50 protein-coding genes and 1 pseudogene (1 of these 51 running past the window's edge) are annotated in these 57,671 nt (G+C 73.3%); 20 read left to right on the top strand and 31 right to left on the bottom strand.

Features of this window, described 5'->3' with window-relative positions; all coding sequences use genetic code 11:
- From BLW63_RS22800 to paaA, 9 genes are all read right to left on the bottom strand, one after another.
- A protein-coding gene (locus BLW63_RS22800) for a thiolase family protein (protein WP_091161380.1) crosses the window boundary here: on the bottom strand, nt 1-712 show its 5' portion. It extends 530 nt beyond the left edge of the window; only the first 712 of its 1,242 coding nucleotides appear in the window; the start codon lies at nt 710-712; the stop codon falls past the left edge of the window.
- 298 nt (nt 713-1,010) lie between these two features.
- Nucleotides 1,011-2,399: an MFS transporter gene (locus BLW63_RS22795; protein WP_091161378.1), complete on the bottom strand. Its 1,389-nt coding sequence runs from the start codon at nt 2,397-2,399 to the stop codon at nt 1,011-1,013.
- Nucleotides 2,400-2,764: 365 nt separating this feature from the next.
- Entirely contained in the window at nt 2,765-3,157 is a 393-nt protein-coding gene (locus BLW63_RS22790) for a thioesterase family protein (RefSeq protein WP_091161375.1), read from the bottom strand.
- Nucleotides 3,154-3,924 carry an enoyl-CoA hydratase-related protein gene (locus BLW63_RS22785; RefSeq protein ID WP_091161373.1) on the bottom strand — a complete coding sequence of 257 codons (771 nt, stop codon included), beginning with the start codon at nt 3,922-3,924 and terminating at the stop codon, nt 3,154-3,156. The genes BLW63_RS22790 and BLW63_RS22785 overlap by 4 nt, the downstream gene beginning before the upstream one ends.
- A 5-nt stretch (nt 3,925-3,929) precedes the next feature.
- The gene (gene paaE / locus BLW63_RS22780; protein ID WP_244522742.1) at nt 3,930-5,105 is read right to left on the bottom strand and encodes a 1,2-phenylacetyl-CoA epoxidase subunit PaaE; all 1,176 of its coding nucleotides are present in this window, start codon (nt 5,103-5,105) and stop codon (nt 3,930-3,932) included.
- On the bottom strand, nt 5,106-5,627 hold the full coding sequence (gene paaD, locus BLW63_RS22775) for a 1,2-phenylacetyl-CoA epoxidase subunit PaaD (RefSeq protein ID WP_170856925.1): 522 nt from the start codon (nt 5,625-5,627) through the stop codon (nt 5,106-5,108).
- On the bottom strand, nt 5,624-6,532 hold the full coding sequence (paaC, locus tag BLW63_RS22770) for a 1,2-phenylacetyl-CoA epoxidase subunit PaaC (protein ID WP_091161371.1): 909 nt from the start codon (nt 6,530-6,532) through the stop codon (nt 5,624-5,626). The genes paaD and paaC overlap by 4 nt, the downstream gene beginning before the upstream one ends.
- Nucleotides 6,533-6,632: 100 nt before the next feature.
- Nucleotides 6,633-7,088 carry a 1,2-phenylacetyl-CoA epoxidase subunit PaaB gene (gene paaB / locus BLW63_RS29070; protein WP_425284255.1) on the bottom strand — a complete coding sequence of 152 codons (456 nt, stop codon included), beginning with the start codon at nt 7,086-7,088 and terminating at the stop codon, nt 6,633-6,635.
- Nucleotides 7,085-8,050: a 1,2-phenylacetyl-CoA epoxidase subunit PaaA gene (gene paaA / locus BLW63_RS22760; RefSeq protein ID WP_091161368.1), complete on the bottom strand. Its 966-nt coding sequence runs from the start codon at nt 8,048-8,050 to the stop codon at nt 7,085-7,087. The genes paaB and paaA overlap by 4 nt, the downstream gene beginning before the upstream one ends.
- Nucleotides 8,051-8,275: 225 nt before the next feature.
- Between paaA and paaK the strand changes: the two genes are divergently transcribed.
- The 3 genes from paaK to paaZ are packed head-to-tail and all read left to right on the top strand — an operon-like array spanning nt 8,276 to nt 12,355.
- Nucleotides 8,276-9,616, top strand: a complete 1,341-nt coding sequence (gene paaK / locus BLW63_RS22755) for a phenylacetate--CoA ligase PaaK (RefSeq protein WP_091161366.1) — start codon at nt 8,276-8,278, stop codon at nt 9,614-9,616.
- The gene (locus tag BLW63_RS22750; RefSeq protein WP_091161363.1) at nt 9,613-10,242 is read left to right on the top strand and encodes a TetR/AcrR family transcriptional regulator; all 630 of its coding nucleotides are present in this window, start codon (nt 9,613-9,615) and stop codon (nt 10,240-10,242) included. Before paaK ends, BLW63_RS22750 begins: the two co-directional genes overlap by 4 nt.
- A 43-nt stretch (nt 10,243-10,285) precedes the next feature.
- Nucleotides 10,286-12,355, top strand: a complete 2,070-nt coding sequence (gene paaZ / locus BLW63_RS22745) for a phenylacetic acid degradation bifunctional protein PaaZ (protein WP_091161360.1) — start codon at nt 10,286-10,288, stop codon at nt 12,353-12,355.
- Nucleotides 12,356-12,376: 21 nt separating this feature from the next.
- Here the strand turns inward: paaZ and BLW63_RS22740 are convergent, their stop codons facing one another.
- A complete protein-coding gene (locus BLW63_RS22740) occupies nt 12,377-12,895 on the bottom strand; it encodes an Lrp/AsnC family transcriptional regulator (RefSeq protein WP_091161358.1) in 519 nt (172 codons plus the stop codon).
- Between the two features lie 180 nt (nt 12,896-13,075).
- On the opposite strand from BLW63_RS22740, the gene hppD reads away from it, so the two are divergent.
- On the top strand, nt 13,076-14,281 hold the full coding sequence (hppD, locus tag BLW63_RS22735) for a 4-hydroxyphenylpyruvate dioxygenase (protein ID WP_091161355.1): 1,206 nt from the start codon (nt 13,076-13,078) through the stop codon (nt 14,279-14,281).
- A gap of 109 nt (nt 14,282-14,390) precedes the next feature.
- Here hppD and BLW63_RS22730 read toward each other — a convergent pair whose 3' ends face one another.
- The 7 genes from BLW63_RS22730 to BLW63_RS22700 form a co-directional block, all read right to left on the bottom strand.
- Nucleotides 14,391-14,843 (bottom strand): DUF5313 family protein, encoded by a 453-nt coding sequence (locus tag BLW63_RS22730; protein WP_091161418.1) that lies wholly within the window; start codon nt 14,841-14,843, stop codon nt 14,391-14,393.
- 123 nt (nt 14,844-14,966) lie between these two features.
- On the bottom strand, nt 14,967-15,485 hold the full coding sequence (locus BLW63_RS22725; RefSeq protein ID WP_091161415.1) for a MarR family winged helix-turn-helix transcriptional regulator: 519 nt from the start codon (nt 15,483-15,485) through the stop codon (nt 14,967-14,969).
- Between the two features lie 140 nt (nt 15,486-15,625).
- A complete protein-coding gene (locus tag BLW63_RS22720; protein WP_091161353.1) occupies nt 15,626-17,008 on the bottom strand; it encodes an MFS transporter in 1,383 nt (460 codons plus the stop codon).
- Nucleotides 17,009-17,289: 281 nt separating this feature from the next.
- Nucleotides 17,290-17,604: a muconolactone Delta-isomerase gene (catC, locus tag BLW63_RS22715; protein ID WP_211517240.1), complete on the bottom strand. Its 315-nt coding sequence runs from the start codon at nt 17,602-17,604 to the stop codon at nt 17,290-17,292.
- Nucleotides 17,601-18,452 carry a catechol 1,2-dioxygenase gene (catA, locus tag BLW63_RS22710; protein WP_091161350.1) on the bottom strand — a complete coding sequence of 284 codons (852 nt, stop codon included), beginning with the start codon at nt 18,450-18,452 and terminating at the stop codon, nt 17,601-17,603. The genes catC and catA overlap by 4 nt, the downstream gene beginning before the upstream one ends.
- A 47-nt stretch (nt 18,453-18,499) precedes the next feature.
- A complete protein-coding gene (locus BLW63_RS22705; protein WP_091161347.1) occupies nt 18,500-19,603 on the bottom strand; it encodes a mandelate racemase/muconate lactonizing enzyme family protein in 1,104 nt (367 codons plus the stop codon).
- Nucleotides 19,600-20,544: a LysR substrate-binding domain-containing protein gene (locus tag BLW63_RS22700; RefSeq protein WP_091161344.1), complete on the bottom strand. Its 945-nt coding sequence runs from the start codon at nt 20,542-20,544 to the stop codon at nt 19,600-19,602. The genes BLW63_RS22705 and BLW63_RS22700 overlap by 4 nt, the downstream gene beginning before the upstream one ends.
- A 226-nt stretch (nt 20,545-20,770) precedes the next feature.
- Between BLW63_RS22700 and benA the strand changes: the two genes are divergently transcribed.
- From benA to BLW63_RS22680, 4 genes are read left to right on the top strand one after another with little or no spacing between them, the layout of a single operon-like run.
- Nucleotides 20,771-22,147, top strand: a complete 1,377-nt coding sequence (benA, locus tag BLW63_RS22695) for a benzoate 1,2-dioxygenase large subunit (protein WP_091161341.1) — start codon at nt 20,771-20,773, stop codon at nt 22,145-22,147.
- Nucleotides 22,148-22,152: 5 nt separating this feature from the next.
- A complete protein-coding gene (benB, locus tag BLW63_RS22690) occupies nt 22,153-22,683 on the top strand; it encodes a benzoate 1,2-dioxygenase small subunit (protein ID WP_091161339.1) in 531 nt (176 codons plus the stop codon).
- A gap of 18 nt (nt 22,684-22,701) precedes the next feature.
- Entirely contained in the window at nt 22,702-25,431 is a 2,730-nt protein-coding gene (gene benC, locus BLW63_RS22685; protein WP_091161337.1) for a benzoate 1,2-dioxygenase electron transfer component BenC, read from the top strand.
- 54 nt (nt 25,432-25,485) lie between these two features.
- Nucleotides 25,486-28,206 (top strand): helix-turn-helix transcriptional regulator, encoded by a 2,721-nt coding sequence (locus BLW63_RS22680; protein ID WP_211517239.1) that lies wholly within the window; start codon nt 25,486-25,488, stop codon nt 28,204-28,206.
- 33 nt (nt 28,207-28,239) lie between these two features.
- Here BLW63_RS22680 and BLW63_RS22675 read toward each other — a convergent pair whose 3' ends face one another.
- Nucleotides 28,240-29,103, bottom strand: a complete 864-nt coding sequence (locus tag BLW63_RS22675; protein WP_091161335.1) for a sigma-70 family RNA polymerase sigma factor — start codon at nt 29,101-29,103, stop codon at nt 28,240-28,242.
- Between the two features lie 72 nt (nt 29,104-29,175).
- On the opposite strand from BLW63_RS22675, the gene BLW63_RS22670 reads away from it, so the two are divergent.
- Both BLW63_RS22670 and BLW63_RS22665 read left to right on the top strand, forming a co-directional pair.
- Nucleotides 29,176-29,520 (top strand): VOC family protein, encoded by a 345-nt coding sequence (locus tag BLW63_RS22670; protein ID WP_091161332.1) that lies wholly within the window; start codon nt 29,176-29,178, stop codon nt 29,518-29,520.
- Between the two features lie 153 nt (nt 29,521-29,673).
- Complete coding sequence (locus tag BLW63_RS22665; protein ID WP_091161329.1) at nt 29,674-30,348, top strand: GntR family transcriptional regulator; 675 nt, start codon at nt 29,674-29,676, stop codon at nt 30,346-30,348.
- A gap of 260 nt (nt 30,349-30,608) precedes the next feature.
- Here BLW63_RS22665 and BLW63_RS22660 read toward each other — a convergent pair whose 3' ends face one another.
- Nucleotides 30,609-30,821, bottom strand: coding sequence for a hypothetical protein (locus tag BLW63_RS22660; RefSeq protein ID WP_139263726.1), 213 nt, complete (start codon nt 30,819-30,821; stop codon nt 30,609-30,611).
- A 419-nt stretch (nt 30,822-31,240) separates the two neighbouring features.
- Here BLW63_RS22660 and BLW63_RS22655 point away from each other — a divergent pair, with 419 nt between their 5' ends.
- Nucleotides 31,241-31,567 carry a GYD domain-containing protein gene (locus tag BLW63_RS22655; protein ID WP_091161323.1) on the top strand — a complete coding sequence of 109 codons (327 nt, stop codon included), beginning with the start codon at nt 31,241-31,243 and terminating at the stop codon, nt 31,565-31,567.
- Nucleotides 31,568-32,206: 639 nt separating this feature from the next.
- Here the strand turns inward: BLW63_RS22655 and BLW63_RS22650 are convergent.
- Nucleotides 32,207-32,641, bottom strand: a complete 435-nt coding sequence (locus BLW63_RS22650; protein WP_139263724.1) for an IS110 family transposase — start codon at nt 32,639-32,641, stop codon at nt 32,207-32,209.
- A gap of 333 nt (nt 32,642-32,974) precedes the next feature.
- On the opposite strand from BLW63_RS22650, the gene BLW63_RS22645 reads away from it, so the two are divergent.
- The gene (locus BLW63_RS22645; protein WP_091161318.1) at nt 32,975-33,757 is read left to right on the top strand and encodes a DUF899 family protein; all 783 of its coding nucleotides are present in this window, start codon (nt 32,975-32,977) and stop codon (nt 33,755-33,757) included.
- Between the two features lie 548 nt (nt 33,758-34,305).
- On the opposite strand, the gene BLW63_RS22640 is transcribed toward BLW63_RS22645, so the two are convergent.
- Both BLW63_RS22640 and BLW63_RS28215 read right to left on the bottom strand, forming a co-directional pair.
- Nucleotides 34,306-34,947, bottom strand: coding sequence for a dihydrofolate reductase family protein (locus tag BLW63_RS22640; protein ID WP_091161316.1), 642 nt, complete (start codon nt 34,945-34,947; stop codon nt 34,306-34,308).
- Between the two features lie 112 nt (nt 34,948-35,059).
- Nucleotides 35,060-35,247: pseudogene (locus BLW63_RS28215) on the bottom strand (IS3-like element ISMysp3 family transposase); the annotation flags it as partial.
- Between the two features lie 184 nt (nt 35,248-35,431).
- On the opposite strand from BLW63_RS28215, the gene BLW63_RS22630 reads away from it, so the two are divergent.
- A complete protein-coding gene (locus BLW63_RS22630; protein WP_091161311.1) occupies nt 35,432-36,268 on the top strand; it encodes an alpha/beta fold hydrolase in 837 nt (278 codons plus the stop codon).
- A 69-nt stretch (nt 36,269-36,337) separates the two neighbouring features.
- Here the strand turns inward: BLW63_RS22630 and BLW63_RS22625 are convergent, their stop codons facing one another.
- A complete protein-coding gene (locus BLW63_RS22625) occupies nt 36,338-36,889 on the bottom strand; it encodes a hypothetical protein (protein WP_211517238.1) in 552 nt (183 codons plus the stop codon).
- Between the two features lie 922 nt (nt 36,890-37,811).
- Nucleotides 37,812-38,537, bottom strand: a complete 726-nt coding sequence (locus tag BLW63_RS22620; RefSeq protein ID WP_091161306.1) for a type 1 glutamine amidotransferase domain-containing protein — start codon at nt 38,535-38,537, stop codon at nt 37,812-37,814.
- 448 nt (nt 38,538-38,985) lie between these two features.
- Here BLW63_RS22620 and BLW63_RS28695 point away from each other — a divergent pair, with 448 nt between their 5' ends.
- The 4 genes from BLW63_RS28695 (at nt 38,986) to BLW63_RS22600 (ending at nt 42,887) form a co-directional block, all read left to right on the top strand.
- A complete protein-coding gene (locus BLW63_RS28695; protein WP_280140566.1) occupies nt 38,986-39,114 on the top strand; it encodes a hypothetical protein in 129 nt (42 codons plus the stop codon).
- 369 nt (nt 39,115-39,483) lie between these two features.
- The gene (locus BLW63_RS22610; protein ID WP_091161301.1) at nt 39,484-40,878 is read left to right on the top strand and encodes an aspartate aminotransferase family protein; all 1,395 of its coding nucleotides are present in this window, start codon (nt 39,484-39,486) and stop codon (nt 40,876-40,878) included.
- 223 nt (nt 40,879-41,101) lie between these two features.
- A complete protein-coding gene (gene ald / locus BLW63_RS22605; protein ID WP_091161299.1) occupies nt 41,102-42,232 on the top strand; it encodes an alanine dehydrogenase in 1,131 nt (376 codons plus the stop codon).
- Nucleotides 42,233-42,287: 55 nt separating this feature from the next.
- The gene (locus BLW63_RS22600; RefSeq protein ID WP_091161297.1) at nt 42,288-42,887 is read left to right on the top strand and encodes a short chain dehydrogenase; all 600 of its coding nucleotides are present in this window, start codon (nt 42,288-42,290) and stop codon (nt 42,885-42,887) included.
- A gap of 65 nt (nt 42,888-42,952) precedes the next feature.
- Here BLW63_RS22600 and BLW63_RS22595 read toward each other — a convergent pair whose 3' ends face one another.
- From BLW63_RS22595 to BLW63_RS22580, 4 genes are all read right to left on the bottom strand, one after another.
- The gene (locus BLW63_RS22595; protein ID WP_091161294.1) at nt 42,953-44,794 is read right to left on the bottom strand and encodes a putative nucleotidyltransferase substrate binding domain-containing protein; all 1,842 of its coding nucleotides are present in this window, start codon (nt 44,792-44,794) and stop codon (nt 42,953-42,955) included.
- A 106-nt stretch (nt 44,795-44,900) separates the two neighbouring features.
- Nucleotides 44,901-46,769, bottom strand: coding sequence for an APC family permease (locus BLW63_RS22590; protein ID WP_091161292.1), 1,869 nt, complete (start codon nt 46,767-46,769; stop codon nt 44,901-44,903).
- A 275-nt stretch (nt 46,770-47,044) separates the two neighbouring features.
- The gene (locus tag BLW63_RS22585; protein WP_091161290.1) at nt 47,045-48,337 is read right to left on the bottom strand and encodes an NAD(P)/FAD-dependent oxidoreductase; all 1,293 of its coding nucleotides are present in this window, start codon (nt 48,335-48,337) and stop codon (nt 47,045-47,047) included.
- 65 nt (nt 48,338-48,402) lie between these two features.
- Nucleotides 48,403-49,305 carry a dihydrodipicolinate synthase family protein gene (locus tag BLW63_RS22580; RefSeq protein ID WP_091161286.1) on the bottom strand — a complete coding sequence of 301 codons (903 nt, stop codon included), beginning with the start codon at nt 49,303-49,305 and terminating at the stop codon, nt 48,403-48,405.
- A gap of 185 nt (nt 49,306-49,490) precedes the next feature.
- Here BLW63_RS22580 and BLW63_RS22575 point away from each other — a divergent pair, with 185 nt between their 5' ends.
- Together BLW63_RS22575 and BLW63_RS22570 are read left to right on the top strand one after the other, a co-directional pair.
- Nucleotides 49,491-50,573 carry a proline racemase family protein gene (locus BLW63_RS22575; RefSeq protein ID WP_091161284.1) on the top strand — a complete coding sequence of 361 codons (1,083 nt, stop codon included), beginning with the start codon at nt 49,491-49,493 and terminating at the stop codon, nt 50,571-50,573.
- A 56-nt stretch (nt 50,574-50,629) separates the two neighbouring features.
- Nucleotides 50,630-52,174, top strand: a complete 1,545-nt coding sequence (locus BLW63_RS22570; protein ID WP_091161281.1) for a gamma-aminobutyraldehyde dehydrogenase — start codon at nt 50,630-50,632, stop codon at nt 52,172-52,174.
- A 111-nt stretch (nt 52,175-52,285) separates the two neighbouring features.
- Here BLW63_RS22570 and BLW63_RS22565 read toward each other — a convergent pair whose 3' ends face one another.
- The 3 genes from BLW63_RS22565 to BLW63_RS28690 all read right to left on the bottom strand — a co-directional run bounded on the left by BLW63_RS22565 (nt 52,286) and on the right by BLW63_RS28690 (nt 55,863).
- Nucleotides 52,286-53,188, bottom strand: coding sequence for an ornithine cyclodeaminase family protein (locus tag BLW63_RS22565; protein WP_091161279.1), 903 nt, complete (start codon nt 53,186-53,188; stop codon nt 52,286-52,288).
- Nucleotides 53,185-54,201, bottom strand: a complete 1,017-nt coding sequence (locus BLW63_RS22560; protein WP_091161276.1) for a proline racemase family protein — start codon at nt 54,199-54,201, stop codon at nt 53,185-53,187. Before BLW63_RS22560 ends, BLW63_RS22565 begins: the two co-directional genes overlap by 4 nt.
- 75 nt (nt 54,202-54,276) lie before the next feature.
- On the bottom strand, nt 54,277-55,863 hold the full coding sequence (locus tag BLW63_RS28690; RefSeq protein ID WP_091161406.1) for a PucR family transcriptional regulator: 1,587 nt from the start codon (nt 55,861-55,863) through the stop codon (nt 54,277-54,279).
- A gap of 278 nt (nt 55,864-56,141) precedes the next feature.
- Between BLW63_RS28690 and BLW63_RS22550 the strand changes: the two genes are divergently transcribed.
- Nucleotides 56,142-57,671: an aldehyde dehydrogenase family protein gene (locus tag BLW63_RS22550; protein WP_091159278.1), complete on the top strand. Its 1,530-nt coding sequence runs from the start codon at nt 56,142-56,144 to the stop codon at nt 57,669-57,671.

The following is a 57,671-nucleotide window of genomic DNA, read 5'->3' as shown; positions in this document are numbered from 1 at the left end:
CGTCCGCGGTCACCTCGACGGTGTCCTTCACGCGCACAGTGACCGGGACGATCTCCCGGTGGAACCGGCCGGCGTCCTGGGCGGCGACCGCCCGCTCGTGGCTGCGGACCGAGAAGGCGTCGCACTCCTCGCGGGTGAGGCAGTCGAGGGCGGCGATCTCCTCGGCCGTCTCGCCCATCGACAGCGTGACCTTGCGGGTGCGCGGGTCCTCGGGGTGCTCGGCCGACTCGTCGTGGGCGGTGAACCGGGGGTTGGTGAACCGCCAGCCGAGGGCGGTGTCCGCGACCTCGCCCGGCTTGGCCCACGGCGTGCCGGGCTTGGCCATGACCCACGGGGCGCGGGTCATCGACTCCACGCCACCTGCGATGGCCAGGTCCAGTTCCCCGGCCCGGATGGAGGCTGCCGCCGACGCCGTCGCGGTCAGCCCCGACGCGCAGAGCCGGTTGGTGGTGTAGCCGGGCACCGTGTCCGGCAGGCCGGCGAGCAACACGGCCATGCGGGCGACGTCGCGGTTGTCCTCGCCCGCCTGGTTCGCCGCACCGAGGACGACCTCCTCGACCGCCTCCGCGGGAGCGCCGGACCGGCGCAGCGCCTCGCCCACCACCAGGGCGGCGAGGTCGTCGGGGCGGACGGACGCCAGGGCGCCGCCGTACTTCCCCTGCGGGGTACGCACCCCGTCGACGAGGTAGACCTCGGTGTTCTCGTGGGACATCGTCGCTCCTCGGCTCGCCGGATCCGGCCGTGTGGTGGGAACGGATTAACCGACCGCTTGGTCAGTAGTAGGTGCGCCCAGCTTGGCGGGTGCCCTCCGGGGAAGCAACCCCCAGGAGCCCTCGGCACAGTCGCCGGCGCCCGAGGCGGATGCGGGACTCACCAGCGTCGGGAGGCCGCGTCGCCGTGTCGCCCGCCCGGTGTGTGGCGTGCGGTGACCCGGGGGCTGGGCGGCGGGGGCGGCCGCCGCCCAGCGCCCCGGGGTCCGTTCGTGTCGCCGGACGTGTGGCGGCCGCCCGTCAGGGTCGGACGTCGAGCGTTCCGGCCTCGTCCGGGTGCGCGCGCAGGTACTCCTCATGGGCCTCGGCCACCCGGAGGTTCCTCCCGCGGGTCTCCCCGGCGGCGGTCACCGCGGCGAGGGAGATGACGCAGAGCACCATGATGTAGACGCCGACCGAGCCCGACCACCCCGTTGACTGCAGGAGCAGTTCGGCGATCATCGGCGCGAAGGCGCCACCGAGGATCGCCCCCAGGGCGTAGCCGATCGAGACGCCGGAATAGCGGACCTCGACGGGGAACATCTCCGCGTACATCGCCGACATCGGGCCGTACGAGAGCCCCAGTCCGACGGTCAGCAGGAACAGTGCGACGCCGTAGAGCCAGATGTTCCGGGTGTCGATGAGCAGGAACATCGGGATCATCCAGACGAAGACCAGGGCGTAGCCGATCTGGAACGTCCGCACCCGGCCGATGCGGTCGGACAGGGCGCCGCCGTACAGCGTGAAGACGAGCCAGCCGAAGGACGCCAGGGTGGTGGCGAGCAGGACCGACGGGCGCGGCAGGCCCAGGGTGGTGCTGGCGTAGGCGATGAAGAAGGCGATGAGCAGGTACCCGGCGGCGTTGTTGGCGATGAAGATCAGTGCGCTGAGCACGACCTGCTTGGTGTTGCGCCGGAAGAGGTCGCGCAGCGGTGCGGAGGACTCCTTCTTCCGCAGCCGCATCTCCTTGAAGACCGGGCTCTCCTCCACGGCGCGGCGGATCAGGTAGCCGATGAGGATCAGGACCACCGAGAGCAGGAAGGGGATGCGCCAGCCCCAGGACTGGAACTGCTCGGGAGTCATCGCCGTGGACAGCAGCCACAGCACGCCCGTCGCGAGGATCATGCCGATCGGCACACCGATCTGCGGATAGGCGCCGAACAGACCACGCCGCTCCACCGGGGCGTGCTCCACCGACATCAGCGCCGCGCCGCCCCACTCGCCGCCTGCGGAGAAGCCCTGCAGGACCCGCAGCAGGATCAGGATGGCCGGTGCGGCCAGGCCGATCTGCTCGTACGTCGGCAGCAGTCCGATGAGTGCGGTGGCCGTGCCCATCAGCAGCAGGGTGAAGACCAGCATCCGCTTGCGGCCCAGCCGGTCGCCGAAGCGCCCGGCCACGATGGCCCCCAGTGGGCGGAACAGGAAGCTGATGCCGATGGTGGCCAGCGAGAGCACGGTGGCCAGCCCGGGGGAGTCCTCGCTCAGCGGGGACAGGAAGAGCGGTGCGAGCACCAGGCTCGCGGCCTGGGCGTAGATGAAGAAGTCGTACCACTCGATGGTGGTGCCGGCGAGGGTGCCCGCGAGGACCTTGCGTTCCTCGGCGGTCTTCCGCTGGCGCGAGCGGGAGGGAGCATGGCTGAGGAGAGACATGAGAACTCCGCCGTCGATCGGTGGGGGTTCGTTTACTGACCGATCGGTCAGTTCATGGGGCGACGGTACCCGGATGTGCCCGACGGCACAATGGCCTCTCGGTGCGCGACGGCCCTCGGGACCGTCACCCGCTCGCAGCCGGAGGCGATCGTCGCGGCTCAGCAGCTCGGACCACCGCTCCCTGCCGCGGCGTGACCGACACCGTCCGAGGAGCCTCGCCGACGAGACCGGCCACACACCCCGCCCCCCGAGTGCGTGCCCGCCGCGGAGGGCCGGCCGGTCGTGGCAGGCGGTCCTGCTGACACCGGGCACCCCGGCAGAGACGGGCGCGGCACGCCCGGGCTCCCGCGGCCGGGAGGTCGCCCCTATCGCCCGCCGATGCGGGTCTGGACGGCCTCCTCGCTCATGACCACCTGGCCGGTCGTGCCCCGGCCGAGCAGGCGGCCCTCGGCGTCGACGGCGGTGCACTCGCAGGTCAGCCGGTTGCCGCGCAGCTCCACGCACCGGGCCGTCACCCGGACGGGATCGCCGACCCAGGCGGGGGCCAGGTGCTCGACCGACAGCGAGCTGCCGATCCCGGCCTCGCCGGGCTCGAGGTGGCGGAGCAGCAGCTTCCGGCCGGCCTCCTCGAAGTGCTTGGCCATCGAGTAGGTCGCGTACACCGGGTGGACGGGCCCGAGCTCGTCGAAGCAGACGGTCATCTCCGGCGTCACCACCACATCGAGGACGGCCGACTCGCCGACGGGGACAGGCCTCACGCGGGCACCCAGCGGGCGGGCCGCTTCTCACGGAAGGCGGCGATGCCCTCCTGGCCCTCCTCGCTCGCGAACAGGCGCGCGGACAGGTCCAGGAGGTCCGGGAACCGCTCGGCCAGTGGCCCGGTCCGCGCTGCGCGCAGCAGCCGCTTGGTCTCGGACAGGGCCAGCGGCGCGCCCTTGCCGAGGGCTTCGACCTGCGCGGCCACGCACGCGTCGACGTCCTCGGCGGGGACGACGAGGTCCACGAGCCCGCCGGCCAGCGCCTGCGGGGCCTCGAACACCTCCCCGGTGAGCAGCAGCCGGTGCGCCACGCTCGGCACCATGCGCGGGAGGACGACGGCGGAGATGACCGCCGGGGCGATCCCGATCCGCACCTCGGTGAAGGCGAAGGTGGCCGCCTCGGCGGCGACCACCACGTCGCAGGCGGCCAGCAGGCCGACGCCGCCGGCCCGCGCGGGGCCGCGGACGACGCCCACCACCGGCTTGGGCGAGTCCCAGACCATCTCCAGCAGTGCGGGGAACTCGTTGACGCCCTGGTCCTCGGCCGCGCCGCCGGCGGCCTCGGCCAGGTCCATCCCCGAGCAGAACACCCGGCCGGTGTGGTCGAGGACGACGACCCGCACGGAGTCGTCGGCGATCGCCTCGGTCAGGGCGGAGCGCAGCTCGGCGCGCATCGCCCGCGACAGCGCGTTGCGGTTGGCGGGGGAGTCGAGCGTCAGGGTGGCGACCCCGCGCCGGCGCTCCACCTGCAGGACCCGGTCGCTCATCGGCGTCAGGCGTCGAAGTCGACGGTGACGGCGTCGGAGAGGGGCACCGTCTGGCAGGTGAGCACGTAGCCGGCGTCGACCTCCTTGGCCTCGAGGGCGTAGTTCCTCCGCATCTCGACCTCGCCGTCGGTCACCCGCGCGCGGCAGGTGCCGCAGACGCCTCCCTTGCAGGCGAAGGGCAGGTCCGAGCGGACCCGCTGGGCGGAGTCGAGCACGGTCTCGTCCTTGGGCAGGGCCAGCGTGGTGGAGCGCCCGTCGAGGACGACGGTGACCTGGCTGCTGGGACCGGTGACGGTCTGGTCGTCGCCGCGGACCGGCTGCGGCGGGACGTCGTCGACGTAGAACAGCTCCTGGTGCACCTTCTCGGACGGCACGCCGAGCTCGGCGAGGAGGGCTCGCGCGTCGCCGACCATGCCGTGCGGACCGCACAGCCACCAGTGGTCGACGCGCTCGACCTCGACGAGGTTCTCGACCAGCGCCCGCAGGCGGGCGCCGTCGAGCCGGCCGCTGGTCAGCTCTGCATCGCGCGGCTCGCGGGAGAGCACGTGCACCAGCTGCAGGCGGGGGCCGTAGGCGTCCTTGAGGTCGGCCAGCTCGTCGGCGAACATCACCGTGTTGGTGCGCCGGTTGCCGTAGAAGACCGTGACGGTGGACTGCCCGTCGCGCAGCACGCTGGCGGCCAGCGACAGCGCCGGGGTGATGCCGGAGCCCGCGACGACGAAGACGTGATCGGCCGGCGTCGACAGGTCGGCGGTGAAGGTGCCCGACGGCGGCAGCACCTCGATCGCGTCGCCGGGCTTCACCTCGTGCACCAGGTAGGAGGAGAAGAAGCCGCCGGGGACCTCGCGGACGCCGACCCGTGGCGCCGCACCCACCGGCGCACAGATGGAGTAGGAGCGGCGCTCGTCCCGGTCGCCGTCGACCCGGCGCAGCGTGAGCGCCTGGCCGGGCCTGAAGCGGTAGTCCTCCGCCAGGTCGGCGGGGATGTCGAAGGTGACCGCGACCGCGTCGTCGGTCAACCGCTCGACCTCGGCCACCGTGAGCGGGTGGAACTGCGGCCGCCGCCGGGGGCGGGCGGGGGCCTCGGCGGGCGCGGTGTTCTGTCGCTCGGTGGTGCTCCGCGGTCGCTCCGCTCCTCGCTCGCCGGCGCTCGCTGCGATGCTCACTTCCTGTCGCACCACTCAGATCTCCTTGAAGTGCTCGAACGGCTCGCCACAGCTGCGGCAGCGGCGCAGGGCCTTGCAGGCGGTGGCGCTGAACTCGCTCTGTTCCACGGTGTCGGGCGAGCCGCACTGCGGGCAGCCGGCCGTGCGGCGGGTCGGCCCGAGCTGCAGCGGGACCGGGCCGGGGGAGCGGACCGGCGCGGTCCCCGGCGGGGCGATGCCGCCGGCGGCGAGCTTGCGGCGACCGTCCTCGCTGATCCAATCGCTGGTCCACGCCGGGGAAAGCACCGTGCGGACGTCGACGTCGCGGAAACCGGCCGCGTGCAGCGCGTGCAGCAGGTCGGCGCGCATGACCCCCATCGCCGGGCAGCCGGAGTACGTGGGCGTGATGTCGACGACGACCGTGCCGTCGTCCTCCATGCGGACGTCGCGCAGCACGCCGAGGTCGGCGAGGGTCAGCATCGGCAGCTCGGGGTCGGTGACCGTCTCGGCCACGGCGCGGGGATCGGTGGTGGCCCGCTGCAGGGTCACGGCGGTCACCAGGTCGCCGCCGGGTGCTGCCGGGCCAGCCCCTGCAGGGTGTCGAGCAGCTCGGTCAACTCCGGCCCGTGCTCCCCGAGACGCCCGCGGGGCGGTGCGTCGGCGGGCCAGTCCGGCACGGCGAGCGTGGCCCGCTCGAGCACCTGGGTGAGCACGGCCCGGACCTCGTCGCGGACGTCGGCCGGGTCGACGGCGACCCCGGCTGCGGCCAGCCGGGTCTCGACGTCGGTCGCGGTGAACAGGTCGGCCAGCAGCGGCCACACCGCCTCGACGCCGTCCTGGGCGCGGCGGTGCGACTCCGCGGTGCCGTCGCCGAGGCGCAGTACCCAGCGGGCGGCGTGGTCGCGGTGGTAGGTGAGCTCCTTGACGCCCTTGGTCGCGATCGCGGCGAGCACCGGGTCGCGGGAGTCACGGAGCCGCGCGAGGACCGCGAGCCGGACCGAGGCGGCCACGAGCAGCCGGACGAGGGTCCGGGCGAAGTCGCCGTTCTCGACCTCGACCAGCGCGGTGGAGCGGAACTCGTCGGCATCGCGGAAGTAGGCCAGCGCGTCCTCGTCGGGGATGGTGTCGGTGGCCAGCTGCCGGGAGCGGCCGAGCACACCCACCGAGCCGCCACGGGCCAGCAGCAGCCGGGCCTGGCCGAGCAGGTCGAGCCCGATGTTGCCGATCGCGACCTCCTCCTCGAGCTCCGGCGCGTTGGTGATCCACTGCGTCAGCCGCTGCGCGAGCACGAGGGCGTCGTCGCCGAGCATCAGGCAGTAGGCGCCCAGGTCGGCGGGGTCGATGCCGTCGGGAACGGTGGTATCGACCCCGGCCAGCGGCTCGTCGAAGCCGGTGCCGAAGGCCCAGTGCCCCTCGTCGTGGGCGTTGACCAGGGCCTCGTAGACGGTCTCCTCGTGAACCACGACGGAACGCTCCTTGCCTCGTGACGGGTGGATGGAAGGCCTCTTCTCATGGGCCCACGGCGAGCCTGCGAGCCGTGGGGGGAGAAGGGGTCCTTCTGCTTCAGATGTGGGGGACGTCCTCGGGGATCTCGTAGAACGTCGGGTGCCGGTAGACCTTGTCGCCGCTGGGGGCGAACAGCGGGTCCTTCTCATCGGGGCTCGACGCGGTGATGTCGGCGGCCTTGACCACCCAGATGCTCACGCCCTCGTTGCGCCGGGTGTAGAGGTCCCGGGCGGCGTCGATGGCCATCTCGTCGTCCGGGGCGTGCAGCGAGCCGACGTGCACGTGGTTGAGCCCGCGCTTGCCGCGGACGAACACCTCGTACAGCGGCCAGTCGCGCCTCACGGCCCGGCGGCGGGGCTCCACCGGCACCTCGGGGCCGGTCGGGATGGCGCCGTGCCCGCCCTCGGCGGTGACGGTGCCCGTCGGCTCGACTCCGCCCTCGTTCCGCTCCTGGGTCGCCGGCGCTCCCTGCGATGCTCGCTCGGCCGTCGTCCTCGCGTCGGGGGTGCTCACGCGCCGGCTCCCTCGTGCTTCGCGGCGTAGGCGGTGGCCGCCTCGGTGACCCAGGTGTTGTCGTCGCGGGCCGCCCGCCGGCGAGCGAGGCGAGTGGCGTTCATCGGGCCCTGGCCGCCGACGACCCGCTTGAACTCTTCCCAGTCGAGCTTGCCGAACCGATAGTGGCCGGTCCCGGGGTCGAACTCGAGCTCCGGGTCGGGGAACGTGACGCCGAGCACCTCGGCCTGCGGGACGGACATGTCGACGAACTTCTGACGCAGCTCGTCGTTGGTGTGCCGCTTGATGCCCCAGGCCATCGACTGTGCGGTGTTGGGGCTGTGCTCGTCAGGGGGGCCGAACATCATCAGCGTCGGCCACCACCAGCGGTCGACGGCGTCCTGCACCATGGCCCGCTGCTCCGCGGTGCCGCGCATCATCGTCATCAGCAGTTCGTAGCCCTGCCGCTGGTGGAACGACTCCTCCTTGCAGATGCGGATCATCGCCCGGGCGTAGGGCCCGTAGGAGGAGCGGCACAGCGGCACCTGGTTGCAGATCGCCGCGCCGTCGACCAGCCAGCCGATCACGCCGACGTCGGCGTAGCTCAGCGTCGGGTAGTTGAAGATCGAGCTGTACTTCTGCTTGCCCTCGATGAGCTTGTCGGTGAGGTCGGCGCGGTCGGCGCCGAGGGTCTCGGCGGCCGAGTAGAGGTACAGGCCGTGTCCGGCCTCGTCCTGCACCTTGGCGAGGAGGACCGACTTGCGCCGCAGGCTCGGTGCGGCCAGCAGCCAGTCACCCTCCGGCTGCATCCCGATGATCTCCGAGTGCGCGTGCTGGGCGACCTGCCGGATGAGCGTCTTGCGGTAACCCTCCGGCATCCAGTCGCGCGGCTCGATGCGGTGGTCGGCGGCGATCGTGGCGTCGAACTGCCTCTGCAGCGCGGTCTCGTCGGAGGCGGGCCGTTCGAGTGTGGGTGCCGACATCTCGTTCCCCTCGGGGTGCGACTCGAGCCATTTACTGACCGGACGGTCGGTAATCAGTGTGCCTGACGCCGGCCCGCCGCACAAGTCCTGGCCAGAAGTCGCCACAGGGGGCTTGACAGGGCGCGGCTGGAGAGAGTTGATTACCTGACCATCCGGTCGGTATTTGGAGCGACGCCCTCCGCCGACCGTCCGGCGACGACGCTCAGGACCACGGAGGCCTCCGCCATGACGGCTGTGACCAGCGAGCCCACCCGGCGCCTGGGAGCTCCTCCCGACCCGGCCCTCCTCGACCCGGCGGAACGGCTGTCCGGCGAGGAGCTGCGCACCCTGCAGCTCGAGCGGCTGCAGTGGACCCTGCGGCACGCCTACGAGAACGTGCCGCACTACCGGGCGGCCTTCGACGCGGCCGGCGTGCACCCCGACGACTGCCGGGAGCTCGCCGACCTGGCGAGGTTTCCCACCACCAGCAAGGCCGACCTGCGGGACAACTACCCGTTCGGCATGTTCGCCGTCCCCCAGGACCAGGTGCGCCGGGTGCACGCCTCCTCCGGCACGACCGGGCGGCCCACGGTCGTCGGCTACACCGAGCGGGACATCGACACCTGGGCCACCGTCATGGCCCGCTCCATCCGGGCGGCCGGTGGGAGGCCCGGCGACAAGCTGCACAACGCCTACGGCTACGGCCTGTTCACCGGAGGCCTGGGTGCCCACTACGGCGCCGAGAAGCTCGGCTGCACCGTCATCCCCATCTCCGGCGGCATGACCCCACGCCAGGTCCAGCTGATCACCGACTTCGAGCCGAGGGTGATCATGGTGACGCCCTCGTACATGCTCACCGTGATCGACGAGTTCGAGAAGCAGGGCCTGGACCCCAGGGCCAGCTCGCTGGAGATCGGCATCTTCGGCGCCGAGCCGTGGACCGAGCAGATGCGCCGCGAGATGGAGGAGCGCGCCGGCATCCACGCCGTCGACATCTACGGCCTGTCCGAGGTGATGGGCCCCGGCGTCGCCCAGGAGTGCGTCGAGACCAAGGACGGCCTGCACGTCTGGGAGGACCACTTCTACCCCGAGGTCATCGACCCGCTCACCGGTGAGGTGCTGCCCGACGGCGAGCAGGGCGAGCTGGTGTTCACCTCGCTCACCAAGGAGGCCATGCCGGTCATCCGGTACCGCACCCGCGACCTCACCCGCCTGCTGCCCGGCACCGCCCGGCCCGGCATGCGGCGCATGGAGAAGATCACCGGCCGCACCGACGACATGATCATCCTGCGGGGGGTCAACCTGTTCCCGACCCAGATCGAGGAGATCGTGCTCCGGACCCCGGGGCTCTCACCGCACTTCGCCCTGGAGCTGACCACCCGCGGCCGGATGGACCACCTCACCGCCCGGATCGAGGCCCGGCCCGACTGCCCGGCCGAGCGTCGGCCGATCGCCGCCGCCGAGGTCACCAAGGCGGTGAAGGACACCGTCGGCACCAGCATCGACGTCGTCGTCGTGGACCCGGAGACCCTGGCCCGGTCGATGGGCAAGCTCAAGCGCGTCTACGACAACCGGGACCGCGCGTGACGTCCACGGCCGACCCCGCCCGGACCCGGCGCGGCCGCCCGGGTCACTCGCTGGACTCCCTGCTCGACGTCGCCGTCGCGGTCTTCAACGAGCGCGGCTACGACGCCACCAGCATGGAGGAGCTCGCCGCGCGGCTCGGCGTCACCAAGTCGGCGATCTACCACCACGTGTCCAGCAAGGTCGAGCTGCTCCGGCTGGCGCTCGACCGGGCCCTGGACGCGCTGTTCTCCGTCACCGAGGAGCCGGGCGCCACCACCGGACCGGCCATCGACCGCCTGGAGCACGTCGTCCGCGGTTCGGTGCGCGTGCTCGCCGCCGAGCTGCCGTTCGTGACCCTGCTCCTGCGGGTGCGCGGCAACTCGCCGGTCGAGCAGGCGGCCCTCCAGCGGCGTCGCCGATTCGACCGCGTCGTCACCGACCTGGTGCGCGCCGCGGAGGAGGAGGGCGACGTCCGCCCCGACGTCGACCCGGCCATCACCAGCCGCCTGCTGTTCGGCACCGTCAACTCGCTGACCGAGTGGTACCGACCCGACGGCGGCCTGTCCGCCGACGACCTCGCCGACGCACTCGTCGTCACGACCTTCCAGGGCCTGCGCGCTCGGCCCGCCCCGTCGCCACCGACCTGAACCCACCCGTTCCTCCGTGGAGGAGCACCAGAGGAGTCCTCCGATGACCGCACCCCTGCTCCAGAGCTACGTCGCCGGTCGCTGGTACAGCGCGCCGGACGAGGGCACACCCATCGCCGACGCCGTGACCGGGGAGACCGTCACCCGGATCAGCAGCACAGGCCTCGACGTCCCCGCGATGCTCGGCCACGCCCGGAGCGTCGGCGGGCCGGCGCTGCGCGAGCTGACCTTCCACCAGCGGGCCGGCCTGCTCAAGCAGCTGGGCCTGAGGCTGATGGCCGGCAAGGACGCGTTCTACGCGCTCTCCCGCCGCACCGGCGCCACCGACCGCGACAGCGCGGTGGACGTCGACGGCGGCTTCGGCACCGTGCTCTCCTACGCCAGCAAGGGCCGCCGCGAGCTGCCCGACGACACCGTGGTCCTCGACGGCGCCGTCGAGCCGCTCGGCAGGGGCGGCACCTTCGTCGGCCAGCACCTCTACACGCCGGTGCGCGGCGTCGCCGTGCAGATCAACGCCTTCAACTTCCCCGTCTGGGGGTTCCTGGAGAAGTTCGCGCCGGCCTTCCTCGCCGGCGTCCCGACGATCGTGAAGCCGGCCAGTCAGACCGCCTACCTCGCCGAGGCGGTCGTCCGGGAGATCATCGAGTCCGGCCTGCTGCCGGAGGGATCGCTCCAGCTGCTGGCCGGCAGCGCGGCCGGCCTGCTCGACGGCCTGGCCGGTCAGGACCTGGTGTTCTTCACCGGTTCGGCCGCCACGGCGCGCAAGCTGCGCAGCCACCCCGCGGTCGTGGCCGACTCGGTGCGCTTCAACGCGGAGGCGGACTCACTGAACTGCTCGGTGCTCGGCCCGGACGGCACCCCGGACACCCCCGAGTTCGACCTGTTCGTCGAGCAGCTGGTCGCGGAGATGACGGTCAAGGCCGGCCAGAAATGCACGGCGATCCGCCGGGCGTTCGTCCCGCGCCCCCTGGTGGACGACGTCATCGAGGCGACCCGGGCGCGGCTGGCGGAGGTCGTCGTCGGGGCACCGGACGCCGAGGGGGTCCAGATGGGCGCCCTGGCCAGCCTCGACCAGCGCGAGGAGGTGCTGCGCTCGCTGAAGGCCCTGCGCGGCGTCGCCGAGCTGGTGGTCGGCGACCCCGAGCACTTCGAGGTGGTGGGCGCCGACCGCGACCGCGGCGCCTTTTTGCCCCCGATGCTGCTGCGCTGCGACGACCTGGCCGCCGCCGAGCCGCACGACGTCGAGGCGTTCGGGCCGGTCAGCACCGTCCTGCCCTACGACGGCGTGGCACAGGCCGTGGAGCTCGCCGCCCGCGGTCAGGGCAGTCTGGTCGGCTCGGTGGTGACCCACGACCGGGAGTTCGCGCGGGGGTTCGTGCTCGGCGCGGCGCACGCCCACGGCCGCATCCTGGTGCTCGACCGGGACGACGCGAAGGAGAACACCGGGCACGGCTCGCCGCTGCCGGTGCTGGTGCACGGCGGCCCGGGCCGGGCCGGGGGCGGCGAGGAGCTCGGCGGCATCCGCGGCGTGCTGCACCACATGCAGCGCACCGCCGTCCAGGCCTCGCCCGACCAGCTCACCGCGATCGGCGGCCGCTGGGTGACCGGCGCCGAGCGGCGCGACGACGGCGTGCACCCGTTCCGCAAGTCGCTGGCCGAGCTGCGCATCGGCGACTCGATCACGGCCGGCCCGCGCCCGATCACGCTCGCGGACATCGAGCACTTCGCCGAGTTCACCGGCGACACCTTCTACGCCCACATGGACGAGGAGGCCGCCCGGGCCAACCCGCTCTTCGGCGGCCGGGTGGCGCACGGCTACCTGATCGTCTCGTGGGCCGCCGGGCTCTTCGTCGACCCCGCCCCGGGCCCGGTGCTCGCCAACTACGGCGTGGACAACCTGCGCTTCCTCACCCCGGTCAAGCCCGGGGAGGAGCTGACGGTCACGCTGACCTGCAAGCAGATCAGCCCCCGCGGCGGCGCCGAGCACGGCGAGGTCCGCTGGGACGCCGTGGTGGTCGACGGCGAGGGCCGGCCGGTGGCGACCTACGACGTCCTTACGATGGTCGCCAAGACCTGGCCGCCGGCGGAGGGGGGCGCCGACGCGGCCGGCTGACGTCGCGCGCCGCCCGTTCCGTCAGCTGCCGCCGCCGAGGTGCATGCCGGACCGGCCGGCGTCGGGCGCGGCCGCGGACCGCAGCAGCGGCAGGGTGCGCCACGGGACGAGCTCCGACAGGGCGACGACGCTGGTCGAGCGGACCACGGCCGCCGACCGGTTGAGGTCCACCAGGATCTGCTGCAGGGCCTCGTGCGAGCCGGCGGCCACCCGGCACAGCACGTCGCCGCTGCCCGTGGTGGCGTGCGCCTCGAGGACGCCGGGGATGCGCTCCAGGTCGTGCCGGACGTCCTCGATGGCCCCCTGGGCGATCTCCAGCGTGACGAACGCCTGCACGCCGAAGCCCGCCGCGGAGACGTCGACGTCGGGTCCGTAGCCGGTGATCACCCCGCTGTCCTCCAGGCGCTGCAGCCGTGCGGCGACCGTCCCCCGGGCGACCCCGGTGATGCGGGAGAGCTCCAGGATCCCGGCGCGGCGGTGCTCCCGGAGTGCCGCCATGAGGGCCACGTCGAGGGCGTCGAGCGTGCGTCCGTCGGTCACCTCGGTCGTCCCTCCACCTCCGCGCGGCCGTCGTCCGGCTGGACGATCCGACCAGCTTATGTGGTCGTCGGCTGGTCCGGATCCGCAGTCGGCGCAGCTCCAGGGGTGCTGGTTGCCCAGCGGGTCCCGGTGGTGTCCAGTGGGCCGGCCACTCCGACGGACCCGGACGAGGAGACGAGCATGAGCCTCGAACAGGCACTGAACGACCAGGAGCGCCTGGCGCAGCTGGATCGCGCGCAGCTCGAGCAGCTCGTCGGGCTGGTCGAGTACGACGCGTCCGGCGACCCGTTCCCCGTCTCGGGGTGGGACGCGCTGGTGTGGGCCGTGGGCAACGCCACGCAGACGGCGCACTTCTACCAGTCGGCGCTCGGCATGGAGCTGGTCGCCTACTCCGGCCCCGAGACGGGCAACCGCGACCACCTCGCGTACGTCCTGGAGTCGGGCGCGGCCCGGTTCGTGGTCACGGGGGCCTACGACCCGTCGAGCCCGCTGGCCGACCACCACCGCCGGCACGGCGACGGCATCGTCGACATCGCGCTGTCGGTCCCGGACGTCGACCGGTGCATCGCGCACGCCGCCGGCCAGGGCGCCACCGTCCTCGAGCAGCCGCGCGACCTGAGCGACGAGCACGGCACGGTGCGGCTGGCCGCCATCGCCGCCTACGGCGACACCCGGCACACCCTCGTCGACCGCTCCCGCTACACCGGCCCGTACCTGCCGGGTTACGTCGCGCGCCGCTCCACCCACGTCAAGCGGGACGGTGCTCCCAGGCGACTGTTCCAGGCCGTCGACCACGTCGTCGGCAACGTCGAGCTCGGCGCCATGGACCGGTGGGTCGACTTCTACAACCGGGTCATGGGCTTCACGAACATGGCCGAGTTCGTCGGCGAGGACATCGCCACCGAGTACTCGGCGCTGATGAGCAAGGTCGTCGCCAACGGCAACCACCGGGTGAAGTTCCCCCTCAACGAGCCCGCGACCGGGAAGAAGAAGTCGCAGATCGACGAGTACCTGGAGTTCTACGGCGGCCCCGGTGCCCAGCACGTCGCGCTGGCCACCAACGACATCCTCACCACGGTCGACGCGCTGCGCGGCGAGGGCGTCGAGTTCCTCGCCACGCCGGCCTCCTACTACGAGGACGCGGAGCTGCGGGCGCGCATCGGCGAGGTGCGGGCACCCATCGAGGAGCTGCAGGCGCGCGGCGTCCTGGTCGACCGCGACGAGGACGGCTACCTGCTGCAGATCTTCACCAAGCCGATCGGTGACCGGCCGACCGTCTTCTTCGAGCTGATCGAGCGACACGGCTCGCTGGGCTTCGGCATCGGCAACTTCAAGGCGCTCTTCGAGGCGATCGAGCGCGAGCAGGAGAAGCGCGGCAATTTCTGAAGAAGGACCCCGCTGCCCCCCACCGCTCGCAGGTTCGCGGTGGGACCCTGAAGGGCGGCCGTTCCAGGCCTGCAGCGGAGTCGTTCCACCGGGTCACCACGCTCGGCGGTCAGCGGCCGTGGCGGTCGCGGTAGCGGGCGGCGCGCCGGGCGTTGGCGGCCCGGCGGCGCTCGCTGTCCCGCAGGTCGCGCTGGTGCGCGGCGCGCTCGCGGTGGGCCGTGGCAGTACCTGCCGGGTAGCCCGCCTTCACGACCCGGTTCTCGGTGGTCTCGGGCATGTAGGCCAGCGAGTAGATGAGGCCGAGGAAGATGCCGCCTCCGGCGACCGCCGCGCGCAGCCCGAACGGGGCGGGCAGGAAGACCAGGATCAGCGCGATCGGCAGTGACATCTGGACGAGCATGCGGGTGAGGTGGCGCGCCCACCACGTGCTGGTGGTGGTGTCGAACAGCACCCAGCCGCGGTGGCGCTGAGGCAGCCCGCCGCCCAGGGCGTACCAGAGCCAGCGGTGGGGACCGGGCCGGACGATCGGCTCGGTCGTGGCGTGCTCTGCCGGCTCTGTCATGGGGCCCGGGTGCTCCTGCTCGACGACGGTCACGATCCCATGGTGCCCTACGACCGTGAGCGCGCCAAGGGTTGGGGCACCAACTGATGCCCGGGTCGGTGAGTTCCCCGTCACACCGCGGGGTCAGGCAACCGTGACCGCCGGGCTATCGCCCTCGCCGCTGGCCTGTGCGAGCGCCTGCTGCGAGGCCGCGATCACCTGGGTGAGCGCCTCGTGGAGGCTCATGAGCTGCTCGACCGGCATGCCGAGGCGCTCGACGATGCCGGCCGGGATCCTCTCGGCCTGCTCGCGCAGCGCCCTGCCCTCGTCGGTCAGCGCCAGCGCCAGGTTGCGCTGGTCCCGCGGGTCCCGCTCGCGGCGCAGGAGCCCGGCCGCCTCGAGGCGCTTGAGCAGCGGGGAGAGCGTGCCGGGGTCCAGCTGAAGCAGGCCGGACAGCGCCTTGACCGACAGCGTCCCGTGCTGCCACAGCGCCAGCATTACCAGGTACTGCGGGTGGGTCAGCCCCAGCGGCTCGAGCACCGGCCGGTAGACGGCGACCACGTTGCGGGCGGCCACCGAGAGCGCGAAGCACACCTGCCGGTCCAGGGCCAGCACGTCCTCTGGCGCGAGGGCGGCCGGGGGCGTCGGCTCACGAGTCGTCACCGCCCCATCGTAGGTCTCGTGGCGGGCCAAGGGTTGGTCCGCCAACGGTCCGGCCCGTCGCCGAGGCCGGAGGACGCGCCCGCCCCGGACGCCGGGTCGGCGTCCAGGGCGGGGCTGTCCGGCCTCCGGTCGGGGACGGGCTACTCCGCGGTGCGGGCGAGCAGGTCGCGCGGCTCCAGCGCGAGCGCGGCCGGCGCCGCCCGGCGGGCGGCCTGCGCGTGTCGCGCACCCGACGTCGGCACGAGCAGGGTGAGCAGGGCGCCGACGGCGGCCAGGACGGTCAGCATGTAGAAGACCGAGTTGAGCGCGATGCCGGAGGCGACGAGCAGGCCGCCGATCAGCGGACCGCCGATGCCGCCGAGGCGCCCGAAGCCGGCGCACCAGGCGACCCCCGCGCTGCGCACGTTGGTGCGGTAGTAGGTCGCGACGAAGCCGTAGATGAGGATCTGCGTCCCGCTGGTGCCCAGTCCGACGACCGCCACGAAGGCCAGCAGCACGCCCAGCGGGAGACCGACGGTCAGCAGCGCGATCGCCGCCGCGCCCAGCGTGAACGACGCCGCCACCACCGGCTTGGGCCCGAACCGGTCGGCGCACCGGGAGGCGGCCAGCGCGCCCAGGACCGCGCCGCCGTTGAGGACCAGCAGGAAGGCCAGCGACCCGTTGGTGGAGAAGCCGGCACGGCCCATCAGCTCGGGCAGCCAGGTGTTGAGCGCGTAGACCAGCAGCAGACCGGTCGCGCTGAGCAGACCGAGCAGGACCGTCGGCAGCAGGTAGGTGCGGCCGGCCAGCCCGGCGAAGCCAGCCCGGCCCTCGGCGACCGGGGTGCTGGCCCGCGGCCCCTCGGCGCCCGGCTCGACCAGCGGGACGCCGGTGCGCACCGCGACCGCCCGCGCCTCCTCGACCCGGCCGCGGGAGGCGAGCCAGGCCGGCGACTCCGGCATCTTGAGGTAGGCCAGGGGGAGCAGCGTCACCAGGGGCAGCGCGCCGATCCAGAACATGCCCCGCCAGCCGATCGCGTCGAGCAGCAGGATCGCCAGCAGCGCGGCGAGCAGGCTGCCCAGCGGCACCCCCGAGTAGCTGATCGCGTTGGCCACGTTCTTCCTGCCCGCGGGCGCGAACTCGGCCACCAGGGCGCCGGTGGTCGCGACCAGCGCGCCGACCCCGATGCCGGTGACGAAGCGGAGCAGGCCGAAGGCGGTCGTGGTCGTCGCCAGGGCGGTGAGGGCCATGCCGACGGAGAACCACGCGTAGGCGGTGAGCATGACCTTCCGTCGCCCGATGACGTCGGCCACGCTGCCGGCCAGCAGCGCCCCGACGAGCACGCCGACGAGGGCGTAGCTGCCCAGCGCCCCGGCCAGCGCCGGGGTCACCTCGCCGAGCTGGCCCGGGTCGCGCAGGAAGAGGGGGACGACGGTCCCGTAGACGACCAGGTCGTAGCCGTCGAAGACCAGGCCGACCGTGGCCAGCGAGACGATCCAGGTGACCGACCTGCGACGGAGCGCGTCCTGCGTGGGTGGTGCCACAGCTGTTCTCCTCGGGACGGGCCCTGGCTCGGGGACGGCCGGGTGGCCGTGGCAGGGCAGGGGACACCCGGCGAGCGACGTCGCCACGGGTGGGGGAGGGGGAGGTGCGCCGGCTGAGTCGGACGCCGGGCGGTCCGGTGGTGCGGTGGTGCGGATCGAGCGGTGGCGCGGGGGTCAGTCGGAGGACGGGTCCTGCGCGGCGCCGACTGCGCCGGGTCCTGCGCGGTGCCGACTGCGCCGGGTCCTGCGCGGTGCCGACTGCGCCGGGTCCTGCGCGGTGCCTACTGCGCGGTGCTGTCGTGCGCCGGGTCCTGCGCGATGTCCGACGGGTGCGGCGACAGCGGCGTCACCGTGATGGTCATGTACGGGAACAGCGGCAGCCCCCACAGGATCTGGTGCAGCTGCTCGTTGCTGTCGACGGCGAAGACGCTGAGGTTCGCGTACTGCCCGACGCACCGCCAGATGTGCAGCCAGTGCCCGGAGCGCTGCCACCGCTGGGAGTACGCCTTCTCCCGGGCGAGGAGGTCGTCGCGTGCCGCCGGGTCCATGTCCGGCGGCAGCGCGACGTCCATCCGCACCGCGTAGAGCTGACTCACGCGGGGTCCAGCGCGAAGTCGTAGGTGACCTCCTCGCCGGTGCCCGACGCGGCCGGGGTCGGCCGGAGGATCAGCTCCGGCTTCACCGCCTGGGCGACGTCGTCCTCGACGTGGGACCCGCCCTCGAAGTACAGCTGGGTGGTGATCAGCTGCTTGCCCGGCGCGGACACCTTGAGGTGCAGGTGCGCCGGCCGCCAGGGGTGCCAGCCGGCGGCGGCGATGAGCGCGCCGCACGAGCCGTCGGTCGGGATCTGGTAGGGCGCCGGCCGGACCGTGTGGAAGGCGAACCGGCCGTCGGGGCCGGTGCGGATCGTCCCTCGCAGGTTCCACTCCGGGATGCCCGGCGCGAACTGCGAGTAGTAGCCGTCGGCGTCGGCGTGCCACAGCTCGACCCGGGCGTCCTCGATCGGTTCGCCCTCGAGGTCGGTGACCGTGCCCTGGAACAGGAACGGCGTCCCCTTCTCGTCCTCGCGCATCGGCAGGGTGGCCTCGCTGCGGAACTCCGGGGAGCCGGGGATGTAGTACGGGCCCTCGATGGAGCCCGTGGTGCCCTCGCGGGAGGCGTTGGCGACCTCCTCGACCACGTGCTCGATCCACACGTCGAGGAACAGCGGCCACTCGCCGTCCTCGCCGACCCGGATCAGCCACGCCTTCAGGGCGTCGTACTCGTCGTAGGTGACCTGGTGCTCGCGGATGACCTCGTGCAGTGCGCTGAGGGCGTCGGTGGCGATCGCCGAGACCCGCGCGTGGTCGACCTCGGCGGCGCTGCGCTGCTTCTGCGCGAAGCGCTCGGTGGCGTTGCGGCCGGAGCCGGCCGCGGTCGGGTTGGGGGCGGTGGGTGCGGACATGGTGGTCTCCTGTGTCGGGGGCGGGTGAGGTGTGGTGCGGTCGCCGTTCAGCGGTCCCGGCGGTAGCGGGCGAGCTTGTCGGGGTCGATCTCGATGCCGATCCCGGGTCCGGGACGGACGGCCAGCTCGCCGCCGGTGATCTCCAGCGGCTCGGTGAGCAGGTCGTCGCTCATGTCCAGGAAGTTGGAGAGCTCACCGGCCCGGCGCGACGTGGCGCGGTGAGCGGCGCCGAAGGCCACGCTGCAGGCGGTGCCGACCTGGCCGTCGATCTGGTTGCCCATCACGACCTCCACGCCGAGGCCCTCGCACTGGCGCAGGATCGCCTGCGACGTGGTGAACCCGGTGCGGGCGGTCTTGATGCTGATCATGGTGGCGGCGCCGGCGAGCAGCTCGCGGGTCACGTCGGCCGGGGTGGGGACGCTCTCGTCGGCGACGGTGGGCACCGTCGTCCGGGCGGTGAGCCAGCGGCGGCCGAGCACGTCGTCGGCCGGGCAGAGCTCCTCGGCCAGCGTGAGGTCCAGGTCGGCCATCGCATCCAGCGCGCGGGCGGCCTCCGACGGCGTCCAGCCGCGGTTGCCGTCGACGTAGAGCTCCACGTCCGGGCCGAGCGCCTCCCGCAGCGCCCGGCAGGCGCCGACGTCGAGCTCGACCGGGCGCCGTCCCACCTTGACCTTGAAGACCCGGATGCCGTGGGTGTCGCGGACCCGCTCGGCCTCGGCGACCATCTCGGCGTCGGGGGCGAACCCGACCATGTGGCAGACCCGCATCCGGTCGGTGCAGCCGCCCAGCAGCGCCGTGACGGGCAGGTCGAGCGTGCGGCCCAGTGCGTCCCAGGTCGCCATGTCCACGGCCGCCTTGGCGGCCGGGTTGCCGACGGTGCGGGCCATCCGGGCGTGGACGGTCTCACGCTCCAGCAGGGTCAGCCCGACGAGCTCGGGGGCGAACAGCCGCTCGACGACCGCGACGATCGACTCCTGCGTCTCGCCGTAGGTGTAGGGGCGCGGCGGGGCCTCGGCGACGCCGACGACGCCGTCGTCGGTGTGCACGCGCACGAGCACGTGGTCGGCGACGGAGACCTCGCCGCTGGCGAACCGCAACGGCTTGCGGTACGGGATCGCGAACGGGATCGCCTCGATCCGGACGATCTTCACCGGGTTCCTCCCAGGGGGACGTCGAGGGGTGCGGGCGGCGACGGGAGGTCCACGTCGGGGGTGGTGAAGCCGTTGGCGTCCAGCGCGCGGAGCAGCCGGGCCAGGGCGGGGGAGGGGTCCTCGCGGCGCCAGGCGAGTGCCAGGTCGATGCTCACGTCGTCGGCGACCGGGACCAGGTGCACGCCGTGCACCCGGAGCGCCAGCGCCGACTCCGGCAGGACGGCCACGCCGAGGCCGGCGGCGACGAGCGTGAGCAGGACCGGGTTCTGCGCCGCCTGGGGCCCGCGTCGCGGGAGGAAGCCGGCGGCGAGACAGGCCCGGGTCACGGCCCCGTCCACGACCGAGTCCGGGACGCCGTAGCCGACGAGGTCCTCGTCGCGCAGCTCGGCGAGCCGCACCGGCTCGTCCCCCGCGAGGCGGTGACCCTGCGGCACCGCCACCACGAGCCGCTCACGCGCCACCAGGCGTGACGCCAGGCCGGAGCGGCGCAGCGGCGGCCGGAGGAGGGCCAGGTCGATCCGGTCCTCCTCCAGCGCCCGCTCCTGGGCGGGGGTGAGCTGGTCGGGTTCGAACCTCAGCTCCAGGCCGGGCAGCTCGCGGGTGGCGATCCGGGCCAGCTGGGGGAGCTGGCGGTAGGCGGCCAGTCCGGTCGACCCGACGCGGAGCAGCCCCGTGCGGCCGGCCCCCACCAGGCGCACCCGGGTCTGCGCGGCCTCGACCGACTCGAGGATGCGCTCGGCGTCGCGGAGCAGGGCCTCGCCGGCGGACGTCAGCTCGACCCGTCGGGTCGTCCGGTCGAACAGCGTGGCGCCGACCTGGGACTCCAGCTGCCGGATGGCCTGCGACAGGGGCGACTGGGCCATGTGCAGCCGTTCGGCGGCGCGGCCGAAGTGCCGGGTCTGCGCCACGGCGACGAAGTACTGCAGCTGGCGGATCTCCACGTCCCCTCCTCCCGCGGTCGGCCCCGGCCTGCGCCGGGTCGCTGTGACGCAGCCAACGTAGGACGGATGGACGTGTAGCCACAAAGACCGAGTTCCGGCCGATTGAGACGTCCAGTGTCTGGACGGGTGCTGGGTCAGGACTAGGCGAAGTGCTGGCGCGGACGTGACGAGCGCCACGAACAGTGGGGGACAGCGCCCGATCCCCGACTGACCCGGAGGCCCAGCCATGACAGCCGACGTGACCCACGTGCGCGACGTCCTCGCCGACGCCGTCGTCGACGACGCCGAGCGCGGGGTCTTCCGCGCGAACCGCCGGATCTTCACCGACGAGGAGCTCTTCGAGCTCGAGATGACCCACATCTTCGAGGGCAACTGGATCTACCTGGCGCACGAGAGCCAGGTGGCGGACCCGGGCGACTACTTCACCACCGCCATCGGCCGCCAGCCCGTCGTCATCACCCGCGACAAGAACGGCGAGCTGCACTGCCTCATCAACGCCTGTGCCCACCGCGGGGCGATGCTGTGCCGCCGCAAGACGGACAACCGCATGACGCTGACCTGCCCGTTCCACGGCTGGACGTTCCGCAACGACGGGGCGCTGCTGAAGGTCAAGGACCCCGAGGGCGCCGGCTACCCCGCGGCCTTCGACAGCGGCGGGTCGCACGACCTGACGAAGGTGGCGCGCTTCGAGAGCTACCGCGGGTTCCTGTTCGGCAGCCTCAACCCCGACGTCAGCACGCTGGCCGAGCACCTCGGTGACACGACGAAGGTCATCGACATGCTGGTGGACCAGTCGCCGGAGGGGCTGGAGGTGCTCCGGGGGTCGTCCACCTACACCTACGACGGCAACTGGAAGGTCCAGGCGGAGAACGGCGCCGACGGCTACCACGTCACCGCGACCCACTGGAACTACGCGGCCACGACGTCCCGGCGCAGCACCGGCGAGTCCACGAACGACACCAAGGCGCTGGACGCCGGCGGCTGGGGCAAGTCCGGCGGCGGCTACTGGTCCTACCCGAACGGCCACCTGTGCCTGTGGACCTGGGCGGCCAACCCGCAGGACCGCCCGCTGTGGGACCGCATGGACCAGCTCAAGGAGCGGTTCGGCGAGGCCAAGGGCGAGTTCATGGTCAAGGGCTCCCGCAACCTGTGCCTCTACCCGAACGTCTACCTGATGGACCAGTTCAGCACCCAGATCCGGCACTTCCAGCCGATCGCGCCGGACAAGACCGAGGTCACGATCTACTGCATCGCCCCCAAGGGCGAGAGCGCCGAGGCCCGCGCGCACCGGATCCGCCAGTACGAGGACTTCTTCAACGCCTCGGGCATGGCCACGCCGGACGACCTGGAGGAGTTCCGGTCCTGCCAGCTCACCTTCCGGGCCACCGCCGCGCCCTGGAACGACATGAGCCGCGGCGCCGAGCACTGGCTGACCGGTCCCGACGAGGTCGCGAGGTCACTCGGCATGGACGGCGTCGTCTCCGCGGGCCTCCGCAACGAGGACGAGGGGCTCTACCCCGTCCAGCACGGCTACTGGCTGCAGACGATGCAGGCGGCCGTGGCGGAGCAGTTCGGCACCGACGTCGCGACCCCGGAGGGCTGACCGTCATGACCGCCACGCAGAGCCCCGTCGAGACGGCGGGCAGCAGCACCGTCACCCAGAACGCCATCGAGCAGTTCCTCTACCGCGAGGCCCGCTACCTCGACGACCGCGAGTTCGAGAAGTGGCTGGAGTGCTACGCCGCCGACGTCGTCTTCTGGATGCCGTCGTGGGACGACGACGACCGGCTCACCCAGGACCCGCAGCGGGAGATCTCGCTCATCTACTACCCGAACAAGGGTGGCCTCGAGGACCGGGTCTTCCGGATCCGCACCGAGCGCTCCAGCGCGACGTCGATCCCCGAGCCGCGGACGAGCCACAACATCTCCAACGTCGAGGTCATCGAGCGCCGCGGCGACCTGGTCGACGTCCGGTTCAACTGGCACACCATGTACTTCCGGTACAAGACCGTGGACCCGTACTACGGCACGTCGTTCTACACGATCGACTTCTCCGGGCCCGCGCCGCTGATCAGGCGCAAGACCGTGGTCCTGAAGAACGACTACATCCACCACGTCGTCGACGTCTACCACCTCTGAGCAGGGGAGCGACCTCCCATGGACCACCGCGTGGCACTGGCGTTCGAGGACGGCGTCACCCGCTTCATCACCTGCCGCGACGACCAGACCGTCGCCGACGCGTCCTACCGAGCGCGGATCAACATCCCGCTGGACTGCCGGGACGGCGCGTGCGGCACCTGCAAGGCCCTCTGCGAGTCGGGCGACTTCGACGGCGGCAGCTACCTCGAGGACGCGCTGTCGGACGACGAGGCCCGGAGCGGGTACGTGCTGCCCTGCAGCATGAAGCCGCGCTCGGACCTGGTGCTGCAGATCGCCACCACCTCGGCCGTGGCCAAGACCAGCGCGGCCACCCACCGCGGCCGCGTCACCGCGCTGGACCGGCTGTCGCCGACGACGGTCGGGCTCACCGTCGAGATCGACGACCGCGACGTGCTGGCCTTCCTCCCGGGGCAGTACGTCAACATCGCCGTCCCGGGCACCGACCAGTCCCGGTCGTACTCCTTCAGCAACGCGCCGCGGGACCGGGCGCTGACCTTCCTGGTCAAGCTGACCCCCGGCGGCGTCATGTCGACCTGGCTGGACGAGCGGGCGCGGGTGGGGGACGAGATCTCCTTCACCGGCCCGCACGGCAGCTTCTTCCTACGGGAGTCCGACGCCCCGCTGCTGCTGCTGGCCGGCGGCACCGGGCTGGCGCCGGTCCTGTCCATCCTGCGGACGCTGGCGGCCGACGGCAGCGACCGCCGGGCGCACCTGGTCTACGGCGTCACGACCGACGACGACCTGGTCGAGACCGACACCCTCGAGCAGCTCGCCGGCTCGATCGACGGGCTCACCTGGGAAGCCTGCGTCGCCGACCCCGCGACCAGGGCGCGCAACCAGGGCTACGTCACCGGTTTCTACGGGCCCGAGCACCTGCACGGCGGGGACGCCGCGGTGTACCTCTGCGGCCCGCCGGCCATGGTGGAGGCGGTTCGCGGGCACGTCGCCGGGCTGGGGGTGACCCCCTCGGGCTTCTACTACGAGAAGTTCGCGCTGGCCGCGGTCCCGACCGAGGCCGCCGAGGAGGTCGCCGTCCCCGAGCCCGAGGCCGTCGTGCCCGAGCCGGAGGACGCCGCCGCCGAGCCGCTCCCCGTGCCCGTGGTGGTGCCGGACACCGTGGCCGACCTGCTCGCCCTCGACGGCCGGGAGGGCCGGGCGACCGCCGGGCAGCTGCTGTTCCCGCCGGTCGAGGTGCTCCCGCTCGGCTCCGGTGCGCCCGGGCGGGGCGCCGACTCCCCGGCGTCGATGTGGCGCCTGGCCGGGCAGCAGGTGGGGGAGCCGACCGCCACCGGCGACGTCCTGCCCGTGGCGGACGCCGACGCCCTCCTGCCCGCCGTCGGCGCGCGTGCCGTCGCCGGTCAGGAGCTGCTCCCTGCCGCAGCGCTGGAGCCGCTGACCCCCCGGGACACGGAGGTCGGGACGACGGGCACTGCCGACGGATCCTCGCTCACCGCAGACGGGTACGAGATCGGTGAGGAGCACCCGTCGGTGCACGAGTCCGACGCCGTCTTCGACGCCCGCCGGGCGCTGGAGCTGGGCGCGCTCGAGCTCACCATCGGGAAGCTGACCCACCAGCAGCTCACCGGCTACCGGCTGCTGGCCGAGGCGACCGTGCCGCACGTCGAGGGCGACCGGTTCGTCGACGCCGCCGCCTACACCGAGACCAACGCCGCGTTCCACGACTACCCGTTCACCCTGACCGGCAACGAGCACCTGCTGCGCGCCTACCAGGCCCTCGGCGTCGAGGGGCACATGGCGGAGTCGCTGCGCTCGGCCACGTGGGTGCACCCGCGGTGCGCGCAGGACCACCTCGACATCGTCGAGGCGTTCCGGGACGGTGACCGCGAGCGGGCCCGGGTGCTCATCTCCCAGCACGCCGAGCGGTCCAAGGAGACCACCCGCCGCGCCATGCGGGACGTCGCCGCGGGGCGCCGTCCCCGGTTCGTCACCCCGGGCCGCTTCGCCGGCCAGGTCGTCCTGGTCACCGGGGCCGGCCAGGGGATCGGCGAGCGCACCGCCCGGCGGGTCAGTGCGGAGGGCGGGACCCTGGTCCTGGCCGACCGCGCCGAGCTGGTCCGCGACCTCGCGGGCGAGCTGGGACACCCCGGCGCCGAGGCGCTGCCGGTCGTCGCGGACCTGGAGACCTGGGAGGGCGCGCAGGCGGTCGTGGCGGCCGCGCTCGCGCGGTTCGGCCGGATCGACGTCGCGGTCCACACCGTGGGCGGCACGATCTGGGCCAAGCCGTTCGAGCACTACCCGCCCGAGCAGATCCGCGCCGAGATCGACCGGTCCCTGTGGCCGACGCTGTGGTGCTGCCGGGCCGTCGTGCCGCACATGGTCGAGCGGGGGCGCGGCACCATCGTCAACGTCTCCTCGGTGGCCACCCGGGGCCTGAACCGGCTCCCGTACGCCGCGGCCAAGGGCGGGGTCAACGCCATCACCACCGCGCTCGCGCTGGAGATGGCCCCGCACGGCGTGCGGGTCGTCGCCACCGCACCCGGGGGCACCGACGCGCCACCGCGCCGCACGCCGCGGGGCCCCGCGCCGGAGACCGAGCAGGAGCAGGCCTGGTACCGGACCATCGTCGACCAGACGGTCGACTCCTCCCTCCTGAAGCGGTACGGCACCCTGGACGAGCAGGCCGCGGCGATCACGTTCCTCGCCTCGGAGGAGGCCTCCTACGTCACCGGGACCGTGCTGCCCGTCGCCGGCGGCGACCTGGGCTGAGCCCGGCGTGCGGGCGGCCGTGGACGGGCCGCCCTGCGGACCTACGGTGTCGGCGTGATCCCCGGGGACGACGACGTCCACGTCGTGGGCCTGACCGCGGAGTCCGCGCGGCTGGAGACGCTGCTGGGCGGAACGCGGGCGGGCGGCCCCGTGGTCGTTCTGGTCGAGGGGGCCTCCGGCAGCGGCCGGACGACGCTGCTGCGCCGGTTCCTGCACCGGCACGCCGAGCTGCCGGTGTCGGCGGCCGCCGGCCTGCCCTGGGAGACCCACCGGCCGGGCGGACTCGTCCGGCGGCTGCTCGACGACGGTCCGGCAGCGGGCGCGGACGACGCCGCCGGGGACCCGGCCGACCTGGGCACCGAGCTGGCCCGGCGGTGGGCCGCCCGGGCGGCGGACGGGGCGCTGTTGGCCGCCGTGGACGACGCCGACCGCGCGGACCCGGTCTCGCTCCAGGCGATCGGCTCCGCCGTCGCGCGGTCGGCCGGCGTGCCCGTCCTGCTGGTCCTCGTGCGGGCCACCGGCTGGCCGGCTCCCGGCACCCCCGAGGTCGTCGACCTGCTCGACGGGCTCCCGGCGGTCCGGTTGCCGGTACGGCCACTGGGACTGGAGGAGACCCGGCTCCTGGCCGCGCGGGTGGCGGCCACCGAGCTGCCGTCGGTGGTCGCCCGGCGGCTGCGCGACCACACCGCCGGGAACCCGCGGGACCTCTTGGAGCTGCTGCGGGAGACCCCACCGGCCCGCTGGTCGGACTGGCACACCGAGCTGCCCGTGCCGAGCCGGGTGCGGTCCCGCGTCCAGCGGGCCCTGGCCGGCTGCTCGCCGGAGGTCCGGGCGCTCGTCGAGGGCGCGGCCGTGCTCGGGGACACCCCGGGACTGGCCGACGCCGCGTCGCTGGCCGGGCTCGCGGAGCCGATCGGCGCCCTCGACGAGGCCTGTGCCGCCGGGCTCCTCGCGCCGGCCGCGGGCTCCGGCCTGGACGTGCTGACCTTCCCGGAGCGCTTCGTGCGCGGCGCCGTCTCCGCCACCCTGGGCCCCGGCGACCGGTCCCGCTTGCACGCGCGGGCGGCCGAGGTCGTCCCCGACGAGCTGGAGCGGCTGCGCCACCGGGTCGAGGCGGCGCCGCTGCCCGACGCCGGCCTCGCCGGGCAGCTGGTGGAGCTCGCCCGCCGCAAGGCCGACGAGGGCGCGTGGGCAGCCGTCGCCGGGGCGCTCGTCGACGCCAGCCGGATCAGCCCCTCGCGGGCCGAACGCGAGGGCCGGCTCATCCAGGCCGTGGACGCGCTCGCCGGAGCCGGCCTGATCGGCCAGGCCGTCGAGGCGCTGCCCGACGTGGAGGCGCTGCCGTCGGGCCCGCGGCGGGACGCGGTGCTGGCCTACGTCGCGGTGCAGCGCGGCCGCCGGGCCGAGGCGGTCGCCTATCTCGAGACGGCCTGGCGGCACCGCGGGAGCGACCGCGACGCCGCGGCGGTCGTCTGCCAGCGACACGTCCTGCACGCGCTGGCCGACTGGGACGGCGACGAGCTGGTCCGGTGGGCCGGCCGGGCGGAGGAGCACGCCGCACCCGGATCCCCAGCTGCGGTCGAGTCCCGGGCCGTCGTCGGCCTGGGGCACGCCGCCCGCGGGGCGGTCGAGGCGGCGGTCACCGCGTACCGGCACGCGGTCGCCGAGAACCCGTCGGGCCCCCAGCACCAGCGCGCCCGGATGGGACTGGGCTGGCTGTCCCTCGCCCGGGACGAGCCCGAGGCCGCCCGGCGCGAGCTCGAGTCCGCCGTCCCCACCGTCCGGCAGACCGGCTCGAACCGGATCTCCCTGTGGGCCCTGGTGTGGCTGGCCCGCACCCGGTTCGTCCTCGGCGACTGGCCCGGGGCGCTGGACGCGGTCAACCAGGCCGAGGTGCTGCTCGGGACCACGGGGCTGGACCTGCTGCGCCCCCTCGTCCACTGGACCGGTGCGCAGGTGCGGGCGCTCCGCGGCGAGCGGGAAGCCGCGGAACGCCACCTGCGGCTCGGCGCGGCCGCCGAGCACGACTACACGGTCATGACGGTGCCCGCGCTGCTCGCCCGGGCCGCCGTCGCGGAGGCGGCGTCGGACTACGAGTCCGTCGTCCGCCACCTGACCCCTCTCGTCCTGCGGACGCCACGCGGCGGGCTCGACGAGCCCGGGTTCTGGCCGTGGCACGACGTCCACGCCAACGCGCTCGTGGTGACCGGCCGGCTCTCGGACGCCGAGGCGTTCCTCGCCCCGCACGAGGGGACGGTGCGCCGGCGGGGACACCGCTCGGCGGGAGCCCGGCTGGGCTACGTCCGCGGCCGGCTGCTCGCCGCCCGGGGCGACCTCCCCGGCGCGGAGGAGGCGTTCGAGGCGGCGCGGGCCGGGCTGGCGGGGCTGCCGATGCCGTACGAGCGGGCGCGGGTGGACTTCGCCCACGGCGTCACCCTGCGCCGGGCCGGCCGGCGGCGGGACGCCGCGGCGCTGCTCGCCACCGCGCGCCAGTCGTTCGCGGCGCTGGGCGCGCAGGTCTACGTGGAGCGCTGCGACCGGGAGCTGAAGACCGGTCGGCCCGCACCCCGCGCGTCGCGGCCCGGCCCCGAGGCCCTCACCGAGCAGGAACGGGCCGTCGCCACGCTCGTCGCGACCGGGTTGACCAACAAGGAGGTGGCCGCGTCGATGCTGCTGTCGGTCAAGACCGTCCAGTTCCACCTGACCCGCGTCTACGCGAAGCTCGGAGTCCGTTCGCGCGCCGAGCTCGCGGCCCGGTTCGCCCGCGAGGGGTGAGGCGGCCTCCGGACCCGGTCGCCGGGCCGGCGGTCACCGCTGCGGGAGCGGCTGCAGCTCCAGGCCGGCGAGGGTCGGCGGGTCGGCGAGCAGGTCGATCGCGGTCACGGCGCCGTCCGCGACGGTGAAGGCGAAGACCACCTGTGGCGTTCCCCGCAGCGACCAGACCGCGCCCGGTGTGCCGTCGACGAGGACCAGCCGCGCGGCCCGCGCCCGGCCGGAGAGGAACCGGGCGACCGCCGTCGCCCCGCGCACCTCGGCCGCGCTGCCCATTCCCGTGGCGACCGGGTCGGACCGCAGCACCGCCTCGGGGTGGAGCAGCGCGAGCAGGGCGGCGAAGTCGCCGTTGCGCGACGCGTCGAGGAAGGCCGCGACAACCTCCCGGCGCCGCTCGGTGGCGTCGGGCAGCCCGGCCGCGCGCACGCGGCGCCGGGCCCGGCTGGCCAGCTGCCGGGTGGCGGCGGGGGAGCGGTCGACGATCGGCGCGATCTCGTCGAAGGGCACGTCGAACAGGTCGTGCAGCACGAAGGCGAGCCGCTCGGCGGGCGCGAGCCGGTCGAGCACGACGCCCAGCGCCAGCCCGACCGAGTCGGCGAGCACCGCTTCCTCGGCGGGGTCGGCGACGGCGTGCAGTCGGGCCTGCGGCGCGTCGTCGAGGGGGTCCTCGCGCCGGCCGGCCCGGGCGCGCAGCTGGTTGAGCGCCACCCGGGCGACGACGGTCGTCAGCCAGCCGCCGAGGTTTTCGACCCCGGCGGTGCCGGCCCGGCTCACCCGCAGCCACGCCTCCTGGACGGCGTCCTCGGCCTCGGCGCGCGAGCCGAGCAGCCGGTGCGCCACGGCGGTCAGCCGGTCGCGGTGCTCCTCGAACCGCGCGGCGAGGAGGTCGTTGCCACCCACGTCGTCACACTCCCCGGTCGGCGCGTGTCAGAGGGACGGCAGACCCGAACCCGAACACCCGAGGAGCACACCATGACGACCGGGATCCGCACCGTCATCTACCCCGTGGCCGACCTGGCCCGCGCCAAGGCGCTGTTCGGCACCCTGCTGGGTGCCGAACCGGTCGTGGACGCGCCGTACTACGTGCAGTTCGACGCCGACGGCCAGGCGATCGGCCTGGACCCGCACGGCCACCGGCACGGGCAGTCCGGCCCGGTCGCCTACTGGCACGTGGCCGACGTCGCCACCAGCCTCGCCGCCGTCGTGGCCGCCGGCGCCGAGACGGTGCAGGACCCCACCGACGTCGGCGGCGGCCTCCTCGTCGCCCTGGCCCGGGACGGCGACGGCAACCTGATCGGCCTGCGCCAGGCCGGCTGACCTCCGCGGGGGCCGTCCCCTGGTGACCGGGACGGCCCCCCGAGTCCGGCGATCCGTTTGCGCCGGGCGCCCTTCCGGCGGGGCTGAGCAGGGGCCACGCGGAACCGTGGAGAATGGCGGAGATCGTCAGTCTGCACGGGTGAGGAGACACGGGTGCCGGAGCCGGCCGTGACCCTGAGTGGCGGGGTGGTCGTCTCGTCCACCCGGCGGGAGGAGGTCTCCTCGCGGATCCGGCGCGCCCTCCTCACCGGCGAGCTCCGGCCGGGCCAGCGCATCAAGGAGGTCCACCTCGCCGAGGCGCTCGGCGTCAGCCGCCCCACCCTCCGCGAGTCGCTCCAGCAGCTCGTGCACGAGGGCGCGCTCGTCCAGGTCCCCTACAAGGGCATCCACGTCGCGCAACCCACGGCCGAGGAGCTGCGCGACGTCGCCGAGGTGCGCATGCCGCTGGAGACGATGGCGGCACTGCGCCTGGCGCGGGACCCGCACGGGCCGGCGATGGACGGCGTTCGGGAGGCGCTGGCGGTGCACCTCGCCGCGATCGGGACCGGGGACGCCCTGCAGGCTCACGTGACCCACATCGGGCTGCACAAGGCGATCTGGGACCTGGCCGACAGCCCGACGCTGCGCAAGATCTGGCCCCTGGTGGGGTCGCAGGTGCATGTCGCCCTGACCGTGGACCAGGCGGTGCGGCACGATCCCGAACGCGACGCGTTGCTGCACCGCCGGCTGGTCCGCGTCATCGAGGAGGGTGACGAGGCGGCGATCACCGCCGAGGTGGAGGAGCACATCCGGCGCAGCGTCGACGAGGTGCTGCGCCGGCTCACCTAGGGCATGCGTGGACGGTGCCCCGGGGGACGCCGGGTACCCGCACAGGCCCGGCTCGAACGGGCAGCCCCCCTCCACGTGCACGTTCGACCTTCGCGCCGTCCACACGGCTGCGGGCGCGTCGTGATCGTCATCGCCCCCCGGGCAGGTCGTACGTCGACGAGATCCGCAGGCAGTCGCGGCTCGGAGGGCGAGGTGGACGTCCCGTGTCCCGCGGGCCGCCTCCCGTCCATGAGAGGCCCACGTGAACAGGCTGGTGAGCGTCAGATGCGGCGGATCGTCAGCGCAGTCCGCGGACGTCGGACCATGTTCCACAGCGCGGCGAACGGCAGAGCGACCTGCACCCGGACCTGCTCGTCCTCTCCCAGCTCGATGTCGAAGGCCGGGCTACTGGTCCAGTCCGTCCGGCCCGTCACCGTGTGGGCGCCCGGTGGGAGAGGGATCTCCGCGGACTCCCCCTGGTCGAGTTCAGCCACCTGACGGCCGTCGACGTCGACCCGGAGTCGACGCAGGATGCCCCCTCCGTCATGAGGGCGCTCTACGCGGAGGCTCGCCACGGGCGCGGAACCCACCTCCCTCGCACAGTCGTCCGCGTCCCCCGTCCGGGGACAGTCGTGATGGGCGATGTCGCTGCATCCGGTGGAGTCGCAGCAGGGCCGCCCTCGGTCTCGCGGCGGCCCACGGTGGGACAGCCGGCTCGGCGGGGCCTCCCGTCGACGCCCCGAGCTCTGCGATCAACCGCGGGTCTTCCCGCCGGCCTCGAACGAGGCGGCGAACTCACGGGATGAGCACCGGCACCCGGGCCGCGCCCAGCGGATCCCGTGCCCGCTCATCAGGGCTAGCGTCGGCATCCGTCGACAGAGGCGCACCCGCACGGACAAGGGGGCCGGGGACCATGCCGCTCTACCTGACCAGGTTCAGCTACACGCCGGAGACGTGGGCCAGGCTGCTCGACAACCCGGAAGACCGTCGGCAGGCGGCTCAGACCTACATCGAGTCGGTCGGCGGGACCCTCCACGGGTTCTGGTACGCCTTCGGACCGCACGACGGCTACACCCTCTGGGAAGCACCCGACAACGTGTCCATGGCCGCGGTCGCGTTGGCCATCGCGGCCGGTGGCGCCCTGAGCCCGCTGGAGACGACGGTCCTGATGAGCGTCGAGGAGACGATGGAGGCCATGGGGCGGGCGCGGCAGGTGCGGTACCGACCACCTGGGGCATAGCTGCTGCCGAATGCCATGACCACCCCGCAGTCGGGTGCACGGACCCTCGGGGGTCGCGACCCGGAGTGACACGCCCCCCGCTGGAGCCGTCCCTCGAGCCGCCCTCTGCGCCTGGGCGGCGCACTGTGGGACCCCCTGCCCTGTGCTGATCTGGTCGCCTGACCTGGTGGAGAACCGCAGGCTGGACGCGTTCCCGGGACGAGGCCAACAAGCTTCCGACCATGGGTCAGCACACGCACAGGAGCCGAAGGGATGTCCGCGCGTACGGCTTGATCGGCCTGGGCGGCGCGGCGGTCGATGTGGGAGCCGCGCGACTCACGTGGGGTCGCGGGATCAACCACGTGAGCACCGTCTTCCTCGGACTGGCCGCACTTCTCCTTCCGCTCTACTTCCTGCTGCGACGTGACGCCTCGCCGCGAGACAAGGCGATCGGCGGCGTCGGCGTCGGCGTCGGCCAACATGCCGAGACAGCCACATCCTCGGAACAGCGCGGCAGCCACGATCAGCTCGGACGGATCGTCGTCACTCGCCGGCAGGGCTTTACCAGGATGCCCTCCGCCGATACAAGATCCTCATCGACGGGCGAGAAGCAGGGAGCCTGGGGCGCGGGGAAGTGCTCCGGCACACCGTCCAGGCCGGTCACCACGACGTCGTCGCCAGGATCGATCGGCCCTGGAGCCCTACGACGCAGGTCGTCGTCCCACCGGGCGGCACGGTCGAGCTGATGGTGGGTCCCGGCTCGCCGCTGGGCGGCATCTTCTCTACCGACGAGTGGTTGACGCTGACGGCTGACAACGCCTCGATGCCGACGACGACCTGGTTGGCCACGGCGTCCTCGTCGAGATGGTCGGCGACCAGGGCGTGCAGTGCCGCCAGCCCGTCGACTCCCACGGCAGCCGCCGGGCCGGTCAGCCGTCGTCCGTCCTCGTCGATGAACTCGATGTGGTGATGGGCCTCGGCCCAGTCGTTGCCGAGGAACGGCACCGCGCCTGTGGCCTCCTCGGTTCGGCGTCGATCCACCCGAACCCTGGAGGGGAAGACCGTGGCGACCTCCTGGATCAGTGCTCGGGGCACGCCATCCCCCCGGCCGTCCGCTCCTGCTCACCAACCGGCGGGGCACGGTCGGAGTGGGCCTCGACCCTCGGGCCCGGGACACGGAGTGCTCATCCGCCGGCGGCTCGGCTCCCGGATCCTGCTGCAGGACCGACCGGGTGCACCCCCATCAGGGACACATCGAGACGCCTCGTGCAGAGCGTCCATGGACGTGTCAGCCCCACGTGGTCCGTGCAGGCTCGGCCGGAGGCGCCTCCTGCCGCGATGAGTTCCGGCCGGGTCGCGAGTCCGTTCTGGTGACCGTCGTCGGACGTCGTACGACGTTGTCCGGTATGAGACCCCGCGGAGGACACCATGACCACCACGCCGAAGGACCCGACCACCGCGCTGCCCGGCCGCCCGCCCATCGTCGACCTGGTCACCTGGCAGACCGCCCGGAACGAGCTCCTGGTCCGCGAGAAGGCCCACACCCACGAGGGCGACGCCCTCGCCGCGGCCCGCCGGCGGCTGCCGATGGTGGAGTTCGACGGGACGGTCGAGGTCGTGGGACCCGACGGCCCGGTCCCGTTCCTGGACCTGTTCCAGGGCCGCGAGGAGCTCGTGGTCTACAAGCACATGTGGTACGACGGCGCCCCGCACCAGGGGCAGTGCGAGGGCTGCACCATGACGACCTGGCAGCTGAGGGACACCGTGTACCTCAACGCCCGCGGCGTCTCGTTCGCCGTCCTGACCACGGGCGCTTGGCCCGAGGTGGCCGCATACGTCGACTTCATGGGTTACACCCAGCCCTGGTACTCGGTGCGCGACGTGGAGGAGCCGGTCGGCGGGGAGATGGGCTACCTCACCTGCTTCTTGCGCGACGGCGACCGCGCGTTCCTCACCTACTCCACGACGGGCCGCGGCAACGAGCCCGTGGCCGGGTCCTTCGGCCTGCTCGACAGGACGCCCTACGGCCGCGGCGAGGCGTGGGAGGACAAGCCCGAGGGCTGGCCCGAGGGACGCCACGCGTGTTGGTACTGGCGCTCGGACGCGGACGGGAACGCCACCTGGGGCCCGACCAGCCGCCCCGTGCCGCAGTGGACCCGCCCCGGCGCGACCCCCGTGGAGACCCTCGGCCGGCACGGCCCCCACCACTGACGCGCCTTCGTCGACGTCGTCGGCAGAGGTGCTAGACGTTGTCCGCGAAGTACGTGTCCAGGAGGATCGGCTCAGCCCGGGCATGGGGTGTCTCCCCCCGCAGGACTGCAGGTGTCAGTCCGACGGCGGCCTGGATGCCTGGCGACGTGGTGCCCAGGCATCGCCCTGAAGCCGCCTTGTGTCCTCGAGCGGCCCACTGAGGGACAGTCAGCGGACGAGGCGCCGCCAACCGCGACGCACGGGAGGTGGAGGAGTGGGCGTCCAACCGATCGCATCCACTACCTGAGGCCGACATCGCGCGAGCTCCCGAACGTCCTCGCGCGTCCTCTGGGCAGCGTCCAGCTGTTTCGCCGGGTCGAAGGCGAATCTACGAGCCTCGGACGCACTGTGCGCGTCAGCGATGCCGAGTACCTCTGTGCCCGGGCCGATCGGCCCTTGCGTCGGGAAGCTCGCCGGGACCTGGCCGTCCATCACCGCCTTGGCGAGATCCCGACCTGCCTGACCGTCCAAGCCGTCATCGGCTACCAACGGGCAGATGACCCGCGCCGTCACGACCTCGTGAACGTCAAGTGGGTGACGCCGCTGGGTGTCGAGACCGCCTCGATGGCGTAGTCCGCCTCCAGAGCTTCGAGACCGTCCCACAGCCGCACTCCGCGACCGAGCACGATCGGCACCTGCACCAGGTGGACGTGGTCGACGAGCCCCGCCGCGATGAAGTCGCGGGCGACGGTCGGGCCGCCGCCGATGCGCACGTCCTGGCCGGCTGCCGCCTCGCGCGCGACGTCGAGGGCCTCGGCCGGCGAGGCGTCGAGGAAGTGGAAGGTCGTCCCGCCGGCCATCTCGATCGGCGACCGCGGCCGGTGGGTGAGCACGAAGGTCGGCGTGTGGAACGGCGGGTTCGAGCCCCACCACCCTCTCCAGTCGGCGTCGTCCTGCCAACCCGGGGGGCCGAACTTGCCCGCGCCCATGATCTCGGCGCCGATGCCCGGCTCGTGCTGCTGGGCGAACGCGTTGTCGACGCCGACGGTGCCGCCCGTGCGTCCCAGGATCGGGGCGCCGAAGCGGGTGGCGATCATCCACTCGTGCAGCCGTTGGCCGGCGTGGCCGAAGGGAGCGTCGGGGGCCTGGCCCTCACCGGTGGCGAATCCGTCCAGCGACATGGAGAGGTTGTGGATGCGGGTCCGTGTCATCTGCTCGCTCCGTCTGCTTGGTTGCTTGCCGAGGGTGGAGACCTCCGCCGGCCTCGGCATTCATCGGTCCCGTGCGGCTCAGCTCCGTCCGAGCTGAAGCGTCCTCGATTTCTGCACCCTCGGGTTCCTGTGAGCCCGCCGGTTGACGGGCCACGGCTTGACGAAGGAGGTCGCCTCGGCCTCGGTGGGTGGGACGCGGCCGAGGCGGTGCATGAGGCGCTGCTGGTCGTACCAGGCCACGTGGTCGGTGGTCAGCTCGACATCGCCGAGGCGCTGCAGCGTGCTGCGTCGCAACGGTGACCGGGTCAATTCCATCGGCTCGGTCCGGTGTCCCTGAGGCCGCCCTTGCGGCGAGCCGGCTGGCTGTCCCATAGCGGCCCACTCAGGGACAGGTAAGCGAGACGGCCGAAGGGCTCTAGGAGCGACGCACGGAAGGGACAAGCCTCGGGAAGGGCAGATCCCAATCGCGCATGAGGAAGCGGACATGGCCACGCAGACCGATGAGACCAAGCCGACGATCGTCCTGGTCCACGGCGCCTGGGCCGACGCCACCGGGTTCGATCGCCAGATCCGCGCCCTACAGGACCGAGGCTTCCGCGTCATCGGGTTCGGCAACCCGCTTCGCGGACTTCCTGGCGACGGGACGTACCTCGCTGAGTTCCTGCGGACCCTGAGCGGTCCGATCGTGCTGGTCGGCCATTCCTACGGCGGCATGGTGATCTCTGCCGCCGCGGTCGGCAACGACCAGGTCACGGCGCTCGTCTTCTTCAACGGATGGGCGGTCGACGAGGGGGAGAGCCAGCAGCAACTCTTCGAGAGGTTCGAAGGCAGCCTCGTGGGGCCCGCGATCAGGGCCGTGCCGGTCACTGGCCCGGACGGCGGCGAGGGTGCGGACCTGTATCTGGACCCAGCGGCGTTCCATGAGGCCTTCGCCGCCGACGTCGACCGCGCCACCGCGGATGTCATGGCCGCGGCGCAGCGGCCATTCGCCGCAGCCGCGTTCGCGGGGCCGTCGGGCCCGCCGGCGTGGAAGACGCTTCCGTGCTGGTACCTGCTGGGCACTGCGGACAAGGCGATCACGCCGGAGCTCCAGCGGTTCATGGCCGAGCGCGCGAACGCCACCATCGTGGAGGTGCCGGCCTCGCACGTGTCGTTCGTGTCGCAGCCCGAGGTCGCGACCCAGCTCATCCTCCAGGCCGTCGAGGCCACGGCCCCCGCCGTGAGCGGCGATCTGCCGCAAGCGCCCCTGCCGCGTCGCGACGTCGACGGCCTCACTGGGGCGCCTGCTGGTGAGCGGGAGGCAGGCACCCGGCGTCCCTGAAGCCGCCTGCTGGGACATCTCACTGGCCAACCGAGTGACTGATCTCTACCCCACGTGTCCTCACAGCGGTCAGGGCTCCGTGTCACGTCCGGTCTCGCGGTCGGCCTCGTCCGAGTCGTGCTGCTCGGCGAGGCGGGCCAGGTGGCTGACGCCGGTGACCAGCACGCCGGCCCACCCCGTAGCCAGCCAGCACACCGCGCCGACGAAGATCCACATCCGCCGGCGCCGACCGGAGGAGTTGGTCGCGGCAACGGTCACCATTGCCGCGACCGCGGCGATCACCCCGACGCTGCGGAAGCCCGCGCGGAACTGCGCGCGATTGTGCTCCGCGCGCGGGTCCCCACCGGCGGGCCGCCACGCCCACCGCACCGCTCCGCCGATGCCTCGTCCCGCCATCCACAGCAGCCGCGGCGTCCGGGTGCCACGCCGCGCGTTGGCCGCAGCCAGAGCCCGGGACCATCCAGCCAGGCCGGGCGGTGGAGTCTCCTCGTATGCCTGGAACACCCCCCGCAGCCGACCCTCGACGTCCTCGGCCTCCCAACGGCCCTCACCCCTGACCTCGGCGAGGACGGCCGCCACCTCCTCCCGCTGCTGCAGGGTTCGCTCCTGAGCTCCGCACACCCGGGCGGCGCCTGCGCAGGTGCACCGATGCCGCCACTCCGCACGCCGCGCCGTGCGCTGACCGGCCAGCGCGCAGCCGGCGTGGCAGTCGCAGGCGCACACGACCAACGTCCATTCGAACGACGGCCGCGGACGCCAGAGGCTGACCCGGCCCCCGCCTCCCGCGAAGTGCGGGCACTCCGCGTGCGCCTTCCGAGCGCAGTGACCCGAGCGCGTCGACGAGGTATCAACCACCAGCAGGACCGTAGTTTGATCTCCTGGCGCCGCCATGCACGAGAACCGCGGAGACGATCGACCTCGCCGAGAAGCCGCCCTACCGGCGAGCCGAGCCGGGCGTCCCAAGGCGGCCCACGATGGGACATGTAGGCGTCCATGAGGCGGTCCGTGACCTCCCGCGCTTCTCCCATGACAGGTCTCCTCAGCCATCTGTCGGGCTGTGCGGCAAGCTGCGCGTCTCATGTCGGGGCCCGCGACTGGTAGGGACCTCGGCTGGGTCGTTGCGCGGCGAGTGGGGAGGGGACTCTCCTCCGGCGCTGCAGCAGGCCGTGGCATGACCGCCCTGCTGCGCCCCGACGAGGACCTGGGACAGGGCCTGCTGCAGCCCGTGGATTCGAGATGTCCCTCGAGCCGCCCTCAGAGACGCCCGGAGGCGTCAGGGCTTCAGTGCCAGCATTGCTGCACAGACGCAGCTCTGCCGGCGTGGTTGCAGTTCGCGGCCATGCGGCGAAGTCCACGATCGTTCCTACCCGCGACTCAGATCGCTACGGAACGACTGCGAACCGCCATGTACGCGATCATGACGGCTGGCAGTGTGGGAGTCGGGAGCCTCGACGACGTGCACTGGCGAGGTCGTCTTCGACACCGCGCAGGCAGCCGCGACCACCGGCGACGATGTCAGCGGTGACGATCAGCGGCCGAGCCTTCAGCTCTGCGAAGCCTGGCCACGCATGGCTTGCCGGGCGGCGGCGACCAAGCCGATGCCCACCACGGCCGTGACCGACGGCTTGGGCGACCATCGCAGCGCGGCGACGGCCAGGCCGGGGGGTGCGTTGCGCTGCGGATCGGACTCACCCCCCGGCGCTGTCGTGGACGGCTCCGGCGCGGTCTCGGTGAAGGTGGCGAGCATCGCGGGGACGAAGGCCGCCATGTCCTGGGGCCCTCTGCTGGTGGTGAGGTTCCCGTCCCGGACGATCTCCTGATCGAGCCAGGTGGCACCGGCGTTCACCAGGTCGTCGCGGATGCCCGGCCAGGAGGTGAGCGTCCGTCCTGCGAGGAGTCCCGCCGATGCGAGGACCCACGGTCCATGGCACAGGGTGGCGATGGGCTTGTCACTCGCGGCGAACGCGCGCACGAACTCGCGTGCCGGGGCGGACTGCCGGAGCAGATCGGGATTGATGAACCCGCCGGGGAGCAGCAGGCCGTCGTAGTCGCCGGGATCGGCCTCGCTGATCGTCTTGTCCACGCCGACCCGGCTGGCCGGCAGGTGCAGGTTCACCCCGCGGATGCGTCCGTGCCGAAGGGACACCACGTCGACCTTCGCGCCGGCCCGCTTGAGGGCTCGCAGCGGGATGACCAGTTCGACCTGCTCGAAGCCGTCGGCCGCCAGGGCGGCGATCGTGCGGCCCTTGAGCGGGTGTCGGGTGGACATGTGGACCTCCTGCCGCGGCGACGGCGCCGCAGAGGTGCCGTGGGTCCCCTGGCGGCGCATGCGTCGGCCCGGGTGCCAGGAGCCGTTCGCATCTGGCTGACTGCTCAGCCATGAGCGGCTACCCCCACTCGACCGCCCGACACGTTGCTGGGCGACTCGAAGCTGGACGTGCCCAACGCCCGCATGGTCCTGGCCGAGCTCACCGCCCGGCTGTCCCTCTGTCCGCGTGGAATCACTCACTATCGGTCCGCACGTGGATGCGCCTTCCCACGAGGCCGACCTGTCTCTCAGCGGCCGACAACGGGACACCCGATCAGTCCTCGGCTGCGGGCCTACATCGCCGCATCATCACGAGGGCGTGACGAGGCGGAACGACGCAGCCGTGAGTGGTGGGCATCGTCGCTGGATCTTCGCCGGGGTCACCGCCTTGGTGCTGATCGGAGCTCTCGTGGGTGAGCTCCGTGATCCGCCCTTCGACCTCGTCCGCTTCCTCTTCCAGCTGGTCCTCGGTGGCCTGACGGCTTGGCTCCTCGTCTGGCTCTTCACGAGGCCGTTCTCCCTGCGGGGCAACGACTGACCTGGTGGGGCCATGTTCCGTGGGCCGCCTACAGGGACACCGGTGACAGCGTGCACGACCCACCGGACCGCCCCAGGCCCCATCCGCCGAGCCGTCGCGACGGACCACGAGACCACCTTGTCCAGCCGCGGTGACGCGACAGAAGCTGCCCGTGGTCCACGGTCGATGTCACGCTACGGACTGTCCGGCCGTCCCAGGGGTACGACACAGATCGTCAGGTGACTGCGGACACAGGCGTCAGCAGACTCGTGGTCACACCGGCGACCGCCCGGATGACGGCTCTCCGCTGTGCCGGACGGCGGGAGCAGCCGGTCGGCCCTCCCCGGTACGTCTGATGCCCGTCCGACCCGAAGCCCCGAGGAGCCTGGGATGACCACCTCGATCGAGCACCCCCCGGCCGGCGCGCCGGACGCGACGGCGGCCCGCGCCGCGGACCACCTCTGGATGCACTTCGCCCGCCAGGGCCGCCACCCGGAGGTCCCCGTTCCGGTCGTCACCCGTGGGGAGGGTGCCTACATCTGGGACAACCGCGGCCGGAAGGTCCTCGACGGTCTGTCCGGGCTCTTCGTCGTCCAGGTCGGCCACGGCCGCCGGGAGCTGGCCGAGGCGGCTGCCAAGCAGGCCGCCGAGCTGGCCTACTTCCCGGTGTGGGGCTACACCACGCCGGTGCAGGCCGAGCTGGCCGAGCGGGTCGCCGACCTCGCGCCGGGCGACCTCAACCGGGTCTTCTTCACCAGCGGCGGCGGCGAGGCCGTGGAGTCGGCGTGGAAGGCCGCGAAGCAGTACTTCAAGCTCATCGGCAAGCCGGGCAAGCACAAGGTGATCAGCCGGGCGGTGGCCTACCACGGCACACCGCACGGCGCCCTGGCCATCACCGGGCTGCCGGCCATGAAGAAGGACTTCGAGCCGCTGGCGCCGGGCGGCTTCCGGGTGCCCAACACCAACCTCTACCGCCACCCCGAGTTCGCCGAGGACCCGAAGGCCTTCGGCCGCTGGGCCGCCGACCGGATCGAGGAGGCGATCCTCTTCGAGGGCGCCGACACCGTCGCCGCGGTGTTCCTGGAGCCGGTGCAGAACTCCGGCGGCTGCCTCGTGCCGCCGCCGGGCTACTTCGAGCGGGTCCGCGAGATCTGCGACCGACACGACGCGCTGCTGGTCTCCGACGAGGTCATCTGCGCCTTCGGCCGGCACGGTGCGACCTTCGCCTGCGAGAAGTTCGGCTACACGCCCGACATCATCACCTGCGCCAAGGGCATGAGCTCCGGCTACGGCCCCATCGGCGCGATGATCGCCTCGGAGAAGGTCGTCGAGCCCTTCCTGCGACCGGGCGTGGCGTTCCCGCACGGGTACACCTTCGGCGGCCACCCGGTGTCGGCGGCCGTCTCGCTGGCCAACCTCGACCTCATGGAGGCCGAGGGGCTCAACCAGCGCGTGCTCGACAACGAGGCGGCACTGGGCGCGACGCTGCGCAAGCTGCTGGACCTGCCCATCGTCGGCGACGTCCGCGGCGACGGCTACTTCTGGGCCGTCGAGCTGGTCAAGGACAAGGCCACCCGGGAGACGTTCGACGCCGCCGAGCGCGAGCGGCTCGTCCGCGGCTTCCTGCCCGGCGCGCTGTTCGACAACGGGCTGTACTGCCGCCCCGACGACCGCGGCGACGTGGTCGTCCAGGTCGCCCCGCCGCTCATCTGCGGCCAGGCGGAGTTCGACGAGATGGAGCAGGTCCTGCGGTACACGCTCACCCAGGCCCAGGACCTGGTCTGAAGAAGGACCTCCCTGCCGCCCACCGGAGAAGGACCCCGCCCTCCTCAGCCCTCGGAGAAGGACCCCTTGCCCCCCACCGCTCGCAGGCTCGCGGGCGGGACCATGCAAGGGGCCGAGCCTCGGGGCGGGCCGGCGGCGGGACCCTGCAGGGAGGCCGCACGTCCCGACCCACGACCACCACGCCGGTGCTGGCGCACCGGACCCCGACCGGAGGAGATCCGCCATGAGCCCGCTCGTCGTCGGAGTACCGAGCGAGATCAAGGACAACGAGAAGCGGGTGTCGCTGACCCCCGACGGCGTCGTCGAGCTCGTGCACCACGGTCACCAGGTCGTCGTGCAGGCCGGTGCCGGCGTCGGCTCCCGCTTCGCCGACGACGAGTACGCCGCCGTCGGTGCCAAGGTCGTGTCGAGCGCCGACGAGGTCTTCGACGCGGCCGACCTGATCGTCAAGGTCAAGGAGCCGGTGCCCGCGGAGTACCACCGCTTCCGCGAGGGCCAGCAGCTGTTCACCTTCCTGCACCTGGCCGCCGACCGCGGGCTGACCGAGTTCCTGCTCGAGCGGCGGATCGACTCCATCGCGTACGAGACCGTGCAGACCGCCGACCGCAAGCTCCCGCTGCTGACCCCGATGAGCGAGGTCGCCGGCCGGATGGCCGTGCAGGCCGCCGCGCACCACCTGGAGAGCCCGGCCGGAGGAGCGGGGATCCTGCTCGGCGGCGTCCCCGGCACCCCCGCGGCGAAGGTCCTCATCATCGGCGGCGGGGTGTCCGGCACCGAGGCGGCCAAGATCGCGCTGGGCATGCGGGCCATCGTCCGGGTCCTCGACACCAACCCGAGCCGGCTCGCCTACCTGTCCGACATCTTCGGCGGGCGGCTGGACCTCATCACGCCCAACCGGGCCCGGACGGCGGCCTACGTGGCCGAGGCCGACGTCGTGATCGGGGCGGTCCTCGTGCCGGGCGCGAAGGCGCCCAAGCTGGTCAGCCGGGAGATGATCGCCGCGATGCGCCCGGGCAGCGTGGTCGTCGACATCGCCATCGACCAGGGCGGCTGCTTCGAGACCAGCCGGCCGACCACGCACTCCGAGCCGACCTACGTCGAGGAGGGGGTCACCCACTACTGCGTGGCCAACATCCCCGGCGCGGTCGCCCGCACCTCGACGCTGGCCCTGACCTCGGCCACCCTGCCCTACCTGGTGCGGGTCGCCGAGCACGGCGTGGTCGGCGCGGCCCGGGCCGACGACGCCCTGCGCCTCGGACTCAGCACGCTGGACGGGCAGCTGGTCAACCAGCCGGTCGCCGAGGCGCACGAGCTGCCCTTCACCGACCCGGCCGAGGTCCTGGCTTCGCGGTGAGCCGTCGAGCGGGAGCCGGGGTCACGGTCGTCGACGGGGAGCGGAGGGAGCAGCGGTGAGGATCCTGTTGGTCGGAGCGACAGGGCGGCTCGGGACCGCGGTGGGGGAGGCGCTCACGGGGCGGGGGCACGAGGTGGTCACCGTCGGGCGCACCGCCGGGGACATCCGGGCCGACGTGGCCGACCCCGACCAGACCGCGCGTGTCTTCGCCGAGGCCGGCGACCTCGACGCGGTGGCGAGTGCGGCAGGCGACGTCCCGTACAAGCCCATCGCCGACATGGCAGCCGAGGACTACCTGCGCGCCTACCGCGGCAAGGTCGCCACCCAGGTCGAGCTGGTCCGGCAGGGCACCCGCCACGTCGCGGAGCGCGGGTCGTTCACCCTCATCGCCGGCGTCCTAAACCGGGACCCCATCGTGACCGGCAGCGCCGCCGCGATGGCGAACGGGGCGGTGGAGTCCTTCGTCCGGGCCGCGGCCATCGAGATCACCCCGCAGCGCGTCAACGCCGTCAGCCCCACCGTCTTCACCGAGAGCATGGCCGAGTACGGCGACCTCTTCCCCGGGGTCACGCCCGTCGACGTCGACCTGGCGGCCGCCGCCTACGTCCGGTCCATCGAGGGCGCCGAGACCGGCCAGGTCTTCCTCGTGCAGTGACCTCCCGGCCCCCTGCAGGGTCCCGCCACGAGCGTTGGGGTTGCGGGGGGGGGGAGGGGGGCCTCTCACCCGAGGTCCGGGACGTACCTCGCCTTGGTCGCCATCCGGCGCTGGATCGCGGTGATCTCACCGATCGCCTCGTCGAGCACGCCGGCCTCGATCGACGACAGGTCGCGCGGGCGGACGGTGTCCGACGGCGGTTCGCCCGCCTGGAACTGCTCGAGCTGGTGCCGCAGCCGCATGCGCTGGACGATCTCGAACACGTCGTCCAGCGTGTCGGCGTCCTCGGCGCTCAGCATCCGCGATCCGGCGGCGGCCCGGAGCCGCTCCTGCGTCTGCAGGACGGGTGACCCCACGCTCAGCGCGGCCCAGCGGGCGATGTTCGTGATCGGCAGCAGGGCCTCGCGCTTGAGGTCGACCTGCCGGCGACGCCACCGTCCGCGGCGCGTCCTCGGCCGGTCGACCGAGATGGCGAGGAGCACCTCCATCGTCGAGGGGTGCAGCCGGAGGTCGCCGAACACGCGGGCGACCTCCGGCAGCGTGAGGTCGCCGTGGATCGGCCGGCCGTCGACCAGCAGGCAGGTCTTGATCACCGCGTCGTCCTCCCGGGGTCTGGACAGCCAGCCCCGGGCCGCGGCCTGCCACTGCCGGTGCGTCCGGGTGAACTCCTGGTTTCCCGGGCTCACCCCGTGGCGGTCGTGGTTCAGCCCGGCCCGCTCGAGGACGTGGGCGACCTCGAGGAAGGCGGGACGGTAGCGCGCGATCTCCTCGGCGCTCGTCCCGTCGGCGAACGAGACCGCCGCGTCGAGGTCGGAGCTCAGCACCGCCTCGCGCCGCCCGTTGCTGCCGAGGGACAGCCACGTGAAGGCGTCCACATCGAGGTCGGGGTGGGCCGCCACCACCAGCTGGACGGCGCGACGGACGAGGGTGTCCACGAGCGCCGAGTGCACGGTGATGACCCGGCTCGAGGCCAGGCCACGCGCCATGAGGTCGCTGACGAGTTGCGGCACCCCGCGGTAGCGGTGCTCCAGCTCCGTCACCGTGGTCGCGCGACGCAGCTGCTCGTGCAGCGCCGCCCCCGCGGTCGTGGAGGACACCACGAAGTCGATGGGCGCGACCGCGCCGCACAGCTCACCCGCGCGGTCGGTGACGAGGACGACGTCCGCCGCTCCCTCCAGGACCTTGATGAGCGCCTCGGTCGCCGAGGCGCCGAGCTGGACCCTCGGCGGGTCGGGGTCCATGACCTCGGCGACCGGGGTGGTCGTCGGGAGGGCGGCCGCGACGACGTCACGGACGGACGCGTCGGTGACGAGCCCGAACCGTCCGGGGCCGATCCCGACGGCGGCGTACCCGAGGTCGGCCTGGGCCATCCGCAGGGCGGCGTCGGCGATCGAGGTCCCGGGGTCGACGACCAGCGGTGCACGCGCCACCAGGTCGTCGACGAGCGTGTACGCGGGGATCCCGACCGCGCGCTGGTTGGTCGACCAGACCTCCTGCGCGAGGAAGCGGGCACCGCGGCGGGACGCGAAGGCCGGTGCGACGAGGTCGGCCGGCAGCCGGACGACCACCACCCTCCCCACGGCCACGGCCCGCGGCCGGAGCGCCGCCCCGGTGAGGGCGGCGACGTAGCCGAAGAGGCCTCCGCTGCCCTCCGTCTTGTCCGGCAGCTCGGTCAGCCGGTCGGTGTTGAGCCAGATGTCGACCCGGCCCTCCCACACGACGAAGAGCTCGGCGATGCGGGCGTCGAAGGCGTCGAGGACGACGTCGCCGGCCTCGTACTGCTCGACGGCGGCGTGCGCGGCGATCCTGGCCAGTTCGGGGGGCTCGAGGGCGTCGAACGGAGCGCAGGAGCCCAGGAAGCCGGTCAGCGTCGCGACGTCGAGGTCCACGGTGCGGGCGGCGGGCACGACTGTCGATGGTAGGTCGTCGCCCGCGTGCGCCCGCCCCGGCGCCGGACGCGCGAGCGGTCCGGGCGCCGCAGCCGCAGCACCCGGACCGCTCGCACTGCGCCGACTAGCCCATCGCCCGGGCGCGGTCACGCTCCGCCTGGGCCGCGAGGATCTCGCCGAGCTCCTCGGTGGGACCACCGGCCCGCACCGACCAGAGGAAGGAGCCGATGGCGACCAGGACCATGAGGACCAGATCGACCGGGTTGTCCAGCAGCGGGTCCTCCATCGGCCCGAACTGACCGAGGTGGGCGATCAGCAACACCGCGAGGATCGTCGCGACCAGCCAGGTGCCACCGTTGATGTGGCGCCGGCCGACGTCGGTGCTCACGGCGAAGAGGCCCGCCAGGAACAGGGCGACGATGAGCAGGATTGCGGTGAAGTAGACCGGGAATCCCCAACCGCCCTCGCGCTGCTCCTGGTCCAGTGTGGCCAGCCAGCCCCCGCCGACCGCGGTGACGACCCAGGCGATCGTGAACGCCGCGGAGAGCAGCCAGCTCGGGCCGGGCCGGCTCCACCCCTCCCGCACGCTGGAGTAGGCGCCGTAGATCGGCAGCGCGAAGAAGACGATGGTGAAGAGGTTGATCAGCGGCACCCATCCGGCGAAGTAGATGAGCAGGAGGCTCGCGACGTACCCGGCCAGAGCCCAGAAGAAGGCCCCCTTGAGCCTGACCGGCCGCGGGAAGTCCGGCGCGGTGCGCCGCAGCACCGCCAGGACCGGGCCGCCCATGACGTAGCTGAGGGTCAGCGCGATCGAGACCATCCCGACGAAGAGGTACCAGCTCGGCGCGGGGAAGAAGAACAGCAGGCCGGCCAGGGTGCACCCGAGGAGGGCCATGATCGGGGTCCCGTGGCGGTTGATCCGCTGGAAGACCGCCGGGACCTCCTTGTTGACCGACATCGAGTAGACCGTCCGGGTGCCGATGCCGAGCCACACCCAACCGGTGGCCGCGGGTGAGAGCGCGGCGTCCGAGAGCAGCACGATCGAGAACCACGTGAAGCCGGCCGCGACGACGGCGTTCAGCAGCGGGGCGGACGCCCAGTCGCTGCCGAGGAGACCGGTCCAGTCACCGGGCTCCACCCCGGCGGCTGCCCAGTCGATCGCCCCCAGGAAACCGATCTGCAGCAGGATGTAGATGACCAGCGGGACGATCAGGCCGCCCACGACGATCGCGATCGGGATGTTGCGCTGCGGGTTCACGACCTCGCCGCCGAAGTCGAGGATCTGCCGGAGACCCGAGTAGGCGAACACGATGCCGCCGCTCGCGAGGGCACCGAAGACCGCGCCGCCGCCCAGGGGCGCGAACCCGCCGCCGATGGTGAAGTTCGCCGAGGAGAACGCGGTGAACATGAGTCCTGCCGTGACCAGCGGGATGACGATCTTCCAGATGGTGACGTACTTGTTGGACTCGCTGAGCAGCTTGGCCCCGAACGAGTTGAGCAGGAAGAAGACGAAGAGCAGGACGAAGCCGACGAGGATGCCGGTCGGCCACGAGAGGACCGTGATGCCCGCCCGCTCCTCGAGGAAGCCGAGCCCCGGCCAGTTGCCGCCGAGGTAGGTCAGGACGGCCTGGACCTCGATCACGGGCAGTGCCAGCGCCGCGATGAGGTAACCCCAGCCGTTGAACCAGCTGAGGAACGCGCCGTGTGTCAGCCGGGGGTAGCGGACGCCCGCGCCCGATCGGGGCAGCATCGCGCCGAGCTCCATCCAGGTGACCCCGATGATGCCGAAGAACACCGCCCCGAGGACCCAGGTGAGGATGGAGGCGGGGCCGGCGATGCTCGCGGCGGCGAGGGTGGCGAGGAGCCAACCGGAGCCCACCTGGACGCTGACCGCCAGGGCGATCAGGCCGAACAGGCTGATCTGTTGCTTGAGATGGGCGTCGCTCGCCTCGTACGCGCCCTCCACCGGGAGGGCATCTGGCGTTGCGGACATGCTGATTCTCTCCTTGGTCGGATGCGGTGGTGTCGCTGTGCGGTCCCCGTGGATCTCGCTGCGTGCTGGCTGCTCCGCGCGGTGGACGCCGCCGGTCTCGACTCCTCCGGGAGGAGGGCGGCCGAGTGGACGACGCCGTCCCGCGGGCAGCACAGGGGCTCGACCGCCGGAGTGCGGCCGAGGTACTGGGTGGGCCGTGCGCCGGGGCAGCGGCGGCACGGGTGCGGCCGGCCGTCCACGTCGACGCGCCCGGCGCCGCCGTGGACGGGCCTGCGTCAGCCGCGGGTGGGGGCCCCCGCCCGGCGAGCCCTCCTGCGGGACGACCGCAGGAAGCGCTCGGGTCCGTAGGGCGTGAGCGGGCTCGGGCGACCCGCCTCGACGTCCCGGGCGAGGTCGCGCACGGTCTTGGCCGTGCTGGGTGCCAGCGTGAGGCCGAGCATGCCGTGTCCGGAGGCCACCAGGACGTTGCCCTCCGGGCGCAGCCGCCCGACGATCGGCAGGCCGTCGGCGGTCATCGGCCGCAGGCCCGCCCACGGCTCGGCGTGCGGGGCGTCCTCGTCCCAGTCGCGGAACCCCTGGGCGGCCGCCCGCTTCACCGCTGCGACCCGGCGCGTGTTGACGCCGAGGTCCAGGCCGGCGAACTCCATCGTGCCGGCGAGCCGCAGCCGCCCGTTCAGGGGCGTGACCGCGACGTGCGCGTCCTCGAAGGTGAGCGGCGTGCTCAGCGGCACGGGGGAGGGGAAGTAGTCGACGCTGTACCCCTTCCCTGGGCCGATCGGCAGGGCGGGACCCAGCTTCGCCGCGAGCACGCCGGTCCACACGCCGGTGGCCAGGACGACCTGGTCGCACTCGACCCGGCCGGCGTCGGTGACCACGGCCGTGGCGCGGTCGCCGGTCTGCTCGAAGTCCAGGACGCGGGTGTGCTCGCGCAGCCTGGCGCCGAGCTCCCGCAGCCGCTTGGCCAGCGCCCCGGTCAGCGAGTCCGGCTCGACCTGGCGGTCGTCGGGGAAGAAGAGGGCGTGGCGCGCCCGCTCCGACAGCCACGGCTCGCGGTCGTGCAGCGCGTCCGCGTCGAGCAGCTCGGGCACCATCCCGAACGGCGCGAACGCGTCGTTGAGCGCCACCCGGTGCTCGAAGCTCTCCCGCTTCTCGAACACCAGCAGCACGCCCTTGCGGTGCATCTCGAAGGACAGCCCGTCGTCGGCCCACTCGTCGAGGACGTCGACGCAGGTCGAGGCCATCTCCAGGTGGACCTGGAGCGAGCGGCGGAAGTCGCCCTCGTTGCAGTGCCGCGCCATCATGACCATGAACCGCAGGAAGGTCGGGGACAGCGACGGCCGCACGAAGAGCGGACTGTCGGCCTTGAGCATCCACTTCAGGCCCTGGAGCACCATCCCGGGCGCCGGGACCGGCGTCGCCTCGGCCATCGTGATCTTGGCCGCGTTGCCGTGCGATGCCCCCGCGCCCAGCGCGCCGGCGTCCAGGACGGTCACGTCGTGCCCGTCGCGGACCAACTCATAGGCGCTCGCCAGTCCGACGATGCCGCCGCCGATCACCACGATCTTCACTGTTCCGCTCCCATCCGGCGCCGGACCATGTCCTCAGTGGCTCTCCCGGTCGTCCCGCAGGGGTGTCAGTCGACAACCTCGACGCCCGCGGCGCGCAGCAGCCGGGCGAACTCGGCCCGGGCCTCCCCGTCGAGCAGCGCGAAGGGCCTGCGCACCGGGCCGGTCGCGTACCCGCGCAGCTGCATGCCCGTCTTGACGGCGGCGGCGTAGTTGTACTGCTCGAGCAGGCGGCAGATCGGGTAGATCTTCGCCCACAGCTCCCGGGCCCGGACCAGGTCGCCGTCGACCGCGAGGGCGTTCCACAGCTGCCGGGACAGCTCGGGGATGACGTTGGTCGCGCCCCACACCGAGCCCTTGGCGCCGGCGGCGAGGCCGTAGAAGGTCAGGGTGTCCCAGCCGTTGAACGCCGTGATCCGGTCCGCGTGCAGCTGCAGCAGCTCGGTGAGCCCGACGGCGTCGCCGGAGGTGTCCTTGAGGTACCGGACGCCCTCGACCTCGGCCAGCGAGGCGATCTCGGCGGGGGAGAGGCTCAGCCCCGAGGCCGACGGGATGTTGTAGAACATGATCGGCAGCTGCGAGGCGGCGGAGATCTCGCGCAGCAGCTCCTTGAAGGTGGACAGCTCCACCGCGTCGTAGAACGGCGGCACCACCATCAGCGCCGAGGCGCCGGCCTGGGCTGCGTGCGCGGCCAGGTCGACCGCGTCGCGGGTGGACAGGGCGCCGGTGCCGGCCACCACGGGCACCCGCCCGCCGGCGGACTTGACGACCAGCTCGGTCAGCTGCTTGCGCTCGTCCAGGCTCAGGGTGGTGAACTCCCCGGTGCTCCCGCCCGGGACGAGGCCGTGCGCGCCCTCCCGGATCAGCCGGTCGACGTGCGCATCGAGGGCGGTGGCGTCGATCTCGCTGCCGTCGGCGGTGAAGGGCGTGACGAGCGCGACGAGGATGCCGTTGAGGTCGGTGGTGGTCACGATGTGCCTCTCGGTGTGCGGGCGTGTTGCCGGGACGCGGGCGATGGGGACCGGCCCGGCTGACATGGTGCAGATTGTTTGACAATCTACTGATAACTCGAAAGAGTGAGGGCTGTCACGCGGTTCGTCAAGCCCCGTTCCGATCCAGGGGGCGCGGACCCGATCCCCGGACAGGGAGGCCCGACATGGGAACACCGACCTCCACCGGCACGACGACGATCACGTCGATCGACGTGCACGCGGAGGGTGAGCCCGGACGGATCCTGCTCGGCGCCCACCTGCTCGTGCGCGGCACGACGTGGCCCGAGCGGATGCGCTGGTGTGCGACGGAGCTGGACTGGCTGCGCCGATTGCTGCTGCGCGAGCCGCGCGGGCACCCCGCGATGTGCGCGGTCCTCGTGCTGCCGCCGCTGGACCCGGGTGCCGACGTCGGCATCATCGTCCTCGAGCAGGGCGGTTTCCGGCCCATGTCGGGCAGCAACACGATGTGCGCCGTCACGGCCCTGCTGGAGACGGGCAGCCTGCCCGCGACCGAGCCGGAGACGGTGGTCCGCATCGACACCGCCGTCGGCCCGGTGGAGGCCAACGCCCGGGTCGAGGGCGGGCGGGTGCGGTGGGTCCGGGTCCGCAACGTGCCGTCGTTCGCTGTGGCGCTGGACGAGCGGATCGACGTCCCGGAGTACGGCACCGTCGCCGCCGACATCGCCTTCGGCGGCCAGTTCTACGTGCAGGCGCGGGCCGCCGACCTGGGCGTCGCGCTGGGCCCCGAGCACGCCCCCGCGATCGCCCGCGCCGGCACGGCGCTGCTCGCGGCGGCCCGGGAGCAGGTGCCGGTGGCGCACCCCGAGAAGCCGGACGTCAACGAGATCGCCCTGGTCATGCTGCACGGCCCCGGCGACTCGGCCGGCGTCTCGGGGCGCAACAGCGTCGTCCTGCCGGCCGGGCGGATCACCCTCGACGACCCGGCGTCGTGGCGGGGGACCCTGGACCGCTCACCCTGCGGAACGGGGACCTGCGCCCGCATGGCCGCTCTCCACGCCCGCGGCGAGCTCGAGCTCGGTGTCCCGTTCGTGCACCAGGGCGTCCTGGGGACGACCTTTCGCGGTCTGCTCCACGAGCGCACCACCGTGGGCGGCCGCGACGCCGTGGTGCCCTCCATCCAGGGCCGGGCGTGGATCACCGGCTACGCCCAGCACGTCCTGCAGCCCGACGACCCGTTCCCCACGGGCCTGACCGTGGGCGACATCTGGAGCACCGTCCGCGACTGACCGCGCGGACACCGTCCCGAGCGACATCCGACCCCATCGCACACCCGAGGAGCACCATGTCGAACCCCATCGACGACACCGGCCAGCAGTTCATCGACGGCCGGCGCCGCCACGGCAGCTCGGCCGACCCCCTGGAGGTCACCAACCCCTCGAACGGCGACGTCGTCGCCACGGACACCCTCGCCTCGGTCGACGACGTCGACGAGGCGGTGGCCGCCGCGAAGGCCGCGTTCCCCGGCTGGGCGGGCGCGACGCCCGCAGAGCGATCGACGGCGATGCACCGGCTGGCCGCCGAGCTCGACGCCGTCGCCGGTGAGCTCGCCACCGCGGAGAGCCGCCAGACCGGCAAGCCGATCCGGCTCACCCAGGGCTTCGACGTCCCCGGCACCGTCGACAACGTCTCCTTCTTCGCCGGCGCCGCCCGCAACCTCGAGGGCAGGGCCAGTGCCGAGTACTCCGGCGAGCACACCTCGACGATCCGCCGCGAGCCGATCGGGGTGGTCGGCTCGATCGCCCCGTGGAACTACCCCCTGCAGATGGCGGCCTGGAAGATCCTGCCCGCCATCGCCGCCGGCAACACGATCGTGCTCAAGCCCGCCGAGCTCACCCCCACGACCTCGGTCGCCTTCGCCGAGGCCGCGCAACGTGCCGGCATCCCCGACGGCGTGGTCAACGTCCTCACGGGGCGCGGCTCGGTCGTCGGCGAGGCGCTGGTCACCCACCGCGACGTCAGCATGATCTCCTTCACCGGCTCCACACGGGCGGGCAGCCGGGTCGGCTCGCTGGCCGCGGGCCTGGTCAAGCGGGTCCACCTGGAGCTCGGCGGCAAGGCCCCGTTCGTCGTCTTCGACGACGCCGACCTGGAGGCCGCCGCCCGGGGCGCGGTCGCCGGCTCGCTGATCAACGCCGGTCAGGACTGCACCGCGGCGACCCGCGCCTACGTGCAGCGCCCGCTCTACGACGCCTTCGTGAGCCGTGTCGCCGAGCTCATGTCCCAGGTGGTGGTCGGTCCCGTCGACGACCCCGCCACCGACCTCGGCTCGCTCATTTCCCTCGACCACCGCGACAACGTCGCCGGAATGGTGGACCGGGCCCGCGAGGCCGGCGCGAAGGTGGTCACCGGCGGGCGTCCCGGCAGCGGAGCCCTGAAGGCCGGGGCCTACTACGAGCCGACCCTCGTGGTCGACGCGGCACAGGACTCGGAAATCGTCCAGGACGAGGTCTTCGGCCCGGTCCTGGTCGCGCTGCCCTTCGACGGTGACGACGAGGGACTGGCCCTCGCCAACGACACGCCCTACGGGCTCGCCGCCTCGGCGTGGACCAGCGACGTCTTCCGGGCGCAGCGCGCCTCCGCCGGGATCGCCGCCGGCTGCGTGTGGATCAACGACCACATCCCGATCATCAGCGAGATGCCGCACGGCGGGTACAAGGCTTCCGGTTTCGGCAAGGACATGTCCACGTACTCCTTCGACGAGTACACCCAGGTCAAGCACGTCATGTCGGCGCTGTCCCCGCAGCCGCGCAAGGACTGGCACGACGTGATCTTCACCAGCCCGGCCGAGGAGGGCGAACACCACCACTCCCGCGTCATGACCGCCTGAGCCGACGCTGCCGCGCGGCCGGCGGCACGGTGCCGCCGGCCGCGGGCACGGCCCGGGGGGGTGTCCGCCGGGTGGGGCTCCCGCTGCACCGGCCGGCCGGGCGGCGCACGCTCAGCGGCCGGCGGCCTCCCCGGCGACGACCGCCTCGGCCACGACCAGGTCCTGCCAGGACATGCCGACGCTCTTGACGACCAGCGGCCGGTCGGTGGGCAGCGGGACCGCGCCGGTCACGACGTCGCGCACGAGCACGAGGTCGTCGACGGTCAGCGCGCCCTCGGCGATGGCCAGCACCACGTCGCCGGCCTCGCGCAGCGCGGTGGCGACGTCCTCGACCACCACGGTCGCCCGACCCAGCAACGCCGCGTCGAGCTCACGGGCGTCGGGCTCGTGCGAGCCGACGGCGACCACCACAGCGTCGTCGCGCAGCAGGGCCGAGTCGAACACCGGCGAGCGGGCCGAGGTCGCGCAGACGACGACGTCCGCGGCCCGCAGCGCCGCGTCGGCGTCCGCGGAGCCGAGCCGGACCGCCGCCAGCGGGGTCCGGGACGGGTCGCGGACCAGGTGGGTGGCCCCGGCCAGCGGGCGGACGGCGGCCAGCGTGGCGACGTGCCCGACCGCCTGCGGCCCGGCGCCGACCACCGCCACCCGCAGCGGCCGGTCGGGCAGGGCCGGCAGGACGGCGGCGACCGAGACCGCCGGGGTGCGCAGCGTGGTCAGCGCCGTGCCGTCGAGCACTGCGCGCAGCGCGAGCGTCTCCCTGTCGAGGAGCAGGTAGGTGGCCTGGATGCGGGGCAGGCCGCGCGCCGGGTTGCCCGGGGCGACGGCGACCACCTTCACCCCGGCCGCGGCCGGGACCTCCGAGGGCATGAGCAGGAACTGGCCGTTCGAGAGGCCCACTGCAGTGCGGGGCGGGTCGCCGGCGGGGTCGAGGCCGCCGCGCAGCGCGTCGGTGATCGCCCGGACCGCCGCGGCCGGGCCGAACGCGGCCACGGCGTCCGCGTCGAGGACCCTCACCGCAGCACGAACCCGGGGACGAGCGGGTCGTGCGGGTCGACCGCGAAGACGTGCTCGCCGGTCCGGTAGGCCATCCCGGTGACCTGCGGGAGCACCGCGGGGCGGCCGTCGACGTCCACGGTGTCCAGCACGGTCCCGGTGAAGGTGCTGCCGACGATCGACTCGTGCCGCAGCACGGTGCCGGCCGGCAGCCGCCCCTCGCCGGCCAGCACCGCCAGCCGGGCGCAGGTGCCCGACCCGCACGGCGAGCGGTCGACCTCGCCGTCGGCGAAGACGGCCACGTTGCGCTGGTGCACCTGCCCGTCCGCGTCGCCGAGCTCGTCGAACCAGATCGTCCCGTAGACGCCGCTGAGGCGGGGGTCGGTCGGGTGCGCGGCGTGCTCGGAGTCGTCGAGCGCCCGCTTGACCTCCCGGCCGAGCGCGATCAGCTCGCCGAGGTGCCGCGGCGTGACCGACAGGCCCAGCTGCGCGGCCGGCAGCGTCGCGTAGACCGCCCCGCCGTAGGCCACGGTCACCCTCACCACGCCACGGGAGGTGGTCACCGGGACCTCCCGGGCGACCACCCAGCTGGGCACGTTGACGAAGTCGACCCCCGTCGTCCAGCCGTCCCGACGGTGCACCCGCGCGGTCACCCGGCCGGACGGGACGTCGACGACCACGTCCACGCTCCCGGTCTCCGGGGCCGCCACCCGGCCGGTGTCGACCGCCCAGACGCCGAGCGCGATCGTGCCGTGCCCGCAGGCGGTGGAGAAGCCGTCCTTGTGCCAGAACAGCACACCCAGGTGAGCCCCGTCGTCGTCCGGGGCGACGACGAAGCCGCCGTACATGTCCGCGTGGCCGCGCGGCTCGGAGCACAGCACCGCCCGCAGCGCCTGCACGTCTGGGTCCCCGATCGCCCGGACCCGGCGCTCGGCCACCGTCGCGCCCGGCAGCGGCACGGGGGGCTCGGCGACGATCCGGAACGGCTCCCCGGCGGTGTGGTAGTCGGTGGTCGCGATCGACGGCGGCAGCACGGCGGCACCCTGTCACGCCCGTGGGGTGCGGGGACCCCCGGGAGCCGGCCCCCGCACCGGACCGGACCTGGCGCCTCAGCCCGCCGCGTCGCCGAAGACCTCGTCGGCGAGGACGGCGACGTGCAGGGAGACCAGGATGTCGGGGTCGTCGAGGTCGACGCCGAGCAGCTGCTCGACCCGGGCCAGGCGGTCGTAGAAGGCCGACCGGGAGACGTGCAGCCCGGCCGCGGCGTCGGACTTGCTCCCCGGGTGGCGGACCAGCGCACGCACCGTGTCCAGCAGCCCGCTCTGTGCCCGGGCGTCGTGCTCCTTCAGCGCGTCGAGCTCCCGCGCGGTGAACAGCCGCAGCCGTTCGTCGTCGGCCAGCATGGTCAGCAGGCCGCGCAGGTGGACGTCCTCCAGGCGGTGCACCGGGCGTGCCCGCCCCCCCGGCCGCACCGAGTCCACCACGTGCAGCGACTCGCGCAGGGTCCGCCCCACGTCGCCGACCCGGTCCACGGGGCGGCCCGCGCCGACCACGACGCGGACCCGCCGGTGCACGCGGCCGGCGAGGTCCTCCGTCACCTGCGGAACGGCGGCCGCGGGGTCGAGGGAGAGCAGCACCCGCACGGCGCCGTCGATCTCGCACACCAGCGCGGAGAGCCGCAGCTCGTGCACGGCGTGCGCGACCGCGGCGACCGCGGCGTCCAGCTGCCCGGCGCGCCGGCCCGGTTCCTCCGCCGTCGTCGGACGGCGCAGCGCCAGGCCGACGAGTCGCCGCCGGGCCAGCGGGACCCCGGCCAGCTCGCAGCGCCGCTGCACGTCGGGCGCGCCGGGGTCGGCGAGCAGCCCCACCATCAGCTCGTGGTGGGTGCGCCGGACCAGGCTGTCGCGCTGCCGGTCGTGCAGCCGGTGCAGGGCCAGCGCCGCAGCGGCGCGCTCCGCCGTCGCCACGAGGCGCTGGGGCGGCCGGTCCGGGGACTCGATGACGAGGCGGCCCCAGCCGCGGTCCCGTCTGCCCACCCGGGTCACCAGCCAGCCGTTGGCCTCGTCCCACGTGGTGCGCCCGTCCAGGACCACGACCCGCGAGCGGGCGGGCCAGTCGGCCAGGGCGTCCGCGGCGTCGCCGGGGCCGGTGCGGTAGTCGACGACCCGGTGCTGCTCGTCCTCGAGCACGACGGTGGCACCGGCCAGGCGCTGCACCGACTCCAGGATCTCGGCCGGCCCGGCCTCGGCGATGCTCAGCTCGGTGAAGACCTCGTGGACGCGCTGCGCCTCGCGCAGCTCCTCGAGCTGGCTGTCGACGATCCGCTCGCCCACGGCCTGGGCCACGGTCGCGAACCGGACCTCGCGGGCGAGCGCGACCAGGGGCAACGACAGCCGCTCGCAGGCCTCCACCAGGGCCCGGGGGACCTCCGTCCAGCGCCGGCCCAGCTCGATGACGAGGCCGGCGGCCTCGCTGCGGTGCAGGCTCTCGGCGAAGGCCGCCAGCTCCGCGGGCCGGTCGGGCAGCGCGATCCCGGTGCTGAGCACCAGGTCGCCGCCGCGCAGCAACGGCGCGATGTCCACGAGCTCGGTCGTGTGCACCCAGCGCACCTCACGGCCCAGCCCGGCGGCGCCGGCGAGCACGACCGGGCCGGCGCCGCGCAGGGCCGGCACGGCCAGGGCGTCGCGGACGGTCATGCTCGTCACGGGTGCGCTCCTCGGGGCCGGGAAGCCGGTCGGCGCGACAGCGCGCCGACGGGAACCGGAGGAGCCTACGGACCGCGAGCCGCCCGCGGGCGACCGCCGAGGGCCCGGCTCCGGCGCGAACGGGGCCCTGCAGGCGCGGCCCGATCTCCCCGGGGCACGCGGTCCCGGGCTTCCCGGCCGCGACCTCCGGGTACAGGCTGACGACCCGACCCACCCTCGCCGAGCGGGACGTCCGGCCGGCCCCTCACCACCCAGGCACAGGAGGAGCCATGTCCGAGCAGAGCGTGCTGAGCCCGTTTCCCGGTGCGACGTCCCCGCCGACCCGGCTGATGCTGATCGGCGGGAACTGGGTGGAGGCCGTGGACGGCGACTGGCGGGAGATCGCCAGCCCGGCCCGCCGGGGCTCGGTGATCGCCCGGGTTCCGCGCGGCACCGCCACCGACGTCGACCGCGCCGTCGCCGCCGCCCGGGAGGCGTTCCCGGGCTGGCGCGATCAGCACTTCAAGGAGCGTCAGCGGGTGCTGCTGCGGATCGCCGACGCGCTGGAGGGCCGCGCCGAGGAGCTCGCCCGGGTCACCGCCGCCGACACCGGCAACGCGCTGCGCAGCCAGGCGCGGCCCGAGGTGGCGCTGCTGGTGGACCTGTTCCGCTACTTCGGCGGGGTCGCCGGGGAGGTCAAGGGCACCACGCTGCCGGCCGGGGCGACCCAGCTGCAGTACACCCGGCAGGAGCCGCTGGGGGTGGTCGGCGCGATCCTGCCGTGGAACTCGCCGCTGATGATCGCCGGGTTCAAGGTGCCGGCCGCGCTGGCCGCGGGGAACACCATCGTGCTCAAGGCCGCCGAGGACGCGCCGCTGTCGATCCTGCTGATGGCCGAGATCGGCGAGCAGTTCCTGCCGCCCGGTGTCCTGAACGTGGTCACCGGCACCGGCCGGGCGGCGGGCAACGCGCTGGTCGAGCACCCCGGCGTGGACAAGATCTCCTTCACCGGCTCCACCGAGGTCGGCCGCGGCATCGCCGGCCGGGCGGGGCAGCGGCTGGCCCACCTGTCCCTGGAGCTGGGCGGGAAGAACCCGTCGATCGTGTTCCCCGGCGCGGTGACCGACGAGCTGATCGAGGGGCTGGTGCTGTCCTCGCGGATCAGCCGGCAGGGCCAGAGCTGCACCGCCGGCTCCCGGCTGTTCCTGCACCGCGACGTGCACGACGAGGTGCTCGCCCGGCTGTCCGGGCGGCTGGGGTCGATGCGGGTCGGGGATCCGCTGGACGAGGCCAGCGACATCGGCGCGGTGATCAACGAGACCCAGTTCGGCTCCATCCGGGAGTACCTGCAGGACGGGCTGGCCGACCCCGCGCTGCACGTCGAGACCGGCGGGCTGCCGCCGACCGACGGGCCGCTGGCCGAGGGGTTCTTCCACGTGCCGACGCTGTTCTCCGGCGGCGACAACAGCTTCCGGCTGGCCCGCGAGGAGATCTTCGGGCCGGTGGTCGTGGCCATCGCCTGGAACGACGTCGACGACGTGGTCCGGATGGCCAACGACACCGCCTACGGGCTGGGCGCCTACGTGTGGTGCTCCGACATCGACCTGGCGCTCACCACCGCGCACCGGCTGGAGGCCGGCTGGGTGCAGGTCAACCAGGGCGGCGGGCAGGTCGTCGGGCAGTCCTACGGCGGCTACAAGCAGAGCGGCATCGGCCGGGAGGTGTCCCTGGAGGGCATGCTCGCCGGCTTCACCCAGACCAAGCAGGTCAACGTGCGCCTCGGCTCCGGCCCCACCCCCGCGCCCCGCACGGGACCCTGA

This window comes from Geodermatophilus africanus, from assembly GCF_900107105.1.
GTDB lineage: Bacteria > Actinomycetota > Actinomycetes > Mycobacteriales > Geodermatophilaceae > Geodermatophilus > Geodermatophilus africanus.
The sequence above is the reverse complement of the archived record's forward strand: the minus strand, read 5'-3'. Positions and strand labels throughout refer to the sequence as shown.

Bases quoted from the DNA above. Each gene is read 5' to 3' on its own strand.
- BLW63_RS22795 (WP_091161378.1), bottom strand. From the start codon at position 2,399: ATGTCTCTCCTCAGCCATGCTCCCTCCCGCTCGCGCCAGCGGAAGACC.
- BLW63_RS22630 (WP_091161311.1), top strand. From the start codon at position 35,432: ATGGCCACGCAGACCGATGAGACCAAGCCGACGATCGTCCTGGTCCAC.
- BLW63_RS22620 (WP_091161306.1), bottom strand. From the start codon at position 38,537: ATGTCCACCCGACACCCGCTCAAGGGCCGCACGATCGCCGCCCTGGCG.
- BLW63_RS22550 (WP_091159278.1), top strand. From the start codon at position 56,142: ATGTCCGAGCAGAGCGTGCTGAGCCCGTTTCCCGGTGCGACGTCCCCG.
- BLW63_RS22575 (WP_091161284.1), top strand. From the start codon at position 49,491: ATGGGAACACCGACCTCCACCGGCACGACGACGATCACGTCGATCGAC.
- benB (WP_091161339.1), top strand. From the start codon at position 22,153: ATGACCGCCACGCAGAGCCCCGTCGAGACGGCGGGCAGCAGCACCGTC.
- BLW63_RS22655 (WP_091161323.1), top strand. From the start codon at position 31,241: ATGCCGCTCTACCTGACCAGGTTCAGCTACACGCCGGAGACGTGGGCC.
- BLW63_RS22730 (WP_091161418.1), bottom strand. From the start codon at position 14,843: ATGACAGAGCCGGCAGAGCACGCCACGACCGAGCCGATCGTCCGGCCC.
- BLW63_RS22645 (WP_091161318.1), top strand. From the start codon at position 32,975: ATGACCACCACGCCGAAGGACCCGACCACCGCGCTGCCCGGCCGCCCG.
- BLW63_RS22570 (WP_091161281.1), top strand. From the start codon at position 50,630: ATGTCGAACCCCATCGACGACACCGGCCAGCAGTTCATCGACGGCCGG.
- catA (WP_091161350.1), bottom strand. From the start codon at position 18,452: ATGTCCGCACCCACCGCCCCCAACCCGACCGCGGCCGGCTCCGGCCGC.
- BLW63_RS22640 (WP_091161316.1), bottom strand. From the start codon at position 34,947: ATGACACGGACCCGCATCCACAACCTCTCCATGTCGCTGGACGGATTC.
- hppD (WP_091161355.1), top strand. From the start codon at position 13,076: ATGAGCCTCGAACAGGCACTGAACGACCAGGAGCGCCTGGCGCAGCTG.
- benC (WP_091161337.1), top strand. From the start codon at position 22,702: ATGGACCACCGCGTGGCACTGGCGTTCGAGGACGGCGTCACCCGCTTC.
- ald (WP_091161299.1), top strand. From the start codon at position 41,102: ATGAGCCCGCTCGTCGTCGGAGTACCGAGCGAGATCAAGGACAACGAG.
- BLW63_RS22610 (WP_091161301.1), top strand. From the start codon at position 39,484: ATGACCACCTCGATCGAGCACCCCCCGGCCGGCGCGCCGGACGCGACG.
- paaK (WP_091161366.1), top strand. From the start codon at position 8,276: ATGACGGCTGTGACCAGCGAGCCCACCCGGCGCCTGGGAGCTCCTCCC.
- paaA (WP_091161368.1), bottom strand. From the start codon at position 8,050: ATGTCGGCACCCACACTCGAACGGCCCGCCTCCGACGAGACCGCGCTG.
- paaZ (WP_091161360.1), top strand. From the start codon at position 10,286: ATGACCGCACCCCTGCTCCAGAGCTACGTCGCCGGTCGCTGGTACAGC.
- BLW63_RS22590 (WP_091161292.1), bottom strand. From the start codon at position 46,769: ATGTCCGCAACGCCAGATGCCCTCCCGGTGGAGGGCGCGTACGAGGCG.
- BLW63_RS28690 (WP_091161406.1), bottom strand. From the start codon at position 55,863: ATGACCGTCCGCGACGCCCTGGCCGTGCCGGCCCTGCGCGGCGCCGGC.
- BLW63_RS22670 (WP_091161332.1), top strand. From the start codon at position 29,176: ATGACGACCGGGATCCGCACCGTCATCTACCCCGTGGCCGACCTGGCC.
- BLW63_RS22785 (WP_091161373.1), bottom strand. From the start codon at position 3,924: ATGAGCGACCGGGTCCTGCAGGTGGAGCGCCGGCGCGGGGTCGCCACC.
- benA (WP_091161341.1), top strand. From the start codon at position 20,771: ATGACAGCCGACGTGACCCACGTGCGCGACGTCCTCGCCGACGCCGTC.